Here is a 57,671-nt window from a genome sequence, read left to right as displayed (position 1 = left end):
GCGTGCGGGTTGGTGGCCTTGGAGTTGTCCACCCAATCCACGCCCCCACCACTGTGGACGACGGCGCCGCGGTGGTCGGCCACGCGGTACGCGTCCAACCCGTCCTGGATGTGGGCGGGCGTCGCACCCTGGGTGAGCGCCACCGCCGCCGCGGCGGCGGCGTCGAGCACGCCCGCGGCCCCCGGGGGCTGGATGCGCGTGGCGGAAGCGAGGTCCGCGGGATCGTCGCTCTTCCAGCGAGAGACCAGCCGACCGCCCTCCACGCCGACCTGCCCGGGCTCGGGGGCACGCAGCGTGAAGCCGATGACGTCGTCTCGGCCGGTTGCCGCCACCAGTTTGGTCACTTCCGGGTCGTCTGCGCCGGCGACTGCGCTGGGCGCGCGCAGCACTTTCGCCTTGTCGGACGCGTAGTTGGCAAAGGATCCGTGCCAATCCAGGTGGTCGTCCGCGAGGTTGAGCAGCACGCCCGCATCGGGGACGAGCTGGCTGGACCAGTGCAGCTGGAAGCTGGAGAGCTCCGCCACCAGCACGTCGACGCGTTCCTCGGCCAGCAGCGCGTCTGCGACGGCCACGCCGATGTTGCCGCAGGCCTGCGCACGCTTGCCGGTGTCTCTCCCGCACTGCGTCATGATGGAGGCGAGCATGCCGGTGGTGGTGGTCTTGCCGTTCGTGCCAGTGACCACCAGCCAATCGCGCGGTGCGCCGAACGCGCCCGCGCGGTCGAGCCGGAAGCACAGTTCCACGTCCCCGATGACCTCGAGGCCGGCCTGAGCGGCCTCCACAAGGAGCGGGGTGTCCGGGCGCCAGCCGGGGGACGTCACCACGGTGGCAAAGTTGGCGAAGCGCTCGGCCGCCTCCGCGGTCGTGATGACGGGAGCGCCGGTGGCATCGCGGACCGCGTCGCGGCCAGCCGCGCTGTCATCCGCGACCGTGTACTCCACCCCAAGGGCGGAGAGCATGCGGGCCGCGCCGAGGCCGGAGACGCCGGCTCCGGCGACGAGCACGGGGGCGTCGATAAGCATGTGCCCCTGCATCTGGGAGGCCATTTACGCGCTCACCCCGTCTTGCGTGAGCCACTCGCCGTAGAACAGCGCGAGACCGAGCGCGACGGCCATAGCGGAGATGATCCAGAAGCGAACCACCACGGTGGTCTCGGCCCAACCGCCGTTTTCAAAGTGGTGGTGGAACGGCGCCATGCGGAACACGCGCTTGCCGGTCGTCTTGTACGACGCGACCTGGATGACCACAGAGCCTGCCTCCATGACAAACAGCGCGCCAACCACGATCATGAGCAGCTCGGTGCGAGAGGCCACGGAGAGCCCCGCAACCAGTCCGCCGAGCGCGAGCGATCCGGTGTCACCCATGAAGATCTTGGCCGGCGCCGCGTTCCACCACAGGAAGCCGATGCAGGCACCAAAGCCGGCGGCGGCGAGGATGGCCAGGTCGAGCGGGTCGCGGACCGCGTAGCAGCCGGGGGTTGCGGACAGCGAGCAGGAGTTACGGAACTGCCAGAACGTGATGGCCACGTACGCGGACATCACCAGTGCGGTCGTGCCCGAGGCGAGACCGTCGAGGCCGTCGGTGAGGTTGACCGCGTTGGACCAGGCCGCGAGCAGGATGTAGATGAACACGAGGAAGACAAGCGTGCCGAGGACGCCGCCGCCGACCGCCAGGTCGATCGTTTCAATGTCTCGCACGAAGCTCAGCGCGGTTGAGCCGGGGGTCAGCCCCTCGTTGTCCGGGAACTGCAAGATGAGAATGCCAAAGGTGAGCGCGATGGCCAGCTGCGCTACCAGCTTCGCGGTCTTGTTCAGGCCCAGGTTGCGGTGCATGAACAGCTTGATGCCGTCGTCCGCAAACCCAACGAGGCCGAGCGACAGGGTCAGTCCAAGCACGATGAGGCCGCTGGCGGTGAACGCCTCGTGCCCGGTAAACAGCGCGATCAGCGAGCTGAGAATGTAGCTGACGGTAATGGCAACGAGGATCGCGATACCGCCCATCGTCGGCGTGCCGCGCTTGCGCGCGTGGGACTGCGGGCCGTCCTCACGGATCTCCTGCCCCATGGCCCGCCGGTGGAAATACCGAATGAGCACGGGCGTCAGGAAAATGGCCACGAGGAAGCTGATAATCCCTGCGCTTAAGACTTGAACCATTGAAGTGCAACCTTGCTAGAAATTTTTACTGTTGAGTTGTTGAGCGCTGGACGCATGCTTATCGACGCCCACCCGCCACCTACGGCGACGAAGACAGATCAGCTACGAGGATAATTGCGTTGGTCGTCCCTTAAGCGATGACCCGCCAGAAGTTCCTCGGCGACCCTCCACAGCTTGACCGCGTTGGAGGCCTTCACCAGCACCACGTCGCGGTCGGCGCGGTGTTCCCAGCCCGACTCGCCCGGCGGCGCGGCGGACAGCAGCCGTCGCACGGCGGCGGTGGCCTCCTGCGCATCCGCGACCTGTTGGGCCTGGATGCCGTGTTGTTGCGACCCGAGCAGCAGCGCCTCAATCGGCGCGGTATGTCCGACGGCGATGAGGTGGGTGACGTGGTAGCGCCCGAGTTCCTCGGCGAGGGCGGCGTGGGCGGCGACCGCGTCGCTGCCCAGCTCCCCCATCTCGCCGAGCACCGCGACGGAGCGCACCCCGGGGCGGGCGGCAGCGGTGTAGCCCAGCGCCGCGATGCCGGCGCGCATGGATTCTGGGTTGGCGTTGTAGGCATCATTGATCACGGTGACGCCGTCCTCGCGCGTGTTCACGTCCATGCGGTTGACCGACACGGAGCGGGCGGCGCTGAGTGCCTCGGCCACTTGGGCCGCGTCGAGCCCGGCCTGGACGCCGACCGCCGCGGCGGCCAGCGCGTTGGACACCTGGTGGGCACCAAAGACCCCGAGCGAGACGCGCTGGGGTTCCGCGTCCGGGCAGTGCAGGACGAAGGACGCGCGAGCGATGGCGTCCAGGGTGATGTCGGTGGCGTAGAAATCGCCGCCGCGCGGGTGCGTGGAAAAAGTGACGACTCGCGCGTTGGTGCGCGACGCCATGGCGGAGACCAGGTCGTCGTCCGCGTTGAGGACCGCCACGCCGCCTTCTTCCGCCGACGGCAGCGCCTCCACGAGCTCGCCCTTGGCCAGGGCGATGTTCTCGCGCGATCCGAACTCGCCAATGTGGGCGGAGCCGACGTTGAGCACAACGCCGATCTGTGGCGGGGCGATCTTGGCCAGGTGGGCAATGTGCCCGATGCCGCGTGCGGACATCTCCGCGACCAAAAAGTCCGTGTCCTCGGTGCAGCGCAGCACGGTATGGGGGTGACCGATCTCATTATTAAACGACCCCGGGGGCGCTACCGTCTCTCCAGCGCGCGTGAGCAGCGTGGCCATGAGGTCCTTGGTCGATGTCTTGCCGGCGGAACCGGTCACCCCGGCGATGGTCAGGTTGTGGGTCGCGCTCAACTCCCGCGCCACGTAGGCGGCGAGCTTGCTCATGCCCTGGACGACGCCCGCGGTGGATCCGTCCGGGTCGCCGGCAGCCAAGTCCGAGTTGTCGCCCTCGCGGGGCGGGACCTCCGGCACGATGATGGCGGGGACGCCCACCTCGCGCGCGGTGAGTGCGGCGACCGCACCGTCGCGCACCGCGGCCTTAGCGAAGTCGTGGCCGTCCACCCGCGCGCCCCGAAGCGCTACGAACAGGCCGCCGGGCACCAGCTTGCGCGAGTCGAACTCGACGTTGCCGGTGACCACCGCGTCCGGGTCGGCCTCCGGGCTCAGCGTCCCGCCGGTGATCTCAGCGATTGTTGCCAGGCTCAGCGGTATCATGCGTGCTCCTTCTCGGCTCCCGCCGCGTAGCCGTGCTCGGCCAGCGCGCGGCGCATCTCTTCCCTGTCATCAAAGTGGTGGGTCGTGGTTCCCACGATCTGGCCGACCTCGTGGCCCTTGCCAACCACCACGATCGCGTCGCCGGGCTGCGCCCAGGCGACCAGCTCGTCAATGGCACCGGCGCGCGAGTCGTTCTCCCGGATCTCGGTGTCTGCTCCGGCGGCGTCCTCCGCGCCCTTGCGCACCGCCGCGCGAATCGTGGCCGGGTCTTCCGTGCGCGGGTTATCATCCGCCACCACAACAAAATCCGCGCCGCGGGCGGCCTCCGCGCCCATAATCGCGCGCTTGGACGAGTCGCGGTCGCCGCCCGCGCCAACGACAATGCCCACGCGGCCGTCAACTTGCTTGCGCAGTGTCTGCAGCACCGCGGCGATCGCGGCTGGCTTGTGCGCGTAGTCCACGACCGCGACAAAGTCCTGGCCGGCGTCGATGCGTTCCATACGGCCGGGCACCGCGGCGTTGGCGAGCCCCTGGATGAACGGCTCGGCGGCCACGCCGCAGGTGGTGGCCATCCCCACCGCCAGCGCGGCGTTGGCCACGTTGAACGCGCCCGGCATGGGCAGCCGGAACTCGTAGTCGTGTCCGTCGTGGGTCAGCGCAATGTGCTGCGCGCCGCTCTCCTCCACAGAGACCTGGCGGGCCTGCACGTCGAGGCCTTCCTGGGCGTGGGTCCCCACGGTGACGGGGTGCGCGGCGCGCTGGGCCATCCGCTCGCCCCACTCATCATCCACGCACACCACACTCTTCGCCGCCGCGATCGGCGACGCCGGGTCGAAGAACAACGCCTTCGCCTCGAAGTAGTCCTCCATCGTCGGGTGGAAGTCGAGGTGATCCTGGCTCAGGTTGGTAAACCCGGCGACGTCGAAATCAGTGCCGCCGACTCGGCCGAGCATCAGCGCGTGCGAGGACACCTCCATCACCACGTGGGTCACACCTTCGTCCCGCATCCGCGCAAACAGCGCCTGCAGCGCCGGCGCTTCCGGGGTGGTCAGCTTCGACGGGACGTCGCGCCCCGCAATCCGCGTGCCCGTCGTGCCGATCAGCCCCACCTTGTGCCCCGCAGCGGTCAGCCCGCGCTCGAGCAAATACGTCGTTGTCGTCTTGCCGGAGGTCCCGGTCACGCCGAGCAGGAGCATGCTTTTCGACGGCCACCCGTAGACCTCTGCCGACACCTCGCCGAGCACGGCGCGGACGTCCTCGACGACCAGCACGGGCCGCTCGTCTCCGGTGGCGGCGATGATGTCCAGGCCGGCGGCGTCGGTAAGCATTGCCCCCGCCTGCGAGCCCTCGGCGAACGACGCGCCGTGGACGCGGGTGCCGGGCAGCGCCGCGAACAGCCCGCCCGGCTCGATCGCGGTGGAGTCGAGGCTGATCGAGGCGATCTGCGTGTCGTCGGCGGGCGGGTTGACCACGCGCGCCCCGGCGATCTGCGCGAGGTGCTGCAGCGTGGGTGCTTCGGTGTTCATGTGGCCTCCTTGTGTTGGCGGTTGCTGCTGGCTATTAAGTTGTGTCGTGACTGGGCGCTGGGCACTAGGCGTTGGGCACTGCACCACGCACCTTACTGCTGCTGCAGCACATACGGCTTCGCCTCCGGGCTCGGCGGGATGTTCTCGTGGTTGAGCAGCCAGGCGGCGATGTCCTTGAACACCGGCGCGGCGGACTGGCCGCCGGCGCCGCCTTCGAGGGGGCCGCGCGTCGGCTCATCAAGCATGATGGCAACAACGAAGCGCGGATCGTCGGCAGGCGCGATGCCCGCGAACGTGATCCAGTACTGACTCTGTGAGTACGCGCCCGTGTCCGGGTCGACCTTCTGCGCAGTGCCGGTCTTGCCGGAGAGCTGGTAGCCCTCGATCTCGTTGCCCTGGGCGGTACCGTTTTGTACACCGGCCGGGTCGGACTGGAAGGTGGCCCGGAACATATCCACGACGGTGCGCGCGGTTTCTTCGCTGACCACGCGGTTGGTCGCTGGTGCGGGCTGCTCGATCTGCTCGCCGTCCGGGCCGGTGATCTGCTTGATCACGCGCGGTTCGACGCGCTCGCCGCCGTTGGCCAGGGTCTGGAACACGCTGGCCATTTGCAGCGCGGACCAGCTCATTCCCTGGCCGATCGGGAGATTGGCAAAGGTGCCGCCGGACCACTGCTCCAGGACGGGGACGATGCCGGCGGACTCGTTGGGCAGCTCGATGCCCGTGGTCTTGCCCAGGCCGAAGCGCTGCAGGTAGTCCCAATAGCGCTCCTCGCCGAGGCGCTGCGCGAGCTGCAGGGTGCCCACGTTGGAGGACTTACCAAAGATGCCGGCGGTGGTGTACGGCATGACGTCGTGCTGCCAAGCGTCTGCGACCGTCACCCCGGCCATGTCGATGGAGCCCGGGACCTGGTGGACCTCCTCCGGGTTGGTCGTACCCTCCTCGATCGAGGCAGCAGCGGTGATGATCTTGGCCACCGAGCCCGGCTCGAACGGGTGCGAGACCGCGTTGTTTTCAAAGTCGCGGCCCTCCTTGAGCTGCTTGTTCAAGTCGCCGTTCGGGTCGATCGTGTCGGTGTTGGCCATCGCCAGGACCTCGCCGGTGTGGGCGTCGAGCACGACCGCCTGCGCGTCCTTTGCCTCGGAGTTGCGCTTCGCCTGCTCGAGGGTCTGCTGCACGTAGGTCTGCAGGTCCAGATCCACGGTGAGCTCGACGCGTGCGCCGTCGACGGCGGGGACGACGTCTCGCAACGTGCCCGGGATCGCGGTGCCGCCGGCGGCGACATCCTCCGTGGAGCGGCCATTGATGCCGGTCAGCGCGGCATCGCTCGATGCCTCGAGGCCGAACTGACCCTGGCCGTCCATGGAGACCTTGCCAATAATGTTCTCGCCGATCGCGCCGTTCGGGTATTGGCGGATGTCCTGGTTGTCCGCGGCAAGGCCGTGGAACGTGCGGGCCAGCGCGCCGGCAACGTCTGGGTCGACGTTGCGGACGAGCACTTCGTAGTTGGAGTCCGAGTGCAGCTTGTCCAGGATGTCCTTCGGCTTGACCGAACTTTCTTGGGCATCCGGCCCCGCGTTTTCGGCAGCATTCTGGTTCCCCGCCTTTGCGCTGGGCTTCGCGCCGCTGGACTTGGGCAGCTCGAGGCCGTCCAGGTCGCTCAGCACGTCGAGCGAGTCCTCTCCCTCCTCCGGCTCGCGGAGCACGACGCGGTGCTCAATGGCCAGCGGGATCGAGTTCGCCATCTGGCGCAGGCGGTCCTCGACGCGAGCGTCGAGCTGCTGCTCGATGTCGGATTCGGAGACGTCGTCCTGGCGCATCTTGTACGTCTCCAACTCCGCCAGCTCCTGGCGCAGCACGACCGGGGACACCGTCAGGGAGCGCGCCTGCATGGTGTAAGCGAGTTGGTTGCCCTCGCGATCAACGACGTCACCGCGGCGGGCCGGGTCGACGTAGACGCGGGCGCGCTGTGTCTGCGCCTGCTCGCGCAGCTCCGGGCCCCACATGAGCTGAACCCACGCGAGACGAGCGACCAGCACGGCCGCGACGATAAGGAATACGGCCACCACGAAACTGACGCGGGCGTTGGTCAGCTTGCGCTGATCCATCGCGCTCCGCGGCAGCTTCACGCTTCCCCCTCCCCGGCGCTTGCCGGGGCCCTTTCGCTGAGGCTGTCGAGCAGCTGAGCCACGTGGCCGTCGCGACCCCGATTCCACCACGTGTCCTCCTTGTGTTTGCAGAGCCCTCCTGGCTCTCCGGCGTTGTTACCGATGAGCTGGCCGGTGCAGGTACCTCATCTTAGAAGTTTGATGCGACGTTTGGTTGGTACGGCGCGACGTTATCAATCTGCGCGTGGGCCGGGGGCGCCGACTGTCCTGCCTGCCCCTGCTGTGCCGGTGCCGCCGACGGGCGCTGGCCGGCGTTGCGGCTGCCACCCGGGGTTGCGGTGAGCGCGTCGCTGATCTCTGCGGTGGCCTTCTTGTCACTGGAAGCGCGGCCAGCGGGTGCGTTCTCGCTGTTGACGTCGATGACCTTCGCGTTCTTCTCCGGGTCGAACTCGCGGCGGGTGTTGGCCTTGCCGTCCGCCGCGACGTCGACAATGCCCGGCTCTGAGGCGACGAGCATGCCCTGATCCGCCGCGTTTTGCGCCAGCTCAGCGGAGGAGCGACGCTGCTCGAGGTCGCGGTTCAGGGTTTCCACCGAGCTCTTCAGATCGCGCTCCTGCGACTGCAGCTTCTCAATGACAAAGGACTGACTGGTGGCCAGGCCGGACAGCACCATCGCGATGATGACGCCGACGATGAGCAGCGGCAGCCCCACCGAAGACACGACAGAGAAGCGGCGCTTCGCTGCGTCGGCCGGCGCTGCGACGCGGCGGCCGCGCACCGTGACCACCTGCTGCGAGCCGAGGCGACCGCGCGACTTGGTGTGCGGCACGTGCGGCTTGACCGGGCGCCCGGTACGGGTGGGGCGCTTCGTGGTCGTGCGCGCTGCGGAGCGCCCGCTCGGCTTCACGCGCGATCCCGCTCGTCCTCGCGCGACGGATTCGCCGGCGCGGCTTGGTCGTTCAAGCGTGTCGGTCGATCCTGTTGCGGTGAAGTCTCGTGCTCCCATGTTCTGATTCCTTTTCGGCCTTGTCCAGTCGAGTCAGCTACTGGTTGGGAAGTTGTTGGGTGGGAAGTTGGTGTGCGGGGCGTTGCAGTGACGGTTCCTGCGGTGCTGAATCGTTCGGTGCGGAGACAGGTGCGGCGTTGTCCGCACACAGTCTCTCTATTCCTCGCACTCGAACGGGAGCGGCGCGCGGGTTACGCTCGATTTCTTCTTTGGAAGCCTTCTCCGCACCGTGGGTAATCGGTGCGAACTCCGCGGCGGTGCCAGGCAAATCCATCGGCAGCCCGGGCGGGGTTTTCGAAGTGGTCAAATCACGGAACGCAGCTTTGATGATCTTGTCCTCGTGGGACTGGTAGCTCATAAACACAACGCGACCACCAGGCGCAAGCAGGTCCGTGACCACGGGGATCACGCCGCGGATCGCGTCCAGCTCTCCGTTGACCTCGACGCGAAGTGCCTGGAAGGTGCGCTTTGCCGGGTGTCCACCGGTGCGGCGGGTCGCCGCCGGAATCGTGTTGTACAGCAACTCCACCAGTCGGGCGCTGGTGGTGAACGGCTCCCGCTCACGCTCCTTAAGCACCGCGGACGCGATCTTGCCCGCGAAGCGCTCGTCCCCGTAGGTCTTGAGCACCCGCGCCAGGTCACCGTGGCTGTACGTGTTCAGCACGTCAGCGGCAGTAATGCCGTGCGAGGGGTCCATCCGCATATCCAGCGGCGCGTCCACGCGGTACGCAAACCCGCGCTCCTCCTGGTCCAGCTGCATCGATGACACGCCCAGGTCAAAGAGAGCACCGGCCACGCCGACCTCACGGACGAGATCGAAGGCGGGGCCGGCAGCGCCAGCGATTGCCGCACCCATGTCGTCGAAGCGCGCCTGCACGGGGGCGAAGCGATCACCGAACGGGGCGAGCCGCTCCGACGCCTGCGCCAGCGCGTTCGGGTCACGGTCCACGCCGATCACGTGCGCATCAGGGAACGTGCGGAGGAAATGTTCGGTGTGTCCGCCGGCGCCGAGTGTGGCGTCGATAAGCACTGCCTTCGCACCAAGCTTCTCGACGCCCGGCGCCAGCAGTTCGGCCATACGATCGCGCATCACCGGCACATGCCCGTGATTAGCCGCGACGGAGTAATCCATCGCCGAAAGGTTGTCATTCATCCGAGGATCCTCCCTCCGTCTCGCTTGTCGCTTTCGTATCGCCCAAATCCCACGAATGGGGAGCGCATAGAGCCCTGCCCGGGGCGGCAGTTCTGATGTCGGGGAAGTACACCAGAACGCTTCACGCCCCGGACAGAGTCCGTACACGCTCTCCGTCAGTAGTCACACGCCCACTGCCGGGTAGTCAGCCCTACAGCAGACCGGAGAGAATGTCGTCATCGTCCGCCGCCGAGAAGGCGGCTTCAGTCTCTTCTTGGTACTGAGCCCAAGACTCAGCGTCCCAAATCTCGAGAAAATCCACCGAGCCGATGACCACGCACTCCTTCGTCAGGGAGGCGTACTCCCGGTGCGCCGGCGACAACGTGATGCGACCGGAACCGTCGAGCGTCTGCTCATCCGCACTGGCAGCCAGGTTACGAATGAACGCGCGCGCCTTCGGGTTCGTCCGGGACGCCGCCGCAGCCTTTCTGGCCCTGGCGGTGAACTCCTCCCGCGGATACACCGCGAGCGAATGATCCTGCCCCTTGGTCACCATCAACCCGTCCGCGAGCCCCTCTCGGAACTTCGCGGGCAGCGTCAGGCGCCCCTTGTCGTCCAGCTTGGGAGTGTAGGTTCCCAGAAACATCCGGCGACCCACCTCTCCTTCACCTTCGGAATCGGCTCTGAAATTTTCTCTGCGCCAATTCGTGCCGCACACGTAGTCAAGATGCACGCCACGCCTTCACGCATGGCCCACTTTAACCCACTTTCCCCCACTAACGCCACACCACACGGGAAAATTCTTTTCACGTCGCGCATTTCTCCTGCACAACGGGCACGTTTAGCGGTGGGGCGCGGTCCCCTTCCCGTTGGGGCTCGGCGCCACATGGGTCGCTTTTTGACGCCCCTACCTCACCATCACCACACGCCCCTCCAGCCCCTCCACGCGCCCGAAGTGCAAAAGCCCAGGAAAATCGCTGAGCCGGGGTGCACGCAGCCGCCGCGAACGGCGTCTGTAGTGGGGGCAAGTGGCGGAGTGGGAGAAAGTGGGGCGTCCTGGTGGGGCGAAGTGGGTGGCCCCCAGAGCACGCGGGAACACCGGTAATGCGCCACCGGGGCAGAAGTCTGGCCGACCCAGGGCGTTGCCGGGGTGAGGTCGGGCCTGTTTGACGAGATCACCATGACGAAGAAGCGAGGATTTTCCTACGACTTCGTCACGGTGATCTCGTCACCTGGGTGTCGAAAGCGTTGTCAGAGCGGATGACACGTCCTGACTCATGGACGCCCGGAGCCGGAAAGAGCCTGAGCACCCGAAGAGAGTGCGGACATGAAAAAACGCACCCCAGAACGGGATGCGCTGAACAAATCTGCGGGGCAACAACTTCCCCGGGCAGTACCTACCGGCGGTCTACTGCCGATCCTCGAAACGACGGCGGAAACTCTCCTCCATCGACGCGCCACGGCGCGACTGCGGCGCCGCGTTCGCCTGCTGCGGTCGGAGGTGCGGGGACGGGGTTGCGGGCGTACGCAACGCCATGACACCACCGAACATCATCACGCCGAAGCCCACGATGCTGATGAGCACCATCCACACACTGACGGTTGCGAGCGCGACACCGCCGAGCAGGAGCACAAGACCCAAGACCATCAGCGCGACGCTACGGAGGGTGATCTTGCCGGACGGCTGACGGCCTGCGTAGTCAGCGTCTTGCGCGACCGAGCTCCCGAACTGCGGGTCCTCAGCGAGAAGCGACTGCTCGATCTCTCGGAGGGCGCGCTGTTCCTGTTCAGAAAGAGACAATGGCTTCACTCCCCAGCTATACGGCGTGTTGACCGCACTCAATCGGTGGTTGAATCGCCTCGGCGGCGAATCATCTTATGGGTACAACGGTCATCCTACTCAGATTGTTCCCGCCGGAGAATCGGTTCAGCGAACTGTGCTGATTTGCCATTCGCCCACAGCGCACCCCGCCTCCATGCCGCCGTACTAGGCCACCAGTGGAGGTTCCGCGCCAAACTCCGGCAGGGACGCCAGATAGAACTGCTCCGCCTCGTCCAGCAGGGCCGTCACCTTGTCCATCTCTGGGCGCTGCTGGATGCCAGAGGCAACGCGGCCACGCAGTGCCGAGTAACCACGAAACGTCGCCGCCCACCGCTTGCCGTCCGGACCGGTGAGCGCCAGCTTGTCCCACGCGCTACTCGGCAGCCGCTTTCGCCGGCGTATCTCCGGCGCGGTGGCGCACACCGCTCCCGCAGTACGCAGCGCGGCCAGGTACGCCTGCTCAAGAGCGAGCGCCTCATCCCCCTCCTCGAGCTCCTCGTGGGCCTGCGCCAAGAAGGCGTCCGCGGCGGCAAGGAAGCGGTCGCGCTTGGCGGTGGAGGACGCGGAGCGGGTAGTTGCGGAAATCACGCTGGCAGTAGTGGTGTTCATCGGGCTGTCCTTTCCTATTGGGATGTCGTTGGTGTTGACCTTAAGGTGCGGGGCGAACACGGTGGCGTCGATAATCGCTCAAATGTTCGAAGTTGTGGCTTCTTCCACGGCGCGAGTACCGGCATGGTTCGATGGAGACGTGACCGTAGACATTCGCCCCCTGAGCAAGGCTGAATTCGCGTACCTTGCACCGCAGCTCGTGGACATTTACCTCGACGCGATGGAGTACCCGCGCTCGATCCGCCCCGAGCGGATCCGCGTTTGGCGCGGCGAAGTCACCACCCCCGGGTTCGTTGCCTTCGCCGCCGTCAGCGGCGAGCACGTTCTTGGCGTGGCCTACGGATTCCTGGGCAGCCGCGAGCGCTGGTGGGACCGACAGCTCGTCCGCGCGATGCGAGAAAACGGCGGGCCGACCGACCACGACCGCGCAATCCTGCGCAACTACTTCGAGGTTGCGGAGGTCCACGTCTCCCCCAGCGCCCAGGGGCACGGCATCGGCGCGCACCTCCTGCGCGCGCTCCTCCAGGCGACACCTGCGCCCCACGCGCTGCTGTCCACCCCGGAGGTCGAGCAGGAGGCCAACGCCGCCTTCCGGCTCTACCGCAGGTTTGGGTTCACCGACGTCGCCCGCGGCTTCTACTACTCGGGGGACCCGCGCCCGTTCGCAATCTTGGGACGCACCCTGCCGCTGCCGTCCGACGGGTAGGTAATCTTGCGGTAGCACGACGCCCCCACACTCATGAGATATAAGGAGTTCACACCGTGGCCGATAGGAGCACCCCGCTAGACCAGATCCCCGCGGCCGTGGAAGCACAACTCCGCCAATTCTTTGACCAGCAGCGCGAACCGGTCGCCCGCATCGGGGAGCCCGTCACCAACGCGGTAGCCCACCTGGAGCGATTCGTCCTGGGCGGCGGAAAGCGCATCCGTCCGCTCTACGGTTGGGCCGGCTTCGTTGGCGGCGGCGGGCTGGAGCGCGGCGGCTCGGCATCCGCCGAGGACCCGGAGGCAGTCTTGCGCGCCGTCAGCGCGCTCGAGTTCATCCAGGCCTGTGCCCTCGTCCACGACGACATCATTGATGCCTCCGACACCCGGCGTGGCAACCCGACCGTCCACCGCGCCGTGGAGGCCGAACACCTCGCGGCCGGCAGGCGCGGCGACGCCGCCACCTTCGGCGAACACGCCGCCATTCTCATCGGAGACCTCGCCCTGGTGTGGGCCGAGGACATGTGGCGCTACTCCGGCCTGAGCGACGCCGCCCTCGAACGCGCCGCGGCGCCGTGGCGAGGGATGCGCACCGAGGTCATCGGCGGCCAGCTGCTCGACATCATGCTCGAGGCGCAGGGCAGCGAGTCCATCGAACTTGCGGATCGCGTCAACCGGTTCAAGACCGCCGCGTACACCATCGAACGCCCGCTGCACCTCGGCGCAGCGATCGCGGGCGCGCCTGCGGATACCATCGAAGCCTTCCGCGGCTACGGCCACGACATCGGCATCGCCTACCAGCTCCGCGACGACGTCCTTGGCGTCTTCGGAGACTCCGCCGTCACCGGCAAGCCGGCCGGCGACGACCTCCGCGAGGGCAAGCGCACCGTCCTCTTCGCCACCGCGCTCCAGCTGCTCGACGAGTCCGACCCGTCCGCCGCGGCCGAGCTACGCACCGGCATCGGTACCGCCACCGCGCCTGAGGAGCTGGCCCGGCTGGCGGAGCTGATTGCGGAAAGTGGGGCGCTGGAGGGCGTCGAAAAGCGAATTGAGGCCCTTACTACCTCGGGGCTCGCGCACCTGGAGACCGCCAACATCGACGACGCCGTGGCCGACACCCTGCGGCAACTGGCCATCAAGTCCACGGAACGGCGCGCCTGATGCAGCGCACGCTCTGGCTTGGCGTCGCCGCCAGCGTGTGCATCGCGCTTGGCTCCTACGGCGCGGGCGCAACGCGCAACCGCAGCGGGCTGATGCGGGAGCTCGGCCTCGACGCCCTCACCTACGGCCACGGCCGCGGACTCATGAACGGCCTGCTTACTGTGGGCATCCTTGGTCTTGTCGTGGCCTGGCTGATGCTCGGCCGCGCCCGCCCCGGCCTGCGCGCGACGCGACTGGCCACCTGCGCCTGGACCGCACCGCTCGTGCTCAGCGGGCCGGTGCTGTCGCGCGACGTCTACTCCTACCTCATGCAGGGGGCAATGCTTCGCGACGGCTACGACCCCTACACCGAGGGCGCAGCCGTCAACCCGGGGCCGTACCTCTGGGAGGTCAGCCACGACTGGCGCAACACCACCACCCCGTACGGCCCGTTACACCTCGGGCTGGGCAAGGCGATTACCTCGGTCGTCGGCGACGACGTCACCGCCGGGTTGGTGGCGTACAAGCTCATCTCGCTCGCCGGCTTCGCCCTCATCGTGTGGGCGGTACCGCGGATCGCCCGCGAGCTCGGCGGCGACCCGGAGTTCGCCCTCTGGATCGGCGCCACAAACCCGGTCATGCTGCTGCACCTCGTCGGCGGCATGCACAACGAATCCGTCATGGTCGGCCTCGTCTCGGCTGGCCTGCTCGCGTGCATCGCGCCGCAGTGCCGCCGTGTTGCCTGGTCCACCGCAGGCATCGCGCTCATCGCGCTCGCCGTCTCCTTGAAGGCCACCGCGGCGATCGCGCTCCCCTTCGTCGTCTGGATCCTGCTCGCGCGCGACAACGGCGGCGCGCACGCCAGCTGGCCGCGCCGCGTGGGCGTGTTCATCGGCAGCGGTGCGTGGACCGTCGCCGTCACGGCCGCGGTGGTCAACCTCGTCACCGTGCTTTCCGGATCGTCGTGGGGCTGGGTCGAGGAGATCTCCGGAAACTCCAAGGTGGTCAACCCGCTGTCCGGGCCGACGCTGCTCGCCGAGCTCATCACGCCGATCGCGCAGCTGATCAACGAGGACTTCCACTACAACAGCGCCCTCGCCGCCACCCGCGCGGCCAGCGGGATCCTCATGCTCGCCGGGCTCGTCGTCGTGTGGTGGTTCTTCCGCCCCAAAGACAGGGCGCTTGCCAGCTCCACCGCCGTCGCCGGCACCACCGCCGCCTACGCCGTCGCCTTTATCGCCAACTCGGTGACGCTGCCCTGGTATTACGCGTCGCTCATCTCACTGGTGGGCACGTTCCGTGCCCCGGTGTGGGTCAAGCGGGTCGCGGTGGGCGGCTCCGTCGTCATCGCGCTCGCGTTCACGGGCAGCGGCAACCACCGCTTCTACGACCCGTGGTTCCTCGTGCTCGCGCCGTTCGCGGCGCTTCTGTCGGTCGTGTTGGTGTGGCCGCGCGGTGGCGTCGATAAGCAGGTCGGCGCTAGAACGCCATCGCCTGCGCGCGCCTGATCACCTCGCGCGCGCCGTGGCCGTGCAGGGCGTCGATCGGACGGCCCGGGAGCGAATCGTCCGGGGTAAACAGGTATGCGAGGATCTCTTCCTCGGTAAATCCGCCGTCGTAGAGCACCGTGATCGCGCCGGTGATGAACTTGCTCATCTCGCCGTCGCTGAACAGCACGGCCGGGATGTACTTCTTGCCGTCCTTGCGGTAGACCACGAGCTTCTTGCCGTTCACGTAGTCGTGCACCTTGGTCACGGGGATGCCGAGCATCTCCGCAACATCGGGCATGGTGAGCAGTTCTTCGCCAGCGAGAAGATCATCAAGAGTATTCACGGAACCGTAGTTTAGCGCCGAGCGACGGGTGTGCACCATACTGGTCAGCATGCGTGGAGGAGACTACCTGGACAACCGATACGTGATCGACAGGCCGATCGCGCGTGGCGGCATGGCCACCGTGTACCGCTGCGTGGATACCCGGCTCGGGCGCGAGGTCGCCGCAAAAGTCATGCACGAACAGTACGTTCATGACCCGGTGTTCCTCGACAGGTTCCGCCGCGAAGCCCGCGCCATGGCGCAGCTGTCGCACCCGAACCTGGTCAACGTCTACGACTTTTCCGCGCAGGGCGACACCATCTTCCTCATCATGGAGCTCATCACCGGCGGCACGCTTCGCGAGCTCCTCGCCGAGCGCGGCCCGATGCCGCCGCACGCGGCCACCAGCGTGCTCCGCGGCCTGCTCACCGGGCTCGGGGTCGCGCACGCCAAGGGCCTTGTCCACCGCGACATCAAGCCCGACAACGTGCTTATCAGCGCGGACCACCAGGTCAAACTCGCCGACTTCGGGCTCGTGCGCGCCGCCGCCGAGTCGCCGCAATCTACCGACCAGATCGTGGGCACCGTGTCCTACCTCTCGCCGGAGCAGGTCAACGGCTCCGCGATCACGCCCGCCTCAGACGTCTACTCCGCCGGCATCGTCCTGTTCGAGCTCCTCACCGGCCGCACCCCGTTCACCGGCGACACGCCGCTCGCCCACGCCTACGCACGCTTGCAGGATGATGTGCCGCCGCCGTCGCAGCTTATCGACGGAGTGCCCATGCTCTTCGACGAACTCGTCACCACCGCGACAGCCCGGACCCCCTCCGAGCGGTTCCGCGACGCCGGGGAGTTCCTCGATGCGCTCGACGACGTCGCGCGCGACCTGCGCCTTCCCGCCTACACCGTGCCGGCCCCAAAAAACTCGGCCGCAAACCGCGCCGCAGCGCACCCCACGCGCTTCGGCTCCCAGCCGCGCCCTCCGCACCCTCCTTATCCTCAGCGCCCCAACGGAGCAGGATCCACGCGCGCCGTTCCGCAGGCCGAGCGGCGCCTGTTCCCGGATGCCCCGGGCGCTGGGGCCGCGGCTGCGGTCCCGCAACCAGTCCCGCAACCTGCCCCGCAACCGGTGCCCGCGCCAACGCGGCAGGCTCCCGTCGCGCCGCCACCGACGCAGCGGCGGCCAACACCGGCGGCACCGCCAGCCGCGCGCGGACCGCGCCCCAAGGTGCGGCGCGTGTCCAACCGATCAGGCCTGGGGGTTGTGGTGTACGTGCTGTTCGCGATTGCAGTCACCGCAGCCGTCGCCGTCGGCGGTTGGTGGTTCGGGTCGGGCCTCTACGGCGAAATCCCTCCCCTGCTCAGTTCCGCGCTGGGTGGCTGAGGAAGGGAGGGATCGCGGGGGCGTCGAGAAGCGAATGGCGCTTAGTAGCGCAACATCTCCGCGACGAGGAAGGCCAGCTCGAGGGCCTGCTCGGTGTTCAGGCGAGGGTCGCATGCCGACTCGTAGCGGCCCGGCAAGTCCACGTCGCTGATGTCCTGCGCGCCGCCGAGGCACTCGGTGACGTTCTCGCCGGTGAGCTCGATGTGCACGCCGCCCGGGTGCGTGCCCAGCTCGCGGTGGACCTCGAAGAAGCCCTGGACCTCGTCGATAATCTTGTCAAAGTGGCGCGTCTTGTAGCCGTTGGACGAGGTGAACGTGTTGCCGTGCATCGGGTCCGACTGCCAGACGACCTTGTGGCCGGACGCCTCGACCGCCTTGACAATGCCGGGCAGGACCGTGCGGACGTTGTCGTGACCCATGCGGATCACCATGGTCAGGCGGCCCGGCTCGCGGTTCGGGTCGAGCTTGTCCGCGTAGGCAACAGCCTCCTCCGGGGTCACCTTCGGGCCGAGCTTGATGCCGATCGGGTTATCAATGAGCGCCGCGAAGTTGACGTGGAAGTCATCCATCCCGCGGGTGCGCTCGCCGATCCACAGCTGGTGCGCGGACAGATCGTAGAGGTGCTGCTTGCCGTCCTCGCCATCAGCCAGGCGCAACATCGCGCGCTCGTAATCAACCAGCAGCGCCTCGTGGGACGCGAAAATCTCGGAGGTGCGCAGGTTGTAGTCGTTGACACCGCAGGCGTCCATGAACGCGAGCGAGCGAGAGATCTCGCGGCCGAGCGCCTCGTAGCGCGCACCCGCCGGCGAGTTGGTCACGAACTCGCGGTTCCAGTCATTGATGTTGTGCAGGTCAGCGGTGCCCGAAGCAACCAGGGCGCGCACCAGGTTCATCGCTGCGGACGAGTTTGCGTACGCGCGGACCATGCGGGCCGGGTCGTGGCGGCGGGACTCCTCGGCCGGCTCCACGCCGTTGACAATGTCGCCACGGTAGTTCGGCAGACCGTTCGCGTCCAGATCGGACGAGCGCGGCTTGGCGTACTGCCCCGCGATGCGGCCGAGCTTGACCACCGGCATCGACGCGCCGTACGTCAGCACCGCCGCCATCTGCAGCAGCGTGCGCACGTTCGCCCGGATGTGCGGCTCCGTGTTGGACTCAAAGGTCTCGGCGCAATCGCCGCCCTGCAGCAGAAACGCCTTGCCCAGCGCGACGTTCTTGAGGTGCGACTTCAGCTGGTGCACCTCCGGCGCGAGGACCACAGGCGGAACGGACTCGAGGATCTTGCGCACGGCGCGGGCCTGATCCGGGTCCCAGCTCGGCTGCTGCGTCGCGTCGCGCGAAACCGCGTCCTGAAATTGCTCGTTCAGGTCCCCCGGCAGCGGCGGAAGATCGGGCAAAACGTCTTTAGGGATGTCAATAGTCCAACTCACGTTCTCATTCTTAGCACACCGGTGAGGGGCACAAAATGAATTTGCGGACTTTTATGCGTGCCCAAGAGAGGGGTCACGGAACGCGGTGACCCGGCCTTTTGCATCCAGCGGCAGCACTTCCGCGCAGGCGCGGTACTTCTTGACGTTATGACGGGCGTCGACAAGCGCATCGTGGCTCCCCTTCGGAACCCGCGGAAGCTTCGGCCGGCCGGCCATCTCCCAATACTGCTTCAGCTCGTGGGTGAAGTGCGGCAGCTCGCGCGGGTACGCGCTCATGTCGCCCCACATCTGCGCGAACAGCACGTGGTCATAGCCGCCAACCCACGCCCAGAGGTGCGGCGTGGAGGAGTCGGCGGTGAGGAAGGCGAAGACCTCGTCGCGGATCGTGCGCAGCGGCTTCCAGCGAGGGTCACTCTCCGGTGGCAGCTTACGCAGCACATTGCGGACGACCCAGTCGCTGGCGCGGGTGGCGTCGAAGTCGCGAGAAACCGCGTAGTACTCGCGGCCGTCCTCGGCGACGATGCCGATGGACACCAGCTCGATCGTCGAGCCGTCCTCAATGAACTCCGTATCGTAGAAGTACTTCACCTGCGCACACAGGCCTTCCTAGTTCCAGGGTGTAAACATTTGCTACTCGCTCGGGCGATCATCCAAGCGGATCGGCAGGCGCTCCTCACGCCGAGCGCGACTGCGCGGCCAGAACATCACAACCGCGACGATGACGACGGCGATCGGTGCGGCAATTGTCGTGTGAAAGCCGGTTTGCGACGCAACAATGTAGAGCGCCACCGTGACAACCACCAGCACGATGCGGGTGAGGAGATCCTTGTCCATGCTCTTCATGCTCACCTACTTTCCCTCCGACGTTGCTTCCGGCTCGGCCCCCGGCGGGTACGACCCCGTCGCGGCGAGGGATTCCTTGACCTCGCTGGCGTAGACGTCAACGTAGTCGTAGCCCGTCAGCTCGGCGAGCCGGCGCATGAGGTAGTCCGTGAACGGACGGGCTACCTCGCGCGACGCGGGGTCGAACCCGTGCTCCGCGGCCCACGCGTGCGGGTCGATCTGCTCACTGATCTCAATGTGCACCTTCGCCGGGCGCGGGAAGTTGGTGCCGATCGGGTTGGCGTTGCGGGTGCCCACCATGCCGGTCAGCACGACGGGCGCTCCCGTTTCCATCGCGATGCGCGCAACGCCCGTGCGCCCCTTGTACACCCGGCCGTCCGGCGAGCGGGTGCCCTCCGGGTAAATACCAAAGAGCTCGCCGCTGTCCAGCACTCGCGTCGCGGCGTTGAGCAGGGCATCGCCTGCATCCGCGCTCTGGCGGTCCAGCGGGACCTGCCCCACCGAGGAGAAGAACCACTTCTGCACCGCGCCTTTCACGCCGGGCGTGGTAAAGTACTCGCTCTTCGCCGGGAACGTGAGCTGCCGGCGCACCATCAGCGGCAGGTAAAACGAGTCCATGACGGCCTGGTGGTTGGACACCATGATCGCCGGGCCGCGCTCCGGGATGTTGTCCGCTCCGTTGATCGTCGGGCGATTCCACACAATGAGGAACGGGCCGAGCACGGCCTTAAACAGTGAATACAACCGGTTTGTCATTGCGTTTGCTCCCTCATCAAGATTTTCAGTGCTCGCCGCGCAGCATCTCGCGCGCGAGGTCAGCCACACCGATCATACCGGCCTGGGGGCCGAGTTCCGCGCACTGGATGTCTGCTACCGGGCGGTACCCGGACCCGACCATCGTGTTCGCCATCGTTTCCCGAGCAGTGTCAATGAACAGGTCGGCGTCCTCCGACACCCCGCCGCCCAACACGATAAGGGCGGGGTCGAGCACGTCAGCGACGATTGACAGTCCGCGCCCCAGCCACGTGGCGAAGCTGTCCACGGCGGCTTGCCCCAGCTCGTCGCCGGCGCGCGCCGCGGCCATCACGTCGCGCCCAGTCGCGCGCTTGTCCACCACCTTGCGGTACAGGCCACAGCGCTTGTAGGAGCCCTTCGCCGCGCTCTCTATCGCACAGTCCACCAGCGAGGTCCCCGACGCGTAGCGCTCGAGGCACCCTTGCTTGCCGCAGGAGCAGACCCGCCCGTCCGGGACGACGGTAATGTGGCCGAACTCCGGGGCGGTGCCGAAGGACCCGCGGTAGATCTCCCCGTGGTGCATCAGTGTCGCGCCGATTCCCGTGCCCACGGCGAACAGCACCCACGTGTCGGCCGACTTCGCGGCGCCGAAGCGGTACTCGCCCCAGGCCGCCGAGTTCGCGTCGTGCTCCAAGCGCACCGGCAGGCCAAGGGCGTCAGTGAGCTCGCGGCGCAGCGGGTGGTCGTCGCGCCACGGCAGGTGCGGGGCGAACCGCACGATCTCGCAGTCAGGGTCGAGGAAGCCGGCGATCGCCAGGCCGACAGCACCGATGTCGTACGTCTCGCGCAACTGGTTGACCAGCTGCACGATCCCCTGCGTCATTTCCGGGCCGGTTTGCGGCGTCTGCGTCTGCGCCGAGTCAAGAATCCGCCCCGCCGAATCCACGACGGCGGCGCGCAAGTTCGTTCCGCCGATGTCAAAACCGAGCGTGAGCGTTTCGTCCGTTGCCATAGCCCATCATCGTAGTTACTTCAGCTGTGCAGCCAACCTGCGGGTCAGCACGTCCCAGGCAAAGTGCTTCTCGACGCGCACCCGCCCCGCCTCACCCATTCGCTTGGACGCGGCGGGATCGCTGAGGAGTGTGATGGTGGCGTCGGCAAGCATGCTCACGCTCGTGCCGTCAACGACGACGCCGGTTGCCGGCGTGACGGTTTCGGGCGCGCCGCCGGAGTCGCCGGCGATGACGGGGACGCCGCAGGCTTGCGCCTCGAGGTAGACGATGCCAAGGCCCTCCACGTCGAGGCCGCCGCCGCGGGTGCGCGCGGGCATGGCAAAGACGTCGGCTGAGGCGATGGTGTCGCGCAGCGTTGCTCGGTCGACTGCGCCGGTGAAAGTGACGCCTGCGGTGCCGCGGGCGAGGGTGCGGAGTCGGCGCTCGTCTGGACCGGACCCGACGATCACAAGCTGCGTGCCAGGCACGGCTGCGCGGATCGCGGGCAGCGCGCGGATGAGCTGGTCCTGCCCTTTTCTGGGGACGAGCCGGGACGCGCACACGATGCGGGGCGCGGGCTCGGCGTGGGCGGGCTCGGCCGGCCGGAAAAAGTCCGTGTCTACCCCAGACGGCAGCGCCACGTACTCGGGGTGTGTGCCGAATGCGGGAGCGATGCGGCGGCGCGTGTAGCCGGAAATGTAGGTGAGCACGTCGGCGTTGCGGCCGATGTTGCGCAGGACCTGGCGCGCGCCCGGGAGCATCGACCAGCCGACCTCGTGCCCGTGGGTCGTGGCCACGACGCGGTGCGCACCAGCCCGCTTGGCGGCGCCGCCAAGGACGGCCAGTGGGGCGGCCGCGCCGAACCACACCGTGGTCGCGCCGTGGCGGCGGATCAGCTGCGCCATTGCCGCCCGGACGCGCGGGGTGGGCAGCATGACCCGGTGCGGCCACCGCACGATGGTGTAGGGCTGCGCGGCGTCCCACTCGCGCGCAGCCGCCGCGTCCTGCGTGGAGGCAAACACCACCACCGAGTCGGGCCCGTTCAGCGCAACGAGGTGGGAGACGAAATCCCGCAGATACGACTGAATCCCGCCGAGGGTCGGCGGGAAGTCGTTGGTGACAAGCAGCGTCGGGGCCATGGCCTGCCAGCGTACGCGGTTAGTAGCGCACTGCGCCCTGGGCCGGCATGGAGTTGACCGGCACCACCTGGACCGGGATGCCGTAGTCGGACGCGTGGACCACCATGCCGTCGCCGATGTACATGGCCACGTGGGTCACGCCCGGGTAGTAGCCGATGATGTCGCCCGGCTGCAGCTGGTCCATAGAGACGGGCGTACCGCCGGCTAGCTGGGCCTGCGACGTACGCGGGATGCCCTTACCGTTCTGGCCGTAGGCCCACACCATGAGGCCCGAGCAGTCGAATGCGTCCGGGCCGGTCGCGCCCCACCCGTAGGGCTTGCCAATCTGCGCGAGCGCTGCGGCGACCACGCCAGAATCCGCGGCCGGCACGTTGGCACCGAGGTCGATCGGTCCGTCCTTGGCAATCCAGCGCTGGCGATCTTCCTCGTTCAGACTGTCAACCTGGTCTTCGATGTCACGGATCTGGCCGTCCAGCTCGTCGCGCTCGCGGTGGAGCGCGTCCAGCTGCGCGGCGAGCTGGTTGCGGTTGTACTCCGCTTCCGCCTTCGCAATGTTCGCGCTCCGGGCGCGCGACGCTGCCTCTTCGTTGGCGGTGTTCAAGCCATCAATGGTCATCTGCGCGTTGCGGGACAGCGAGTTGAGGTATGCGGCTCGGTCGATCGCCACCTGCGGGCTGCCCGACTCGAGCGTAGTGAGCAGCACCTCCGACTCCGAATTGCGGTACTTCGACTGCGCAATGTCGTTGACGTTGCGCTGGTAGCTCGCCTTTGCGCCGTTGGCCTCCGCAGCGGCGGTGCGCGCCGCGGCAGCCTTCTCGTCCGCCTCCGCGATCTTGCGTTCGGACTCGGCGACCTGGTCCTCGAGGGCCTTGATCTCCTCCGACTTTGCCGTGGCTTGGTGCGAGACGTCCTCGAGCCTGTCGATCAACTCATCAACGTTGTCCGCACCAGCCGGCACCTGCAGCGCGGCGACCGCCGCCGAAGAGAGCGCACCGACCGCGATGACCATTGCGCCTCGACGTCCTGAACGGCGCGCACCGCGCGCGTGGAGAGAGTGTTTGCCCACGACAAATCCCCTTGAGCTTTCAAGCCGAGTACGCCACTCGGAAAACCAATATCGGCCGTGGTCCAACTGACCGCAAGCCTTTACAAAACTGTAACTACTATAGCCAGATCAGCCGTCCAACAAAAGCACACCCGGCCAATCAGCAACGATTGACACGGGTGTGAAAGTTGGTGCGCAACGAGCACGCGAATCCGGGAGTTAGAAGCGGACCACGGAGTGGACCGGCATCATGCTCAGCGGGCGCTCGCCGACCGGGACGCCGTCGTTGAGGGCGTCGATGATCATGCCATTGCCAGCGTAGATAGCAACGTGGGAGGCGCCGCTGTAGTAGACGACGATGTCGCCCGGCTGGATGTTGTCCAGGGAGACCGGAGTACCCGCGGAGGCCTGCGCCTGCGAGGTACGCGGGATGGACTTACCAGCCTGGGCGTAGACCCAGGAGGTGAAGCCGGAGCAGTCGAACGCGTTCGGGCCCGCTGCGCCGTAGACGTACGGCGAACCGATCTTGGTGCGGGCGATGTCGACGATGCGCTCGCCCTGGGTCTTCTCCTGCACCACCGGCGCCGGCGCAGACACCGGAGCGGAGTACTGCTGAGCGACGGCCGGTGCCGGAGCCTCCGGCAGGACCTGTGCTTCGACGTTGGCGATGAACTGGTTGAAGCCCGGGACATTGGCAATCCCCGGCAGCGCCTTCACCTGAGACAGGGCCTGACGGTACTGGCCGCCATCGGCCTTGCCTGCCAGGGACGGGACCCAAGCCTCGATGCCCGGGATGTTTGCAACACCCGGAATGTTCTCAATGCCCGGGATCTGCGCAGCAACCGGGGTGTTCGGGACGCGGACCTCAGCGGCGGAAGCCTGGGTCGGGACCATCAGAGTCGCGCCTGCGACGACGGCCGTGGCAGCTGCGACGGTGCGCACTGCGGAATTGTTCTGGCGACGGTGCTTAGCCATTGTAAGTTTCTCCATATCTTCTCTTCGCCTACCGGGTTGCCTGTCGGGCTGGGCCCTGAGAATGCGCCCTGACGTACCTCTGCACGCCATCCGCCCTTGTAGGAAAGTGCGGGTTCCCGGTTCCACATCGCTCGTGCATCTCACTCGGTCCGCGGAATTCGGCTCATATGTTCTGTTTTCGTACCTTGCAAGCAACGGCTGTTGTCGCAATGTCTCGATTAGATTACGAAACGGCAACAAGTTTGTCCAACACTGAGAGTGTTACTAATCCGTTATTGAATCTTTGCAAAGGCTTTGCCCGCTTATCGACGCCACCACTCCCCCTCAATTCGCGCCGCCCGTACCCCGATTTCTATCCATTGACCTGCACTAAACCGACCAGCGCGGAAATTCCACTGATTGACTACAGCTGTACGCTGCGCCATTTACGAAACTACTGTGACGTTAGACACAGGGGCAATTTTGGCGGGTGCAACGGGGGCAGAAGGGCGTCGGCAAGCATGCTCCTCGCCGTAAAATTGGGTCTATACCGATACCCCCTACAGGAAGGATCGCCCAATGAAAGCACTGACCTATTACGGTGCGAACGACGTGCGCATCGAAGACCGCCCCAAACCCACGATTCTCGAGCCAACCGACGCCATCATCCGCGTGGACACCACGACGATCTGTGGCACCGACCTCGGCATCTTCCACGGCAAGAACCCGGAGATTGAGGCCACCGAGCGCGAGCGCACCGGCGAATGGAACGGGCGCATCCTTGGACACGAAGGTATCGGCACGGTCGAGGCCGTCGGCGACTCCGTGAAGAACTTCAAACCGGGCGACAAGGTCCTCATCTCCTGCGTATCGCGATGCGGCACGTGCGAGAACTGCCAGAAGCAGCTGTACAGCCACTGCCGCAACGGCGGGTCCTGGATCCTGGGCTACATGATCGACGGCACGCTCGCGGAGTACGTGCGCACCCCGTTCGCGGATAACTCGCTCTACCACCTGCCGGAGACACTGGACAAGGAGGTAGCGGTCTTCCTGTCTGATGCGCTGCCCACGGGCCACGAGATCGGCGTGCAAAATGGTGCCGTCGCGCCCGGCAAGGACGTGCTCATTGTCGGTGCGGGACCGGTAGGGATGGGCGTGCTGCTCACGTCGCAGTTCTACTCCCCCGCATCAATCACTGTGGTGGATATGGACGACAATCGTTTGGCCAAGGCCAAGGAGATGGGTGCGACGTACACGGTGAACCCGGCTAAGGAGGACGTCGCGGCCCACGTCGCTTCCATCACGGACGGTTACGGCGTGGACACTGCCATCGAGGCGGTCGGGCTGCCGGCTACGTGGGCAACGTGCGCCGAAAACGTCAAGGAGGGCGGCCACATTGCCGTCGTCGGTGTGCACGGAAAGCCGGTCGACTTTGAGCTGCAGAAGATGTGGATCAAGAACCTCACCGTCACCACCGGACTCGTGAACGCGAACACAACGGGCATGCTGCTCAAGGCGGTCCAGAACTCGGACCTGCCGATCAACTCGCTGGCCACCCACCACTTCACGTTTACAGAGCTGGATGAGGCGTGGGAGACGTTCGCGCACGCCGAGGAGCACCAGGCGATGAAGGTCATCATCGCCAACGCGTAGCAGCGCACGACGAAGGCCCCTTTCCCATTCTGGGAAAGGGGCCTTCCAGCGACCGCGAATTACTGTGGCGCAGCCTAGTGGCTCGGCTCGTCGGTGGCGTTGCGGTCGGAGAGGTGCTTCGTCTCTTCGAGCTTGCGCAACGTCTCGATCTCCTCGTGGTGCTTCTGCGCCTCCGCGTCGCGAACGCGCTCGGTGACACCAAGCTCGGAGGACTTGAAAGTACCAACCGTCTCGGAGTCAGCGAAGCCAAGCTGGTTGAGCTGCTTCGGAACCGGGGCACCGGCGTACTCGAGCGGGACCGGGTGGCCGTGCTCGTCCACCGGACCGAGCGGCTGGTGGATCTCCACGAACGCGCCGTTCGGCAGCTTCTTGATCACGCCGGTCTCGATGCCGTGCTCCAGGACCTCTCGGTCGGAGCGCTGCAGGCCGATGCACAGGCGGTAGGTGATGAAGTAAGCCAGCGGCGGCAGGATGATCAGACCGATGCGGCCGAACCAGGTCATCGCGTTCAGCGAGATCTGGAAGAAGTGGGCCACGTGGTCGTTACCACCGGAGATGGTCAGCAGCAGGAAGAACACGAGCGCCATGACACCGATGGAGGTGCGCACTGGAACGTCGCGCGGACGCTGCAGCAGGTTGTGGTGCGCGTCGTCGCCGGTGATCTTCTTCTCGATGAAGGGGTAGGTGATCAGCAGGACCACGAGCAGACCACAGAGCAGGGCGACCCAGAAGGCACCCGGGATCGTGTAGTTACCCAGGTAAAGCTCCCATGCCGGCATGACACGGGCGGCACCATCGGTCCAGAGCATGTAGACGTCAGGCTGCGAACCTGCGGAGACCTGCGACGGGTTGTAGGGGCCAAGCATCCAGATGCTGTTGATGGTGGTCAGACCGGCCATCGCTGCGAGGACGCCAAAGACGAACATCATGAAGCCGATTGCCTTGACGGCGAAGACCGGCATGATGCGGATACCAATGACGTTGTTCTCGGTACGGCCCGGGCCCGGGAACTGGGTGTGCTTCTGGAACCAGACGAGCAGCAGGTGAGCTGCGATCAGCGCGAGGATGATGCCCGGCACGATCAGCACGTGCAGAATGTAGAAGCGATCCAGCATGAGGTCCGACGGGAAGTCGCCACCGAAGATGGCCCAGTGCATCCAGGTACCGATGATCGGAATACCGACGATGATGGCGGACATAATGCGCAGACCGACGCCGGAGAGCAGGTCGTCCGGCAGGGAGTACCCCATGAAGCCCTCGATCATGCCCAGGAGCACCAGGGTGACACCGATGATCCAGTTCGCCTCACGCGGGCGACGGAACGCGCCGGTGAAGAAGATGCGCATCATGTGGGCGAACATCGACATCATGAACATCAGCGCTGCCCAGTGGTGCATCTGGCGGACGAACAGGCCGCCGCGGACCTCGAACGAGATGTTCAGTGCAGTTGCGTATGCGCGCGACATCTCCACACCGTTAAGCGGGAGGTACGCGCCGTCGTAGATGACCTTGGTAATAGACGGGTCGAAGAACAGCGCCAGGTAGACACCGGTCAACAACAGAATGATGAAGCTGTACAGGGCCATCTCGCCGAGCATGAACGACCAGTGGCTCGGGAAGACCTTGTTCAGCTGGGGGCGAAGCACCCCAGCGATTGTGTACCGCGAATCAACATTGTCCGCGACTTGTGCAAGTTTAGTACTCATTAGGACTTACGCTCCCAGAATGCCGGGCCGACGGGCTCGATGAAGTTGCCGTTGGCGATGAGGTAACCTTCTTCGTCAACAGTCACAGGAAGCTGCGGCAGCGCACGGGCGGCCGGGCCGAAGACCGGCTTGCCGTAGTGCAGTGCGTCGAACTGCGACTGGTGGCACGGACACAGGATGCGGTTCGTCTGGGCCTCGTACAGCGAGGTCGGGCAACCGATGTGCGTGCAAATCTTCGAGTATGCGTAGTAGTCGCCGTAGTGGAAGTCCTCCTGGCCTTCGCGCTCAACGGCGCGCTGTGCGTCCTGCGAACGCAGGCGAATCAGCATGACGGAGTTACGCGGACCGTGCAGCGAGTGCATGTGGTGCTCGTACACGTCGCGGTTCGGGTCGTACTCCTTGCCGTCGTTGACGTCCTCCTCGTAGAGGGGGAAGACAGTCTCCATGGACGCGGCAGCCAAGTCCTCCGGGCGCATGCGCACCAGGCGGGAGACGCCGGCGGTGCTGTAGTGCGAACCGGTTTCGCCCTCGTGCAGCTCGGCGATTGCACCGGTGTCGCGGCCGAGGTAGACCTTGACGCCCTGGTCCTGAATGGTCCAACCGTGGGTCCACAGCGTGCCGTCGCCCATGTAGCCGAGCTCGGTGCGCGGGCGCCACGGGTTCTTGATCAGACCGCCCAGCGGGGCGATGACCATGAGACCGGCCAGCACGCCAGCGCCGCCAAGGAGGCCCTGCATGGCCTTACGACGGCCAAAGGTCGAGGTCTCCCAAGCGTCGTTCAGCAGCGCCGTCGTCGTGCGGCGATCCAGCTCGCTGGAACGGCCGTCGTGGCGGCGCTGTACCGAGATCTCCTCGGGGATGAACTTCTTCACGTACTGGATGATTGCAATGCCCAGCGTGACAAAGCCAAGACCGGAGGTCAGGCCCAACAGCGGGGTGTACAGGGTGTAGACCCACAGATCCTCGTCGCCGTGGAACTTCGGCTCCCAGGGCCAGAAGAGGTAGACGCCGAGGAACGCGATGCCGCACAGGACCGAAACCAGCAGCCAGGCGTTGATACCTGCGGCTGCGGACTTCTCGCGCGGGTCGCCCTCGACCGGGAAACGCTCCTTGCGGTAGGCAACGGTGACGTCGTCAAGCTCGGTGCCCAGCGCGGCCAGCTCCGCATTGCTCATGCGGTCCAGCTCTTCGTTTGTGTAGTTCTTCTTTACATCACTCATGAACGCGATCCAATCCAGATAGCAGCGGCGGCGACCAAGGTCACGCCAATCATCCACATAGCCATACCCTCAGAAACCGGGCCGAGGCCGCCCAGGGCGTAGCCGCCGGGGCTCGGGGTCTCCTTAGCCGACTTGATGTAGGCGATGATGTCTCGCTTCTCATCAGCAGAGAGCTGACGGTCAGAGAACTTCGGCATGTTCTGCGGGCCGGTGAGCATCGCCTGGTAGATCTCCTGCTCGTTGGCGGGATCCAGGGCCGGTGCGTACTTACCGGACGACAGCGAACCGCCGCGGCCGGTGAAGTTGTGGCAAGACGCGCAGTTCAGGCGGAAGAGCTCGGAACCGCGGGCAACGTCGGCGGCCTGAATCTTGCCGTCGTAGTCCTTACCGCGCAGCGACTCCATGGCGACGCTGCCGTCCTTGTCGTACACGAGCTCGGGGCCGCCACCGTTCGCCGCGACGTACGCAGCGAGGGCGAGTGCCTGGGACTCGGTGTAGCGCGGACGCTTGCGCTCAGCCTGCGCGTCGTTGGACATCATCGGCATACGGCCGGAGTTGACCTGGAAGTACACGGCGCCTTCACCGGTACCGATCAGGGACGGGCCGCGGTCCTCAACGCCCTGCAGGTTGGCGCCGTGGCAGGTGATACACGCGACGTCGTAGATGTCCTTGCCTTCTTGGATCATCGCCTGCTCGTCTCGCTCGGCGTTAGCAACCTGAGCGTTCGGGGCCAGTGCGGATGCCAAGAGGCCGGCGCCGGAGAGGCCGAGCGTGAGCGCGGCTGCACCAGCGACCGTGCGCCTGGTCTTGCGACCAATGCGCTTCTTCTTTGGTGTGTTTTCCATCTTGTTTCCTTTTAGCGACTATTCAAACGGTTACTAGGCCGGCTACTGGACGAGGTAGATCGTGGTGAACACGCCGATCCACACGACGTCCACGAAGTGCCAGTAGTAGGAGGTCACCATTGCGGCCGTAGCCTGCGCCGGGGTGAACTTCGACTTGGAAACGCGGAGCAGCACCACGATAAACGCGAGGATGCCCGCGGTCACGTGCGCCATGTGGAATCCGGTGATGATGTAGAACACCGAGCCGTAGACGCTTGCCTGCGGCGTCACGCCCTCGTGCACCATCTCAGTCCACTCAAACGCGACGAGGCCCAGGAAGACCACACCGAGCAGAATGGTTACGGAGAACCACTTGCGAAGCCCGAATACGTCACCCCTTTCTGCAGCAAATACGCCCACCTGGGACGTCACCGAGGAAGCCAGCAGAACGATAGTAATGATGAGGCCAAAAATAACGTTCAGGTTTTCCGTCTGGTGCGCCCAGTCTCCGGCGGCCAGGCCGTTTGCGCGCGACGTGAAGTACATCGCGAACAAGCCGGCAAAGAACATCAACTCTTGGGCGAGGAACGCCATCGTGCCAACGCTGACCATGTTGGGTCGGTTCAGCACTGGGACACGATTCTGCGGTGTCGCCATACCTTGATTAGTAATTGCGGTCGTCACGCATGTGATTATGGCGCGTTTCCGCCTTAAAGTCACCTCGAATACCCCCGGACTTTCTCTGACAGGCATGCCCCAACCTGCCGTTTCAGCGCGAACAACGGTTACGGAAAACTTTTTGAAAAACTCGGGAACTTTTGGCCCGCGCTTTACGACGCGCATCGTCCCTGGTCACACCAACACGACACAAGCGAGCGCCGCCGGGCATCGATTTCCACAACCCCGTGCCCCTCCCCGACCGACGGATTCACGGTCGCACTGCTGGTTCCCCAAGTTCCCGAATGTGTCACTTCTCACATTTTCTCCCAGGGGATTTGGCGCGCGGACCTACTTTCGGTTGACCCCTGGGCGGGTGGGCGTCGCTAAGCAAAAAGCCCCGGCACCGAAGTGCCGAGGCTTGCGGACCCGCGAAGGCAGCGGGGCGGAGCAGTTAGTGCTTCTCGCGCGGGATGCCGTACTGCAGGTTGAGCTGGGTGGTGGTCCAGATGAGGAACACTGCACCGAAGGCGATCAGCCACAGCTGGTAGAAGGCGATACCCAAGCCGAGGAAGAGCACCGCGCCGGACATTGCGAACGGCCAAATGGAGTGCGGGGAGAAGAAGCCGAGCACGCCCGCGCCGTCTTCGATCTCCGCCTCTTCCCAGTCCTCGGGGACGACGTCCATGCGTCGCTCGGTGAAGTCGAGGTACACACCCATCATGAAGCACAGGGCGGTTGCCAGAACGAGGGCAACGCCGCCGACCCACTCGAGGCCGAACAGGTAAGCATCTTCACCAATCCAGCTCGTGGCGAAGATGTAGATCACCGCCATCAGACCCAAGAAGGTGCCGATTGCGTAGAAAACTTTTGCGCCAGGACCCATAGTTCTACACTTCCTCTTTCTTAGTTGTTGGCAGCGACAACGGCGTTATCGCCGTCGCGGGTTGCGGTGCGGTCAGTGACAAACGGGTGGGTGGTCGTTGCGAACGGCTCCTCGCCGATAGCCTTCAGCGCGTCCGAGTTCGGCGCCTCCGGGTTGGCTTCGCGGAACTCCATGTAGTCCTTGAACTTCTCCGGCGAGACTGCGCGGAGCTCGAAGTTCATCATCGAGTGGTAGGTACCGCACATCTCGGCACAGCGGCCGACGAATGCGCCTTCCTTCTCAATGCGCTCGATCTGGAAGCTGCGCTGCTGCTGGTTCGCCTCCGGGTGTGCGTAGACGTCGCGCTTGAACAGGAACTCCGGAATCCAGAACGCGTGGGAGACGTCGCCGGATGCGAGACGGAACTCGATCGGCGTGTCGGTCGGCAGCACCAGCACCGGGATTTCCTCGGTGGAACCGATGGTCTCGATTTTGTTGAAGTTCAGATACGACTGGTCGCCCTGGGACATACCGTGAATCGGGTTCGCGTTCGGCATGTCTTCCGGATCGTGCTTGGTCTCCTCGGCGAGCGCCTGGCGCTCCTTGTCCACACCCTCGTACTTCTGGCCGTTGTTGGTGAACTCGCCGTCGAGCTCGGCGTAGCCGAACTTCCAGTTCCACTGGAACGCGGTGACGTCCACGGTCACCTTCGGATCCTTGTCCAGCGCGGTGACCTTGGTCTGCGACTGCACGGTGAAGAAGAACAGGACCATAACGATGACGATCGGCACGATGGTCAGCGCAAGCTCCAGCGGGACGTTGTACTGCAGCTGCTTCGGGAACTCGCCCTCACCCTTCTTTTCCTTGGCCTTGCGGTTCCACTTGAACACAGCGGTGAGGAACAGGCCCCACATGATGATGCCGACAATCCAGGCGGCAACCCAGACCCACACCCAGAAGTTGTACAGCTCAGTGCCCTCCGGCGTAATCGGGTCCGGCCAGCCCATGTCCAGCACGTTAGCGAGGGCCTCCGGGGGAGCAACGCTGCAGCCAGCGAGCGCGAAGCCACCGAGCAGGAGCGAGCCTGCTACACCGAGCTTCCGGGCAAAGCTGCGCTTTGTTTCCTTTTCCACGTGTGTCTGCCTTCCTGTCCACACTTCAATTCGTTGAAAACGATGAACGTTCATAGAAATGCCAGAGCATTCCTACCCATTCCTACCCAGTCAGAATAGTTCATCCAGCGGGCAGGCACGGAATTGCAGATTGGAGCCGCAACGCGCCAAGCTTTCGCTTCTCGACGCACACCCGCCACCCTTGGCTTTTCCCCATCCCCCACCCACAGCGTGGTCTGTGTCACCCAAAAAACGGATTTTTCGCCAAAAAGTTCATCCGAAAGTTGGCCCCCAATCGGGGACGGGCTAAAGGTTGAACCACCGCGGCCACGTCTGGTTCGCCGTTCCAGCCCTCGGAACCTTATCCTGGAACACATCATGACGCGCCCCGGCCGATGCTTGCGGCGCACCGTATATATAAGGAGAAGGTTCAACTTACGATGTGTGGCCTGCTTGCAATGCTTACCGCCGGATCCAACGCCAGCACCTTCGTCCCAGCCGTGGACGACGCGCTGCCGTGCATGTACCACCGTGGCCCGGACGCCGCCGGCACCTGGCACGACGACGACGCAGTGTTCGGCTTCAACCGCCTGGCCATCATTGACCTCGAGCACTCCCACCAGCCGCTGCGCTGGGGCCCGGCCGAGAACCCCGAGCGCTACGCCATGACGTTCAACGGGGAGATTTACAACTACATCGAGCTGCGCGAAGAGCTCCAGGCCGCCGGCTACACGTTCAATACTTCCGGCGACGGCGAGCCGATTGTGGTGGGCTACCACCACTGGGGCAAGGATGTGGTCAAGCACCTGCGCGGCATGTTCGGCATCGTGATCTGGGATACCGAGACCAAGACGATGTTTGCCGCCCGCGACCTGTTTGGCATCAAGCCGCTGTTCTACGCCACGACCGACGCCGGTACCGTTTTCGCCTCCGAGAAGAAGTCCATCCTGAACATGTCCGAGCAGTTGGGCCTTGACCTCTCCGGTCAAGACAACGGCCTGGACCGTCGCGCCATCGAGCATTACGTGGACCTGCAGTACGTCCCTGAGCCAGAGACACTGCACGCCGGAATTCGCCGCGTAGAGTCCGGCTGCACCGTCACCCTGACCCCGGGCGGCGAGGTCCACGCGGAGCGTTACTTCAAGCCCGATTTCCGCACCACCCCGGTGACCAAGGACAAGGAGCAAGACCTCTACGACCGCATCGCAGCGGCGCTTGAGGACTCGGTGGCGAAGCACATGCGTGCGGACGTTACCGTCGGCTCCTTCCTCTCCGGCGGTATCGACTCCACCGCAATCGCCGCGCTGGCAAAGCGCCACAACCCGGACCTGCTCACCTTCACCACCGGCTTTGAGCGCGAAGGCTACTCGGAGGTCGACGTGGCGGCCGAGTCTGCCGAGGCCATCGGCGTAGAGCACATCGTGAAGATCGTCTCCCCCGAGGAGTACGCCGACGCCATCCCGAGGATCATGTGGTACCTCGACGACCCCGTCGCCGACCCGTCGCTCGTGCCCCTGTTCTTCGTGGCCCAGGAAGCGCGCAAGCACGTCAAGGTCGTGCTGTCCGGCGAGGGCGCCGACGAGCTGTTCGGCGGCTACACCATCTACAAGGAGCCGCTGTCGCTCGCTCCGTTTGAGAAGCTCCCCTCTCCCCTGCTGCGCGGGCTAAACAGGCTCGGACAGGTCCTACCGGAAGGCATGAAGGGCAAGAGCCTGCTCGAGCGCGGCACCACACCGATGGAAGACCGCTATTACGGCAACGCACGGTCCTTCAACTTCCAGCAGCTGGAGCGGGTGCTTCCCTGGGCGAAGCGCGAGTGGGACCACCGCGAGGTCACGGCGCCGATTTACGCGGCGTCGACAAGCATGGACCCGGTGGCGCGCATGCAGAACCTTGACCTCTTTACCTGGATGCGTGGCGACATCCTGGTGAAGGCGGACAAGATGAACATGGCCAACTCACTCGAGCTGCGCGTGCCCTTCCTGGACAAGGAAGTGTTCGAGGTCGCGCAGACGATCCCGCATGAGCAGAAGATTGCGAACGGGACGACCAAGTACGCGCTCCGCCGCGCGATGGAGCAAATCGTGCCCGCGCACGTGCTCAACCGCCGCAAGCTCGGCTTCCCGGTGCCGATGCGCCACTGGCTCGCCGGCGAGGAACTGTACGGCTGGGCGCAGGACACCATCAACGAGTCGCAGACCGAGCACATCTTTGACAAGAAGGCCGTGCTGGAGATGCTCAAGGAGCACCGCGACGGCATCTCGGATCACTCGCGGCGCCTGTGGACCGTGCTGGCGTTTATGGTGTGGCACGGCATCTTCGTCGAGCACCGTATCGACCCGCAGATCGAGCACAAGGAGTACCCGGTCAAGCTGTAAACGGGCGGCCGCGTTTGGGGGTCCTGCGTGGGCTGGCGGATCCGGGGGGCACGCCGGGGCTGGGTGCGCACGGGGGGCGCTGGGTGCGCAAAGGGGGCTGGGTGCACACGGGGCAAATGGAGCTAGCTCCCTTTGGGCGGCGCCGGGGTCCGCGACCAGGCGTTTTACGGGCAGCGTCCGTCTAGATGGAGCTAGCTCCGTTTGCACCTGGCAGCACCAGCCGGCCGGGCGTTTTACGGGCCACGTGCGTCTAGATGGAGCTAGCTCCGTTTGCACCGGGCGGCCCCAGCCGACCAGGCGATTCCCCGACACACCTATCCACATGGAGCTAGCTCCGTTTGCACTTGGCAGCACCAGCCGACCGGGCGTTTCCCCGACACAGCTATCTACATGGCGTTAGCTCCATTTGCACCGGGCAGCCCCAGCCGACCAGGCGATTCCCCGACACACCTATCCACATGGAGCTAGCTCCGTTTGCACTTGGCAGCCCCAGCCGACCGGGCGTTTCCCCGACACAGCTATCTACATGGCGTTAGCTCCATTTGCACCGGGCGACCCCAGCCGACCAGGCGTTTTGCAGGCAGCATCCGTCCAGATGGAGCTAGTTCCATTTGCGCCAGGCAGCACCGGCCGCCGGCGAAGTAGCTGCGCGAGCTCAAGGGGTAGCGCTAGCTCTACCCAAAGACTCCGGTTGCCACCATTGTCCGAGCCCCGCCGCCACGGTGGAATGGACACCATGAGTACAGCAAAGAAAATTCTTCTCGTCCTCGGCGGCGTCGTAGTCGCCATCGGCCTGGCCCTCGCGGCCGCCTGCTACGTCTGGGGGCCGACACTCTCCGCGCAGATGACCGGCCAGGCAAAGTTCCTGGGCAAAGATTCTCCGCAGCGCTACGCCCGCACGGTGCTCGACCTGTCTGAGTCCATGGGGCTTTACGGAGACTCGGAGGAGTTCGCCGCCGCTCGAGCCAAGGCAGAGGAGGCTGCGGAGGGCGCGGAGCACCAGGCCGAGCTCCTGGACGTGCTCGACCAGGCTGTCCACGCCGCCGGCGGCAAGCACTCCAGGCTCATTCCGGCGGAAACCCAGCAGCCCGACGCCGAAGAAGGCAGCCCTACTGCCCAGGTCGGAGTGACAACGGTGGGAAACGTCGCGGTCGCAACTGTGCCGGGCATCGGCCGGAACGATGAAATCCAGCAGTACGCGGACACCCTCACCAGTGGACTGCTCGAGGCCCGGGACGGCGGGGCGTGCGGCGCAATCGTTGATCTCCGGGGCAACGACGGCGGCGACATGGGCCCCATGATCGCCGGCCTGTCCCCGCTCCTGCCCGACGGGACGGCGCTCGAGTTCGTCAGCCGCGTCAACACGTCTCAGGTCACGGTCGACGGCAACGCGGTCAGCGGCGGCGGCACCCCGCTGGAAACTGCAGGCGGTAAGTGGGAAGCGCCCACCGCAGTGCTTGTCGACGCCACCACCGCCTCCTCCGGCGAGGCAACCATGCTCGCTTTCCGCGGTCTGGACACCGCACGCTCCTTCGGCACCCCCACGGCTGGTTTCGCCTCCGCGAACATGCTCTACGACTTCCCGGATGGCAGCGTACTCATGCTCACCATGGCTAAGGACAAGGCCCGAACGGGCGAAGAGTTCGCCGAGTATCCGATCCAGCCCGACTCCCCCACCTCCACCGGGGACGAGGCCCTCGACGAAGCGAAGACGTGGCTGCGCGAGCAGCACGGCTGCGGGGCGTAGACGAGGTTCAGAAAGTGCGCAACATCACGCCATCCAAACTACAAGGCAATTCAAAGCATGCTGCTATTCTTTAGTTATGAAAAAGTCAATTCTGGCGCTAGGGCTGGCTGGCGCATGCATGTTTTCCCTAACGTCTGTGCCGAATGCGCAAGCTACCGAGGTTACTTCGCAAGAGGCTGCTCACGCAGAAGACAATGAGCTCTCCACAGGCGCAGCCGCTGCCATTACGATTGCCGCCATTCTTGCGGTCGTTGGCTTGGGCGCTGGCGCGACAGTTTGGGCAGTCCAGCAGCGACTCATCCCTAACCCCCTTCCGGGAGTTATTCCTGGGCCCCGCCCCCGAGCAAAAGCACCGGCACAGAAGCCGGCGCCCCGCCAGAACACAGCACCAGCGAACGCTCCGCGGCAAGCACCCAAGCCTGCTCCGGCCCCGCGGTCTGTGCCCAAACCAGCTCCAGCACCAGCACCCCAAGCGCGCCCCGCACCCGCTAATCAGAACGGGAAGCGGCCTGCAAACGGCTACTACCGCAATTGCGCTGCAGCCCGCGAGGCTGGTGTAAATCCCATCTACGACTATGAGCCTGGCTACCGCTCCGCCTTGGACCGCGACGGCGATGGCGTCGCCTGCGAATAACGCAGAAACAATCGGCCTATGAGAAATGAATCCCGTCCGCTACACAGCTTGTCGCCTGTGTGGAGGGCGGGATTCTTTCGCGTTGCGACTTAGTTGAAGGAGTCGCCGCAAGCGCAGGAGCCACCGGCGTTCGGGTTGTCGATGGTGAAGCCCTGCTGCTCGATCGTGTCGGCGAAGTCGATGGTGGCGCCCATCAGGTAGGGCACGCTCATCTTGTCCACAACGAGACGGACACCGCCGACCTCGTCGGCCTTGTCGCCGTCCAGGTCGCGGTCGTCGAAGTACAGCTGGTAGCGCAGACCAGCGCAGCCACCCGGCTGCACGGCGATGCGCAGGGACAGGTCGGTGCGGCCTTCCTGGTCCAGCAGCGCCTTGGCCTTCGCCGCGGCGGCCTCGGTCAGGTTCACACCAGTTGCAGAGGTAGGTGCAGTCATTGAAATCTCTCCTTATATATGTGGCCGGAGTTTGCCCCATCATACTGCCCGCGCAGCATCGGTGGGGTCGGTGGGGTTTCCTCACGCCTCGCAACGCGGGGCCGTGGGCGATTATTCCCGGCAGCGCATTGCTCCTTTCCGGGCGGCGCCTTGTAGCCTAGAGTGCGTGAAACTCCCATGGCAGAAATCTGAGCAACAGTCCGAGCAGCGGGCCGGGGGCGGCTCGACCGCCATCTCCGCCGCGGAGATCGGTGGGGCATCCGGTGGGGACAAGGGGGCGTCGATAAGCGATGCACACGACGAGCCCAAGTACCCGAAGGGCTACACGCCGCCGAAGGGGCGGCCGACCCCGAAGCGCCACGACCAGGAGGTCAAGCGCGGCGTTGTGCGCGACCCTGACAACATGACGCAGGCGCAGCGCGCGCAGAAGAACAAGGAGCTCAAGGCCTCCATGTCGAAGGAGGAGTGGAGGGCCTACAAGAAGGAGCAGCGCGCGGAGAACCGCCGCGCGAACAAGGAGATTCAGGCGCGCATCGACGCTGGCGACGAGCGCTACCTCATGGACCGCGACAAGGGCGAGGTGCGCCGCTACGCGCGCGACTGGGTCGACGCGCGCCGCTTCTTCAACAACTACGTGATGCCGGTCGCGCTTGTGCTCGTGGTGGTCCTGTTCATTGGCACGTGGCTGCCCGAGGTGTCCGCGGTGCTCTCCGGGCTGACCATGCTGTTTATCCTGGCCATCTTCATCGAGGCCTTCGTGATTGGCAAGCGCGTGAACAACGCGGTGCGCGCCAAGTTCCCGGGCACCACCGAGACCGGCTTCGGCCTGGGTATGTACGCGTTCTCTCGCGCGTCGCAGCCGCGCAACTGGCGCTCGCCCAAACCGCAGGTGAGCATCGGCGAGAAGGTCTAAGCCATGACCGAGCCCCATCTGGCCGGCGTCGACTTCGCGCCCGTGCAATCCCCCGATCTCGGCCGCGCGCGGAACGTGTCGCGCCTCCTCGCGCGCTCCGTGCCGGGGCGGAACCTGGGCCGGTTGGCCGACATCGGCGCGTGGGTCGCGGGGGTGCAGGGGGCGTCGACGCCCGCGCCGTTCGCCCACCCGCGCGCGGTCATCGTTGCCGCTCGCCACGGCGTAGCCCAGCGCGGCGTGTCCGCGTGGGAGCCGGACGCAGGCGCGACGCTGCTGGAACAGCTTGAGGCCGGCGCGGGTCCGGCGCACATCGCGGCGCGCGCCGCGGGGGCGTCGGTGCGCGTGGTAGACGATTTCGACGAGGTCACCGGCGCGATCGACGTGGAGCCCGCGATGACCACGCAGCAGTGCGCCGCTGCCATCGCGCGGGGCATGGAGGTGGCCGACCACGAGGTGGATTCCGGCACCGACCTCATCATCCCCGGCAACGTGGGCGTCGGCGATACCACGGTCGCCGCCGCGGTGTACGGCACACTCACGCGCACCGAGCCGGTCAAGGCGATCGGCCGCGGCTCCGGGATCAACGACGAGGTGTGGAAGGTCAAGGTCGCCGCGATCCGCGACGCAATGTTCCGCGCCCGCACCATCGCCGACAACGTTGAGCGCGTGCTCGCGGAGATCTCTGGCCCCGACATGGCCTTCCTCGTGGGCCTCGTCGCCCAGTCCGCGGCGCGCAGGACGCCAGTGCTTATCGACGCCGCGCTCCCCTCCGTCGCCGCCTACACAGCAGAGCGACTCGCCCCCGGCACGAAGCGCTGGTGCATCGCCGGCGGGGTAAGCCCAGAGCCGGCGCACATCGGCTGCCTCCAGGCGCTCGAGCTGACCCCGGTGCTTGCCCTGGACATGACCACGGGCCAGGCGGCGGGCGCGCTGGCCGCGCTGCCGCAGGTCAACATGGCCGCGGAGATGGCAGCCGAGGCGCTCACGCAGCTGCGTGCCACGAGCCGGCCGGAGCCGCGCTAGGCCGGGTGAGGCGCTCTACGCCTCAACCAGCGTGACGTTCCACCCGTGGGTGTCCTCCACGCTGCCGTTCTGGATTCCCCGCAGGCGCTCGCGCAGCGACATCGTGATCGGACCGGCCTCATTGTTGTTGATGGTGAACTCGCCGTCCGCACTACGCACGCGCCCCACCGGGGTGAGCACCGCAGCGGTGCCGCACGCCAGCGTCTCCGTGATCGTGCCGTTTTCCACTCCCTCGCGCCACTGTTCCACGGTGATCTTGCGCTCCTCAGTGCCCAAGCCGGCGTCTTCCGCGACCTGGAGCAGCGACTTGCGGGTGATGCCGGCGAGCAGCGAACCGGACAGCGCCGGGGTGACCAGTGTGGCGTCGTCCCCGGAGCCCTCGACGAACATGAGGTTCATGCCGCCCATCTCCTCGATGTACTTGCGCTCGATGGCGTCGAGCCAGACCACCTGGTCGCAGCCCTTCTCCTGGGCCTCCGCCTGCGCGAGCAGCGAGCCCGCGTAGTTGCCGGCGAACTTTGCGTCGCCAGTGCCGCCCGGCGCGGCGCGGACGTACTCCTTAGACACCCACACGGAGACCGGCTTCACGCCGCCGGAGAAGTACGCGCCCGCGGGCGAGGCGATGACGTAGAACATGTACGAATGGGAGGGCTTGACGCCCAGGGTCTTCTCGGTGCCGATCATGAAGGGACGCAGGTACAGCGCGGCCTCGCCGCCCGCCTCGGGCACCCACGCCTTATCGATGCTCACCAGCTGGCGCAGCGACTCGATAAACAACTCCTCCGGCAGCTCCGGCATGGCCAGACGGTGGGCGGAGTGCTGCATGCGCTTCGCGTTCTGCTCCGGCCGGAAGGTGCTGATGGAACCGTCGGCGTGGCGGTACGCCTTCAGGCCCTCAAAAATGGCCTGCCCGTAGTGGAAGACGTTGGTCGCGGGGTCCAGGGAGATGGGCCCATACGGGCGCACCTGCGCGTCGTGCCAGCCCTTGTCCTCGGTCCACTCGATGGAAACCATGTGGTCGGTGAACTCTTGCCCAAACGCCGGGTCAGCCAAAATGGCTTCGCGCTCCGCGTCGGTTGCGGGGTTCGGGTGCTGCGAAATGGAGAAGTCTAGCGTTGTCATGCGCCCCACCCTACTCGGGCAGTGCCCCGCCGGAGCCCGAGTACGCTGAATAGGGCTGGAATTTATTCAGCAGAGCTTATCGACGATTCCCTGATCGAAAGGTAACCCAACATGACTTTCACTTGCGCACTCCCCGCCCGCGGCACCACCGCGGCGCTGACGTTGGCGGATTCCGCCCCGTTGCAGGCCGCGCGCCTGATCCCGGTCGCTGCGGGCCAGGACGGCGTCGAGCTGCCCGTGACCGCGCTGACTGCGGACGGCGTCCTCGACGCCCTGGCGAAGGTGGGCGCGAAGGGCGCGGCCGGCGAGCTGCACCGCGTCGTGGTCGGCGGCACCCTGTTTATCGCTTACGGCTTGGGCCCTGCCGACGAGGTTGACGAGGAGTCCGTGCGTCGCGGCGTCGGCACGGCGGCGCGCAGCCTCTCCGGCATCGAGGAGGTCGCGGTGAGCACGGAGTTTGGCATGGGCCCGATAGTGGAAGGCCTGCTGCTGGGCTCCTACTCCTACCAGGGCTTGAAGTCCGCGGAGGAGGACGCCCCCGCCCCGGTCGCGGTGACGGTCGTTGCGGGCGACGAGGAGCGAGCAGCGTTCGACCGCGCGCGCATCATCGCGGAGTCCGTCAACTTGGCGCGTGACCTGGTCAACACGCCGGCAAACTACCTCTACCCCGAGGCGTACGCCGAGATCATGCGCGAGGTCGGCGAGCAGGTCGGGCTGAGCGTCGAGGTCTTTGATGAGCAGTACCTGGAGGACCACGGCTTCGGCGGCATCACCGCTGTGGGCAAGGGCTCGGCCCGCCCGCCGCGCCTGGTGCACCTGTCCTGGGCTCCGTCAACCGCGCAGGACGGCGAGGCGGCAAGCGCCGCGTTGGTGGGCAAGGGCATCACCTTTGATACCGGCGGTATCTCCCTGAAGCCGGGCGCGCACATGGAGGACATGATCAGCGACATGGGCGGCTCCGCGGCCCAGCTGGCTTCCATCGTCGCCGCGGCACGCCTCGAGCTGGCCATGCCTATCGACGCCTGGCTGCCCCTCGCCGAGAACATGCCGTCCGGCTCCGCCACCCGCCCGGGCGACGTAATCACCCACTACGGCGGGCTGACCTCGGAGATCCTCAACACCGACGCGGAGGGCCGCCTGGTGCTTGCCGACGCGATGGCGCGCGCCGCGGAAGACAAGCCCACCTACCTCATCGAGACCGCCACGCTCACCGGCGCGCAGATGGTGGCGCTCGGTGCCCGCACCGCCGGTGTGATGGGCACGGAGGAGCTGCGCGACCGCATCGCGGAGAACGGCCGCGCCGTCGGCGAGCCTGCCTGGTCCATGCCGCTGCTCGAGGAGCAGGAGGCGCAGCTGAAGTCCCCGATCGCGGACATCCGCAACACCCACAACGCGCGCACCGGCGGCATGCTGTTCGCCGGGCTGTACCTCTCCAAGTTCTCCGGGGAGGACAACGGGACGCAGTGGGCGCATATCGACGTCGCGGGCCCGGCCTTCAACACCGACTCGCCATTCGGCTACACCCCAAAGAGGGCAACCGGCGCGCCGGTTCGCACCATTGTGGAGACGCTCACGCAGCTTGCGGGTGAGTAGGTGTGGCCGGGGGCGGTGGCGTCGATAAGCGATGAACCCCTAACTGTAGGGGTCCTCGCCGCGCTCGAACTTGGCGCGGCGCTGCCGCTGCTCCTCGCGCTTGCGCAGAATGCGCTCCTGCTCCATCTTCTTGCGCATGCGGTCGGGGTAGCCGGTCTCTTCAACGTCGTAGAGCGAGATGCTCAGCAGTTTGGCCACCTGGTCGATGCCTTTCGGCCCGCCGATGCGGCGGCGGGTGTAGTTGCCCAGCTCATCGACGAGCACGACCGACATTTCGTTGACCATGGTCTCCGGCTCGATGTAGCCCTCGACAAACTTGCGGCCGCGCACCCACTGCTTCAGGTACTCGGCGTCGTCCGGGCGAATTGTTCCGCCTGGCGCGCGCGGGGGTTTGAAGCTGGAGGACTGTTTCCGTTTGCCGAAAAGGTTAAACACGCGCCTTATCTTACGGAACCGGCGCGCGGGCGAGGCGATGCCGCCCGGCTGAGGCCCCCACCGATGGTGCCCCCAAACGCGACGAATACGGGAGAATGCGGGTAGCCTGTTTTCTGTATAGCTTCCGTTACAACCTTGAACTACGAGGAGACTGAGAAAACATGGCGCACTCCGTAGAGATGCCCGAGCTGGGCGAGTCTGTCACCGAAGGCACGATCACCACGTGGCTGAAGGAAGTCGGCGATACCGTCGAGGTAGACGAGCCCCTGCTCGAGGTCTCAACCGATAAGGTCGACACCGAAATTCCGTCTCCAGTCGCCGGCGTCCTCATTGAGGTCAAGGCTGAGGAAGACGACACCGTCGAGGTCGGCGAGGTCATCGCCATCATCGGCGAGGAGGGCGAGGAAGCCGCTGGCTCCGCCGACTCCGCCGACAAGGCCGAGGAAAAGGACGAGGCCGCAGAGGAAAAGCCGGCTGAGAAGCAGGAAGCCAAGACCGCACCGAAGGCATCCGGCTCCGCGACCGACGTCGAGATGCCGGAGCTCGGCGAGTCCGTCACCGAGGGAACCATCACCACCTGGCTCAAGGAGGTCGGCGACGAAGTCGAGGTCGACGAGCCGCTGCTCGAGGTCTCCACCGACAAGGTCGACACCGAAATCCCGTCCCCGGTCGCCGGCACTCTGGTTGAGGTCCTGGCCGATGAGGACGACACCGTCGAGGTCGGCGAGGTCATCGCCCGCATCGGCGACGCAGACGCTGCTGCCGCTGGCGCGGACGACGCAGCCGACGAGACCGAAGCCGAGGAAGAGGCTCCGGCCAACGCAGAGGAGCCGAAGCAGGAAGCTCCGAAGCAGGAGAAGAAGTCCTCCGGCTCGGGCGCTGGCACCAAGATTGAGATGCCGGAGCTCGGCGAGTCCGTCACCGAGGGCACCATCACCACCTGGCTCAAGGAGGTCGGCGACGAGGTCGAGGTCGACGAGCCGCTGCTCGAGGTCTCCACCGACAAGGTCGACACCGAGATCCCGTCCCCGGTCGCCGGCACCCTGCTGGAGATCCTGGCTGAAGAGGACGACACCGTCGAGGTCGGCGGCGCCATCGCCGTTGTCGGCGACGCAGACGCCGCTGCCGCTGGCGCGGACGACGCAGCCGACGAGGCTGAGGAAGAGGCTCCGGCCAAGGCAGAGGAGCCGAAGGAGGAAGCTCCGAAGGCTGCCCCGAAGCAGGAGGCCCCCAAGAAGGAGGCCCCGAAGGCGGGCGCTTCCGAGAAGCTGGCAAACCGCGGTGGCGACGTCCCGTACGTCACCCCGCTGGTGCGCAAGCTGGCCGACAAGCACGGCGTTGACCTCAGCACCGTTGAGGGCACCGGCGTTGGAGGCCGCATCCGCAAGCAGGACGTGCTGGCTGCTGCTAACGGCGAGGCCGCAGCTGACAAGGGCGCTTCCGCAGCTGACAAGGGCGCGGCCGAGAAGCCGGCCGCCAAGGGCGCTCGCGCAAACTGGTCCACCAAGTCCGTTGACCCGGAGAAGCAGAAGCTCATCGGCACCACGCAGAAGGTCAACCGCATCCGCGAGATCACCGCTGCGAAGATGGTCGAGTCCCTGCAGACCACCGCCCAGCTCACCCACGTGCAGGAGGTCGACGTCACCCGCGTCGCAGAGCTGCGCAAGAAGGTCAAGCCGGCCTTCGTGGAGAAGCACGGCACGAACATCACCTACCTTGCATTCTTCATCAAGGCGACGGCCGAGGCGCTGGTCTCCCACCCGAACGTCAACGCGTCCTACAACGCGGAGACCAAGGAGATCACCTACCACTCCGACGTCAACATCGGCATTGCTGTGGACACCCCGCAGGGCCTGCTCGTGCCGGTGATCAAGAAGGCGCAGGACATGGACCTCGCCGAGATTGCCAAGGCCATCAAGGACCTCGCCGAGCGCGCCCGCAACAAGAAGCTGCGCCCGGACGACCTGACCGGTGCCACCTTCACGGTGACCAACATCGGCTCCGAGGGCGCTATGCTGGACACCCCGATCCTCACCCCGCCGCAGGCCGGCATCCTGGGCACGGCGACGATTGAGAAGCGCCCGGTCATTGTCACCGAGGACGGCATCGACTCCATCGCGATCCGCCAGATGTGCTACCTGCCGTTCAGCTACGACCACCAGCTGGTCGACGGCGCAGACGCAGGTCGCTTCATTACCACGATCAAGGACCGCATCGAGGTCGGCGACTTCGAGGCAGACCTCGCCCTGTAGTTTCGCCGACTGATCCGGCGCTGGATCAACGGCACAGCGACACAGCGGCCCGGTCCCCCACGAACGGGGGCCGGGCCGCTGTGTGCGTTCTGGGACTCCCCCACAGTTCGAGTCGCCTAAGGCCCAGACCGTATACTGACAGTGTTTGGCACCACTTTCGACCAAGGAGCACCTGTTGGATTACATCTCCCGTCATATTGGCCCCGACCAGAGCGAGCAGCGGCACATGCTGGACGCGCTGGGTTACGAGTCGCTGGACGCCCTGATCAGTGCGGCGGTGCCGAAGGGCATCCTCGCTGACGGGCCGCTGCAGCTGCCGCAGGCGCTCACGGAGTACGAGGCGCAGGACCGCCTGCGCGAGATCGCAAGCCAGAACACCGTGCTCAAGGCCTTCTACGGCCAGGGCTACAACTCCACGCTCACCCCGCCAGTGATCCGCCGCGGCGTGATCGAGGACGCCGGGTGGTACACCGCCTACACCCCGTACCAGCCGGAAATCTCCCAGGGACGCCTGGAGGCGCTGCTCAACTTCCAGACCATGGTGCAGGACCTCACCGGCCTGGACATTGCCAACGCTTCGCTGCTGGACGAGGCCTCCGCCGCCGCCGAGGCCGTCGGCCTCATGTCGCGCGCGGTGCGCAAGGGACGCAGGGTGCTTCTCGACGCCCGCCTGCACCCCCAGGTCATCACCGTCGCCAGCGAGCGCGCCCGCGCCATCGACCTTGAGGTCGAGGTCGCGGACCTGTCGCAGGGCGTCGTCGGCGAAGACCTCGTCGGCGCCGTGCTGGCCTACCCGGGCACCGAGGGCGACATCGCGGACCCTCGCCCCGTCATCGAGGCGATCCACGAGCGCGGCGGCCTGGTCACCGTCGACGCCGACATCCTCGCCTTGACCGTCCTGGAGTCGCCTGGCGAGCTCGGCGCGGACATCGCGATCGGCTCCACCCAGCGCTTCGGCGTCCCGCTGTTCTACGGCGGCCCGCACGCTGCCTTCATGGCGGTGCCGGAGAAGCTCAAGCGCCAGCTGCCGGGCCGCCTGGTCGGCGTGTCCAAGGACGCCGAGGGCTTTCCCGCCTACCGCCTCGCACTGCAGACGCGCGAGCAGCACATCCGTCGCGAGCGCGCCACCTCCAACATTTGCACCGCCCAGGCGCTGCTGGCTGTGGCGGCCTCCATGTACGCGGTCTATCACGGCCCCGCCGGCCTGACCGAGATCGCGCGCACCGTCCACGACTTCGCCGCGCACTTCGCCGCAGGTGTGGAGGTCGCCGGCGCGCGCGTCAAGCACGCGCACTTCTTCGACACGGTGGCGGTTGAGGTGTCGGACGCGCAGGGGGTCGTCGATAAGCTTGCCCAGGCCGGCTACCTCGTGCGCTCCATCGACGCGACCACCGTGGGCGTGTCCTTCGGCGAGGACACCTCCGAGGCCGACCTTGCGGCACTCCTCGACGCGTTCGGCGCCACCGCGCCAAAGGACGCCGAACCGCGCCTGCCCGAGGCGCTGGAACGCCGTACCGAGTTCCTCACCCACGAGACCTTCAACGCGATCCACTCCGAGACGCAAATGATGCGCTACATCCGCACCCTCGGCGACAAGGACCTCGCGCTGGACCGCACGATGATCCCGCTCGGCTCCTGCACGATGAAGCTCAACCCCACCGCTGGCCTGGAGACCATCACCTGGCCAGAATTCGCCAACGTGCACCCCTTCACCCCGGCCGAATACACGAAGGGCTGGGCCACGCTTATCGACGACCTGCGCACCTGGCTCATCAGCATCACCGGCTACGCCGAGGTGTCCCTGCAGCCCAACTCGGGCGCGACCGGCGAGCTCGCCGGCCTGCTCGCGATCCGCCGCTACCACGTGGCAAACGGCGACACCGAGCGCGACATCTGCTTGATCCCGGCGTCGGCGCACGGGACGAACGCGGCGTCGGCAAGCCTGGCCAACCTGCGAGTCGTGGTGATCAAGACCGCCGACGACGGCTCGATCGACCTGAACGACCTCGACGCGCAGCTGGAGAAGCACGGCGAGCACGTCGCCGCCATCATGCTCACCTACCCGTCGACCCACGGCGTGTACGAGGACACCGTGCGCACCGTGGCCGACAAGGTCCACGCGGCCGGCGGCCAGGTCTACATCGACGGCGCAAACATGAACGCGCTCACCGGCATCGCGCGCCCCGGCGACTTCGGCGGCGACGTCAGCCACCTCAACCTGCACAAGACCTTCACCATCCCTCACGGTGGCGGCGGCCCGGGCGTGGGCCCCATCGGTGTGGGCGAACACCTCATCCCCTTCCTGCCCGGTGACGCGAACGTCTCGCTTGAGCAGGCCTCGGCGCCCGTGCCTGGCGACGCCGGCGTGCCCGTCTCCGCGAGCCTCTACGGCTCCGCGGGCGTGCTGCAGATTTCCTGGGCCTACATCGCCATGAGCGGCGCCGACGGACTGAAGTCCGCCACCCAGCACGCCGTGCTCGGCGCCAACTACCTCGCTCACCAGCTCAACGAGTACTTCCCGGTGCTCTACACCGGCGACAACGGCATGGTGGGCCACGAGTGCATCCTGGACCTGCGCGAGCTGACCGACAAGTCCGGAGTGACCGCAGCGGACGTGGCGAAACGCCTGGTGGACTACGGCTTCCACGCGCCGACGCTGTCCTTCCCGGTCGCTGGCACCCTCATGGTCGAGCCGACCGAATCCGAGGACCTGGCCGAGCTGGACCGCTTCGTCGAGGCGATGCGCTCCATCCACGGCGAGATCCAGGAGATCATCGACGGCCGCGTCGCCTACGAATCCTCCGTGCTGCACCACGCGCCGTTTACCGCCCACTCCGTGGTGCGCTCCGACTGGCCGTACGAGTTCAGCCGCGAGCAGGCGGCCTACCCGGTCGACCGGCTCGTGCACGCGAAGTACTTCCCGCCGGTGCGCCGCATCGACGAGGCGTACGGCGACCGCAACCTCGTCTGTGCATGCCCGCCGCCGGAAGCCTTTGGCATCAACACCGGCGAATAGTCCCCTCCCACTGAAAGCGAGAACCCTCATGGCTACCTCTCCCCTGCACGCAGCCCACGAGAAGCTGGGCGCCACGTTTACCGATTTCGGCGGCTGGAACATGCCGCTGAAGTACGGCAACGAGCTCGACGAGCACCGCGCGGTGCGCAGCGCCGTCGGCATCTTCGACCTCTCCCACATGGGCGAGATCGACGTCAAGGGCCCCGACGCCGCCGCGTTTTTGGACTACGCCCTGATTTCCAACATGTCCATCCTGAAGGTGGGCAAGGCGAAGTACTCCATGATCGTCGCCGAGGACGGCGGCATCCTGGACGACCTGATCACCTACAAGATGGCCGACGACCACTTCATGGTCGTGCCCAACGCTGCCAATACCGCCACCGTGTGGGCCGCATTTGAAGCGCGCAAGGGCGACTTCGACGTTGAGCTGCGCAACGACTCCGAGGCCTTGGCACTCGTCGCGGTCCAGGGCCCGAATGCGCTCAAGGTCCTCGAGCCTTTGCTCAGCGACGACGCCGACACACTCGCCTACTACTCCGGTGCCTGGATGACCCTGCACCCGGCAGGCGGCGGGTCCGTCGAGGTGTTCGTCGCCCGCACCGGCTACACCGGCGAGGACGGCTTCGAGCTGTTCTGCGCCAACACGGACGCCCAGGCGGTGTGGGACGCCGTGATCGGTTCCGGCACCCCGTGCGGGCTCGCCTCGCGCGACTCGCTGCGCCTCGAAGCATCGATGCCGCTTTACGGCCACGAGCTCACCACCAACATCACCCCGGTCGAGGCCGGGATGGGCCGCGCCTTTGCCAAGAAGGAAGCGGACTTTGTGGGCAAGGACGCGCTGACTGGCCGCGAGCCGTCTGTAGTCATCGCCGGTCTGACCTCCGAGCAGCGCCGCGCCGCGCGCGAGGGCGCGGAGGTGTTCCTGCCGGGCGCGGAGGAACGCATCGGTGTGGTCACCTCCGGCCAGCCTTCGCCGACGCTGGGCTACCCTGTTGCTCTGGCGCACATCGCGCCCGAGCACGCAGAGGTTGGCACGGCTGTGGAAATTGACATCCGTGGACGTCGCTATCCGTTTACTATCGTAGAGACCCCGTTTTACTCCCGAAAGGACGCCTAACATGGCACTGAAGAAGGACTTCTACTACTCCGAGGACCACGAGTGGATCAACGCCACCCCGGACACCGCCGTCGGCGCCACCGTGCGCGTGGGTATTACCAACGTGGCCGCTGATCGCCTGGGCGAGATCGTCTTCGCCGAGCTGCCGCAGGTGGGCGACACCGTCACCGCCGGCGAGCACTGCGGTGAGGTCGAGTCCACCAAGTCCGTCTCCGACCTGTTTTCCCCGGTCACCGGCACCGTGACCGCCGTCAACGAGGACATCGACGGCGCGTACGAGGCCATCAACAATGACCCGTACGGCGACGGCTGGCTCTTCGAGGTCGAGGTCGAGTCCGTCGGCGAGCTTATGACCGCCGACGAGTACGCCGCAGAGAACGGCGTCGAGGGCTAAACAGGGCTAAACACCCACCACTTCACGCGGGGCTAGAATGCGAAAGCATGACTGCCCCGCGTGACCCATTTTTCCCCGCCGACAAATCCATCCGCGCCGACGCCGCCACCCCGCTCGAGGTGCGCGAGCTCGGCGTCGTGCCGTACCAGGAGGCGTGGGACCTGCAGGCGGAGCTCGCGGCGAAGCGCGCCGCGGGCGAGGTCGGCGACACCGTGCTCGTCCTCGAGCACCCCTCCACATTCACTGCGGGCAAGCGCACGCAGCCCGAGGACATGCCCGACGCCGACTACCCCGTCCCCGTGGTCAACGTGGACCGCGGCGGGCGCATCACGTGGCACGGCGAGGGCCAGCTGGTGGTCTACCCCATCATCAAACTCGCCGAGCCCGTCGACGTGGTCGACTACGTCCGCCGCCTGGAGGAGGCGCTCATTGAGACGGTCCGCGAGGCGGGCGTGACCACCGCCGGCCGCATCGACGGGCGCTCCGGCGTCTGGGTCCCCCACACCACGCGCGCCGCCGACCCGTCGGCACCGACCCGCGACCGCAAGATCGCGGCCCTAGGAATCCGCATCACCCGCGGCGTCACCATGCACGGGCTGAGCCTCAACTGCGACAACACGCTCGCCCACTACGCGCACATCGTCGCCTGCGGCATTGACGACGCCGACGTGACCACCATGAGTCTGGAGTTGGGGAGGGACACGCGGGCGTCGGCAATCGCCCCAAGGCTTCTCCACCACCTCGACCGCGCGCTGTCCGGCGAGCTCACGGTGGCAAACCACACCTTCGCCTCGGCGCCGGACCCCACGAAGGGGCTGAAGAAGCGACCGCGGTAACGCAGTGCTTGACACGTCCGTTAACGTAGGGGGCGTGACTGTAGCACCAGAAGGCCGAAAGCTCCTCCGAATCGAAAAGCGCAACGCGGAGACTCCGATCGAGTCGAAACCGCGCTGGATCCGCAACCAGGTCAAAACGGGACCTGAGTACGAGGACATGAAACAGAAGGTGAAGGGCGCAGGCCTGCACACCGTGTGCCAGGAAGCCGGCTGCCCCAACATCCACGAATGCTGGGAATCCCGCGAGGCGACCTTCCTCATCGGCGGCTCCCGCTGCTCCCGCCGCTGCGATTTCTGCGACATCGCCTCCGGCAAGCCCGACCCGCTGGACCGCGACGAGCCGCGCCGCGTAGCCGAAGAGGTCCGCGGCATGAACCTCAACTACTCCACCATCACCGGCGTGACCCGCGACGACCTTGAGGATGAAGGCGCGTGGCTCTACGCCGAGGTCGTGCGCAAGATCCACGAGCTTAACCCGCACACCGGTGTGGAGAACCTCACCCCGGACTTCTCCGGCAAGCCGGACCTGCTCCAGGAGGTCTTCGAGGCCCGCCCCGAGGTTTTCGCGCACAACGTGGAGACCGTGCCGCGCATCTTCAAGCGCATCCGCCCCGCGTTCCGCTACGACCGTTCGCTGGACGTGATCCGTCAGGCGCGCGACTTCGGGCTGATTACCAAGTCCAACCTCATCCTCGGCATGGGCGAGACCCGCGAGGAAATCCTCGAGGCCTTGCAGGACCTGCACGATGCCGGCACCGACATCATCACGATCACCCAGTACCTGCGCCCCGGCCCGACCTACCACCCGATCGACCGCTGGGTGAAGCCGGAGGAGTTCATCGAATACCGCGACGCCGCCTACGACATGGGCTTCGCCGCCGTCATGTCCGGCCCGCTCGTGCGCTCCTCCTACCGCGCCGGCAAGCTCTACGTCCAGGCGATGGAGCACCACGGCCGCGAGCTGCCGGAGAACCTCAAGCACCTCAAGGAGACCTCACAGGGCGAAACGACGCAGGAGGCATCGACCCTGCTGAAGAAGTACGGCCCGTCGCAGGACCACCCCGTGGTCACTCGCTAAGCACTGCTTCACGCCCGCCTCACCCGCGGGCGTTTCTTTTTGCTTGCCCGGGGCGTGCCATTAACATTGGCGACATGGCGAAGCAGGATGACAAGGCCGCAGCGAAGGCCGCGAAGAAGGAAGAGCGCGCCGCGAAGCGCGCGAAGAGCAAGCAGACGCGCAGCCAGGTGTGGCAGGCGTTCAAGATGCAAAAGGAGCGCGACAAGGCGCTCATCCCCATCATGCTGGGTTCGGTGCTCGGCGTGGGCCTGCTGTTCTTCCTCATCGGCCTGCTCTGGAGCGGCGAGTGGTTCATGCTGGTCATCGGCCTGCTGCTTGGTGCTGTGCTGGCGATGTGGCTGTTCTCCCGCCGCCTGGAAAAGTCCATGTACGACGAGGTCGGCGACACCCCGGGTGCCGCAGGCTGGACCCTGGAAAACATGCGCAACACCATGGGCATCGTCTGGCTGACCAAGAACGGCGTCCAGGCCAACACTCACATGGACACCATCCACCGCGTCGTGGGCAACCCCGGCGTCGTGCTGGTTGGAGAGGGCAACCCGAACCGCCTCAAGCCGATGATGGCGAAGGAACACAAGCGCGTCGACCGCCTCCTGGCGGGCGTGCCGATCCACGAGGTCTACGCCGGCGACGGCGAGGACCAGGTTCCCGTTCGTGACCTGCAGAAGCACCTGCTGAAGCTGCCGAAAAACTACAAGAAGGACGAGGTCTACTCCCTCAACGCCAAGCTCGAGGCGATGGACACCCGCAAAGGCCCCGGCCAGGTCGCCGGCATGCCGGGCGGCCCAATGCCGCGTCAGGCACAGAACATGGCGGGCATGAACCGCCGCATGCGCCGCATGCAGCAGCGCAAGGGTAAGTAGAGCGACCGGGCGGCTACCGGAGACGACGATGCGAATCGACCACACGCACCACGGCAGCGACGAGCACTTCGGCATGGGCGTAGAGGCCAGCACGGCGCTGCGCTTCGGCTCAATGCTGCTGACCTCCGGCGCGCCCGCCTACCGAGTCATCCGCGCCGTGAAGCGGTGCGCCCGCGCGCTCGGCTTCGACCACGCGGACGTCATCGTCGGGCTCGACACGCTCACCTGCACGTTCCACCGCGGCGAGCGGTTCCGCACCCTCGCCGCCGTGCTCCCGGTCCCCGGCGTGAACGCCTCGCGCATCGAGGCGCTGGAAAACTTTAGCCGCCACGAACTGCACCACTACGCCACCGCCGAGGAAGTCAACGCGCTTCTCGACGACATCGAGCACATCCACGCCCCTCGCTGGAGCCCCCTCGTGGCGTCGCTCGCCGCGGGCCTGGCGTGTGGCGGGTTCGCGATCCTCAACCGCTTCTCCCTGCTCACCGCAGTGCTGGTGGTGATCGCCGCGGGCGTCGGCCAGTTCGTGCGCCAGCGCCTGGCGCACAAGCGCTTCCTCCAGCTCGGCGTGGTGATGATCGCCGGCGCCGTCTCCACCATCCTCTTCCTGCTGTTGTCGCTCCTCGTGCCGGGCGCGGACACGCAGCTCTCCGCCGGCTTCGTCGCCGCGATCCTCTACCTCATCCCCGGCTTCCCGCTGTTCGTGGCGCTCAATGACCTGTCGCGCTTCGACTTCAGCGCCGGCATCCCCCGGCTGTTCTACGCGCTCGAAGTGATCGTGGCCATGATGCTCACCGTCGCCGTGATCGCCATGATCACCAATGCTCCCCCGCCGCCGCACATCGCCGCGGAGCCGGAGCTCGGGTTCTACCTCGCCGCAGCCGTCGCCAGCTTCTTTAGTATCGGCGGCTTTGCCATCATCTTCAACGCCTCACGGCGCATGGCGCTCCTCGCCGCGACGCTCGGCACGGTCGCTAACATCCTGCGGCTCGTCCTCCTCCACGCCGACATGCGGTACTTCCTCGCGTGCTTCCTCGGCACGCTCACCATCGGCATTCTCGGCCGCTGGCTCGGCCAGCACTTCCACGTCCCGCGCTCCACGGTCACCATCCCCGCGACCGTCGTGATGATCCCCGGCACCACGATCTACGCCGCAATGCAGGAGCTGACCAGCGGCGACGTCACCGGCGGCATCAGCGCCACCACCGAGGTTGTCCTCGCGGTGCTCTTCCTCTCCGGCGGGCTTACCGTCGCCCGCCTCATCACGGACCGCAATTGGGCGTTCCAGCACCACATCGACTTCCGCGAAAACCTCGGCGGCACGCCGGGCTAGTCGCTTATCGACGCCCCCACTTCCCCCTTCTCAGCCGCGGATCACCGTCGTGTTCGTCGCCCGGTCGTGCATGCCGCGGCCGTCCGCATCCACGATCGCGGCCGGGAACACGAACCCGGTCAGGACGGTGCGCAGCGCGGCGCGCCAGAGGCCGACGGGCTCGGTGGCGTCGACACGCGCGACGCCCATGCCCAGCATGGCCATCCCGGGCGTGCGGGCCATGAGCCAACCAGTGAGGATGCCCAGGACGATCCAGATGAGATAGGTCAGTGTGGCGGTGTCCCCCAGCGCATCCGTGGTGGCGGTAATCAGCGTCGCGATCGCCCACGCGAGGACCCAGTCGATGAGGACGCCGCCCGCGCGCCGCATTACCGACGCCTGCGAGCCCGGCCCCTCCGCCGGCAGCCCCAACGTCTGCCCTGGGTACTCCGGTGTGCCGCCGAACTGGTTCGGCATTTCCGGGCCTTCGCGCCAACTCTTCGATCCTGCCATGGTGACCAAGCCTAGCCGCGCCGCGCGAGCCACGAAAATGGGCGGGGTCCGCGACCGTGGCAGGGCATTCGACTAAACTTAGTGTGGTTCACATTGTCGCCGTAAGGAGATAGCACGTGTCTTTCGAAAATATCGAGGACGTAACAAAATTCATCAAGGACGAGGAAGTCGAATTCGTCGACGTCAGGTTCACCGACGTTCCCGGCCGCGAACACCACTTCTCCATCCCGGCGTCCATGTTTGATGAGGATGTCATGGAGGAGGGCCTCGCATTCGACGGCTCCTCCATCCGCGGCTTCACCACCATTGAAGAGTCGGACATGACGCTCATGCCGGACCTGGCCACCGCGAAGCTGGACCAGTTCCGCGAGGCGAAGACCCTGAACGTGAAGTTCTTTGTCAACGACCCGTTCACCCACGAGGCCTTCTCACGTGACCCGCGTAACGTGGCGCGCAAGGCGGAGGACTACTTGGCGTCGACAGGCATTGCGGACACCTGCAGCTTCGGTGCCGAGGCCGAGTTCTACCTCTTCGACTCCATCCGCTACGAGGCCGAGGGCCACCGCGCGTTCTACGAGATCGACGCGGAAGAGGGCTGGTGGAACCGCGGCAAGGAATCCGACGCCGACGGCAACCCGAACCTGGGCTACAAGAACCGCTACAAGGGCGGCTACTTCCCGGTCCCGCCGTACGACAAGACCGTCGACGTGCGCGACGCGATGGTCCGCAACCTCGATCAGGCCGGCTTCCACATCGAGCGTTTCCACCGCGAGGTGGGCAACGGCGGCCAGCAGGAGATCAACTACCGCTTCAACACCCTGCTGCACGCGGCCGATGACCTGCAAGACTTCAAGTACATTGTGAAGAACACGGCGACCCAGTTTGGCAAGACGGCGACGTTCATGCCGAAGCCGCTGGCCGGCGACAATGGTTCGGGCATGCACGCCCACCAGTCGCTGTGGAAGGACGGCGAGCCGCTGTTCTACGACGAGTCCGGCTACGGCGGCCTGTCCGACCTGGCACGCTGGTACATCGGGGGCATCCTCGAGCACGCCGGCGCCGTGCTCGCGTTTACCAACCCGACGCTGAACTCCTACCACCGCCTGGTCCCGGGCTTCGAGGCGCCGATCAACCTGGTGTACTCGCAGCGCAACCGCTCCGCCGCGATCCGCATCCCGATCACCGGCACCAACCCGAAGGCGAAGCGCATTGAGTTCCGCGCGCCGGACCCGTCGGGCAACCCCTACTTCGGCTTCGCCGCGATGATGATGGCGGGTATCGACGGCATCAAGAACCGCATCGAGCCGCACGCCCCGGTGGACAAGGACCTCTACGAGCTTCCGCCGGAGGAGGCGAAGGAGATCCCGCAGGCACCGACCTCGCTCGAGGCCTCGCTCGCCGCCCTGGAGGCGGACCACGACTTCCTCACCGAAGGTGACGTCTTCACCGACGACCTGATCCAGACCTACCTCACGCTCAAGCGCGAGGACGAGATCGCGCCGGCCCAGCTGCGCCCGACGCCGCTCGAGTTCGAAATGTACTTCGACTGCTAGCTCGCGCGGGACTTTTGCGTTTCTGACCTGCTGGTATTTGTGAAACCGGCCTGTAAAGCCCCAGCCCCCGGAATCTGTGCAAGGTTTCGGGGGTTTGGGCGTTTTTGGCGCCGGTTTTGGTACCCGATCTGGGACGAACCGGCTGATTTTCACCACCCGCCCAGCACTTCGAGACCGTCGCCCTGACGGGCTACGGTCTTGGTCTTAAGCGGCCGTGTGGCCTGGTGCAGGTGGCGCGTTGGGTCCGGCCAATTCGGTAAAGTCCACCGCCTGCTTTTTGCCTGGTGGACGCCCGCCTGGTCCTGGCGTGGTGGGGCCCTGATTGTCGCGCTGGCGTTTCATGCTGTTGATAACCAGACGAACGTTCGCAACCACCACCGCCAGTGCCGTACGAAGTGCTACGCCTGTAAAGCCCCGCATTCCTTTCTTTGTCCTGTCGCCAAGACCAATGCCGGACTCGGCTTTGACAATGGCGTTGGCTCCCTCGTTCCTGGCCCGGTAGACCTTGTACAGCGCCTTGTGTTCGGCTACGCGGACCGTGGCCTGACACTGGCCGAGTCCAGCGACGAGTTGTACGCCGACCGGCGCGTGATTCAAGAAGCCTACCGCGCGGCAATTCCGGTGTTCACCCGCGCGCTGGCCGATATGTGGGTGGACGCACGCACCGACGCGCTCGCTGCTGCGGACCCGGACGCGGACGAGGAGGAACTAATCGACGAGGCCCGGCTGCAACTGGCGGCACTGGCCGGTATCGAGTGCATTGCAGAGTCGGTATCCGACAGCGCGGTCGACGTGGCCGGTGACTGGCTTGACAAATACAACGCCGAGTTGGCCGTGTTGCCTGATTCGCGCAAGGCCGCGTACCAGCCGCTGCGTGAAATGGCGATTCACCCAAGCCACGAACCGTTGACCAAGCCCGCGAACCGGACGGTGCCCCAGGGTACGACGGACAAGGACAACAACCTGGTCCCGTTCACCCGCTACGCCGACCACCTGCTTGCAACAGCCGACGGTACGGCCCCGTTTGACCTCAACGAGTGGGAGGCCCACCTCGTTGCCACCGAAGCCACACGCAGCGGTGCTGTTGGTTGGTACCGCAACCCGTCGCGCGCCAGCGCGGAGGCGTCGACTGCGGTGTACTACGATGGCACGGCGCAGCGGTGGCGCAACATGCAGCCGGACTTCATCTTCTTCCGCGAAGTGGGTGATACGGTTCGTCCCTCGATTATCGACCCCCACGGACACCACCTGGGCGACGCGCTCGACAAACTGCGCGCACTGTCCAACTACGCAGCCGAGTTCGGAGACCAGTTCGTGCAGATTCTCGCTGTATCCGGCAAGGACGTTGACTCGCTGCGATCCGTGGACCTCAAGAACCCCGACGTCCGCGCGGTGATTGACAAGGCCGAGACCGCCGCCGAGGTCTACGAGCAAGAAGGGCGTGCGTACAAGTAACACGCGGGAAAACCGGGCCGGGTTTGTCGGGAATGGGGTTTGAACCAACGTCACTGCGGGCGCCCACCTGGTTCTGCAAACAGCCCCCCACTAGCTAGGCACCTAGCTACTCGGGATAGACCGCCGCCCCGACGCTCACACCTTGAGTGCCGGGGCGGCGGTCATTGTCTCATTTGCCTTTAGTTGTCCAGTGGGTAGACCTGGTGTTTGGGGTCGTACCACAACACCCTAAACAAATCGTCTGACCTAAACCCCCACAACCGGGTCTCATTAGATAGCCGGAATCGAAATATTCGTTCCTCGGCTTCTGGCAACTGCCTGATACGCGCTTGGGCAGCTTTACCGATGGTAGACACAGCATGATCATGATTTCGGGCGCGTTTTTTCTTCCCAGACATGACCGTCTCGGCTAGGCATTCTTTCCAAGTTTTCTTGGAAACAGTGTCTAGAAAGGTAAGCAGTTCCTTTGCCTCCTTTGAACTTAGCTCCCAACGACACCCTTCAATTCCTGAATTGTCATCTAGCTCGCTCATGTTATGTCCATAGAGTTTTTGGACAAGGAGTCCAATGACTTTTTGGACACGGAATCCATGGAGTTCTTGGACAGTTTCTAGCGGGTCATATTTGTGGTCTGCGTTTCGGTCGGGGCTTAGCGAGTTTCGGGTTCATCCGTGGCGGCTTGCGGTGCTTCATTCCTTCAACGAGGTTGATGTTGATCTGCCCGCCTGGTGGCCTGTGGCTCAGTGTGACTGGCAGTGGCACGCTGAAGAGGAATTCAC

At 65.9% G+C, this 57,671-nt stretch carries 50 protein-coding genes, 1 pseudogene and 1 riboswitch (1 of these 52 running past the window's edge); of the genes and pseudogenes, 21 read left to right on the top strand and 30 right to left on the bottom strand.

What is annotated here, in order from left to right:
* The 10 genes from murD to CKJ85_RS07355 form a co-directional block, all read right to left on the bottom strand.
* On the bottom strand, positions 1 to 1,046 hold the 5' portion of the coding sequence (murD, locus tag CKJ85_RS07400) for a UDP-N-acetylmuramoyl-L-alanine--D-glutamate ligase (protein ID WP_095534883.1). 364 nt of this gene lie to the left of the window's left edge; the window shows 1,046 of its 1,410 coding nt (coding positions 1-1,046); it begins with the start codon at positions 1,044 to 1,046; its stop codon lies off the left edge, out of view.
* A complete protein-coding gene (gene mraY / locus CKJ85_RS07395) occupies positions 1,047 to 2,153 on the bottom strand; it encodes a phospho-N-acetylmuramoyl-pentapeptide-transferase (RefSeq protein ID WP_095536825.1) in 1,107 nt (368 codons plus the stop codon). It abuts the gene before it with no gap.
* Positions 2,154 to 2,251: 98 nt separating this feature from the next.
* Positions 2,252 to 3,805 (bottom strand): UDP-N-acetylmuramoyl-tripeptide--D-alanyl-D-alanine ligase, encoded by a 1,554-nt coding sequence (gene murF, locus CKJ85_RS07390; protein WP_095553913.1) that lies wholly within the window; start codon positions 3,803 to 3,805, stop codon positions 2,252 to 2,254.
* Positions 3,802 to 5,331: a UDP-N-acetylmuramoyl-L-alanyl-D-glutamate--2,6-diaminopimelate ligase gene (locus CKJ85_RS07385; RefSeq protein WP_095536827.1), complete on the bottom strand. Its 1,530-nt coding sequence runs from the start codon at positions 5,329 to 5,331 to the stop codon at positions 3,802 to 3,804. The genes murF and CKJ85_RS07385 overlap by 4 nt, the downstream gene beginning before the upstream one ends.
* 92 nt (positions 5,332 to 5,423) lie before the next feature.
* Positions 5,424 to 7,337 (bottom strand): peptidoglycan D,D-transpeptidase FtsI family protein, encoded by a 1,914-nt coding sequence (locus tag CKJ85_RS07380; protein WP_369825032.1) that lies wholly within the window; start codon positions 7,335 to 7,337, stop codon positions 5,424 to 5,426.
* Between the two features lie 292 nt (positions 7,338 to 7,629).
* Positions 7,630 to 8,445 carry a hypothetical protein gene (locus CKJ85_RS07375; RefSeq protein WP_198947153.1) on the bottom strand — a complete coding sequence of 272 codons (816 nt, stop codon included), beginning with the start codon at positions 8,443 to 8,445 and terminating at the stop codon, positions 7,630 to 7,632.
* A gap of 37 nt (positions 8,446 to 8,482) precedes the next feature.
* Positions 8,483 to 9,577, bottom strand: a complete 1,095-nt coding sequence (gene rsmH, locus CKJ85_RS07370) for a 16S rRNA (cytosine(1402)-N(4))-methyltransferase RsmH (protein ID WP_095534975.1) — start codon at positions 9,575 to 9,577, stop codon at positions 8,483 to 8,485.
* Positions 9,578 to 9,788: 211 nt separating this feature from the next.
* Complete coding sequence (gene mraZ / locus CKJ85_RS07365) at positions 9,789 to 10,223, bottom strand: division/cell wall cluster transcriptional repressor MraZ (protein WP_038591497.1); 435 nt, start codon at positions 10,221 to 10,223, stop codon at positions 9,789 to 9,791.
* A gap of 762 nt (positions 10,224 to 10,985) precedes the next feature.
* A complete protein-coding gene (locus CKJ85_RS07360; RefSeq protein WP_095534976.1) occupies positions 10,986 to 11,378 on the bottom strand; it encodes a DUF3040 domain-containing protein in 393 nt (130 codons plus the stop codon).
* Positions 11,379 to 11,564: 186 nt separating this feature from the next.
* A complete protein-coding gene (locus CKJ85_RS07355) occupies positions 11,565 to 12,008 on the bottom strand; it encodes an SAV_6107 family HEPN domain-containing protein (protein ID WP_095547256.1) in 444 nt (147 codons plus the stop codon).
* A 139-nt stretch (positions 12,009 to 12,147) separates the two neighbouring features.
* On the opposite strand from CKJ85_RS07355, the gene CKJ85_RS07350 reads away from it, so the two are divergent.
* Genes CKJ85_RS07350 through CKJ85_RS07340 form a run of 3 tightly spaced genes read left to right on the top strand, consistent with a single transcriptional unit; the run spans position 12,148 to position 15,361 of the window.
* Positions 12,148 to 12,714, top strand: coding sequence for a GNAT family N-acetyltransferase (locus CKJ85_RS07350; RefSeq protein WP_095547257.1), 567 nt, complete (start codon positions 12,148 to 12,150; stop codon positions 12,712 to 12,714).
* A 56-nt stretch (positions 12,715 to 12,770) separates the two neighbouring features.
* Entirely contained in the window at positions 12,771 to 13,874 is a 1,104-nt protein-coding gene (locus CKJ85_RS07345; RefSeq protein ID WP_095553912.1) for a polyprenyl synthetase family protein, read from the top strand.
* Positions 13,874 to 15,361: an alpha-(1->6)-mannopyranosyltransferase A gene (locus CKJ85_RS07340; RefSeq protein ID WP_095553911.1), complete on the top strand. Its 1,488-nt coding sequence runs from the start codon at positions 13,874 to 13,876 to the stop codon at positions 15,359 to 15,361. The genes CKJ85_RS07345 and CKJ85_RS07340 overlap by 1 nt, the downstream gene beginning before the upstream one ends.
* Here CKJ85_RS07340 and CKJ85_RS07335 read toward each other — a convergent pair.
* Positions 15,333 to 15,725: an Rv2175c family DNA-binding protein gene (locus CKJ85_RS07335; protein WP_095538123.1), complete on the bottom strand. Its 393-nt coding sequence runs from the start codon at positions 15,723 to 15,725 to the stop codon at positions 15,333 to 15,335. The genes CKJ85_RS07340 and CKJ85_RS07335 overlap by 29 nt on opposite strands.
* A gap of 1 nt (position 15,726) precedes the next feature.
* On the opposite strand from CKJ85_RS07335, the pseudogene CKJ85_RS07330 reads away from it, so the two are divergent.
* A pseudogene (locus CKJ85_RS07330) lies at positions 15,727 to 17,028 on the top strand (protein kinase); the annotation flags it as partial.
* 62 nt (positions 17,029 to 17,090) lie between these two features.
* Here CKJ85_RS07330 and CKJ85_RS07325 read toward each other — a convergent pair.
* The 8 genes from CKJ85_RS07325 to CKJ85_RS07290 form a co-directional block, all read right to left on the bottom strand.
* Positions 17,091 to 18,479 (bottom strand): class II 3-deoxy-7-phosphoheptulonate synthase, encoded by a 1,389-nt coding sequence (locus CKJ85_RS07325; protein ID WP_095553909.1) that lies wholly within the window; start codon positions 18,477 to 18,479, stop codon positions 17,091 to 17,093.
* Between the two features lie 51 nt (positions 18,480 to 18,530).
* Positions 18,531 to 19,067, bottom strand: a complete 537-nt coding sequence (locus CKJ85_RS07320) for a polyadenylate-specific 3'-exoribonuclease AS (protein WP_095538110.1) — start codon at positions 19,065 to 19,067, stop codon at positions 18,531 to 18,533.
* Positions 19,068 to 19,109: 42 nt separating this feature from the next.
* Entirely contained in the window at positions 19,110 to 19,328 is a 219-nt protein-coding gene (locus CKJ85_RS07315; protein ID WP_133064696.1) for a hypothetical protein, read from the bottom strand.
* Entirely contained in the window at positions 19,329 to 20,078 is a 750-nt protein-coding gene (locus CKJ85_RS07310) for a 1-acyl-sn-glycerol-3-phosphate acyltransferase (RefSeq protein ID WP_095553908.1), read from the bottom strand.
* A gap of 25 nt (positions 20,079 to 20,103) precedes the next feature.
* Positions 20,104 to 21,069 (bottom strand): ROK family protein, encoded by a 966-nt coding sequence (locus tag CKJ85_RS07305; RefSeq protein ID WP_095553907.1) that lies wholly within the window; start codon positions 21,067 to 21,069, stop codon positions 20,104 to 20,106.
* A 15-nt stretch (positions 21,070 to 21,084) separates the two neighbouring features.
* On the bottom strand, positions 21,085 to 22,188 hold the full coding sequence (locus tag CKJ85_RS07300) for a glycosyltransferase family 4 protein (protein ID WP_095538107.1): 1,104 nt from the start codon (positions 22,186 to 22,188) through the stop codon (positions 21,085 to 21,087).
* A gap of 19 nt (positions 22,189 to 22,207) precedes the next feature.
* The gene (locus CKJ85_RS07295; protein ID WP_233126995.1) at positions 22,208 to 23,254 is read right to left on the bottom strand and encodes a C40 family peptidase; all 1,047 of its coding nucleotides are present in this window, start codon (positions 23,252 to 23,254) and stop codon (positions 22,208 to 22,210) included.
* A gap of 198 nt (positions 23,255 to 23,452) precedes the next feature.
* Positions 23,453 to 24,208, bottom strand: a complete 756-nt coding sequence (locus CKJ85_RS07290) for a C40 family peptidase (RefSeq protein WP_095553905.1) — start codon at positions 24,206 to 24,208, stop codon at positions 23,453 to 23,455.
* 13 nt (positions 24,209 to 24,221) lie between these two features.
* A riboswitch (cyclic di-AMP (ydaO/yuaA leader) is annotated at positions 24,222 to 24,382 on the bottom strand.
* A 384-nt stretch (positions 24,383 to 24,766) separates the two neighbouring features.
* On the opposite strand from CKJ85_RS07290, the gene CKJ85_RS07285 reads away from it, so the two are divergent.
* Positions 24,767 to 25,840, top strand: coding sequence for a zinc-dependent alcohol dehydrogenase family protein (locus tag CKJ85_RS07285; protein WP_095553904.1), 1,074 nt, complete (start codon positions 24,767 to 24,769; stop codon positions 25,838 to 25,840).
* Between the two features lie 74 nt (positions 25,841 to 25,914).
* On the opposite strand, the gene CKJ85_RS07280 is transcribed toward CKJ85_RS07285, so the two are convergent.
* From CKJ85_RS07280 to CKJ85_RS07255, 6 genes are all read right to left on the bottom strand, one after another.
* Positions 25,915 to 27,546 carry a cytochrome bc complex cytochrome b subunit gene (locus CKJ85_RS07280; RefSeq protein ID WP_095553903.1) on the bottom strand — a complete coding sequence of 544 codons (1,632 nt, stop codon included), beginning with the start codon at positions 27,544 to 27,546 and terminating at the stop codon, positions 25,915 to 25,917.
* Positions 27,546 to 28,766 (bottom strand): ubiquinol-cytochrome c reductase iron-sulfur subunit, encoded by a 1,221-nt coding sequence (locus tag CKJ85_RS07275; RefSeq protein ID WP_095547266.1) that lies wholly within the window; start codon positions 28,764 to 28,766, stop codon positions 27,546 to 27,548. The genes CKJ85_RS07280 and CKJ85_RS07275 overlap by 1 nt, the downstream gene beginning before the upstream one ends.
* Positions 28,763 to 29,611, bottom strand: coding sequence for a cytochrome c (locus CKJ85_RS07270; RefSeq protein WP_095547267.1), 849 nt, complete (start codon positions 29,609 to 29,611; stop codon positions 28,763 to 28,765). Before CKJ85_RS07270 ends, CKJ85_RS07275 begins: the two co-directional genes overlap by 4 nt.
* A 42-nt stretch (positions 29,612 to 29,653) precedes the next feature.
* On the bottom strand, positions 29,654 to 30,274 hold the full coding sequence (locus CKJ85_RS07265) for a heme-copper oxidase subunit III (protein ID WP_173783230.1): 621 nt from the start codon (positions 30,272 to 30,274) through the stop codon (positions 29,654 to 29,656).
* 427 nt (positions 30,275 to 30,701) lie between these two features.
* On the bottom strand, positions 30,702 to 31,133 hold the full coding sequence (locus tag CKJ85_RS07260; protein WP_095278124.1) for a cytochrome c oxidase subunit 4: 432 nt from the start codon (positions 31,131 to 31,133) through the stop codon (positions 30,702 to 30,704).
* A gap of 20 nt (positions 31,134 to 31,153) precedes the next feature.
* Positions 31,154 to 32,245 (bottom strand): cytochrome c oxidase subunit II, encoded by a 1,092-nt coding sequence (locus CKJ85_RS07255; protein ID WP_095534902.1) that lies wholly within the window; start codon positions 32,243 to 32,245, stop codon positions 31,154 to 31,156.
* A 419-nt stretch (positions 32,246 to 32,664) separates the two neighbouring features.
* Between CKJ85_RS07255 and asnB the strand changes: the two genes are divergently transcribed.
* From asnB to CKJ85_RS12380, 3 genes are all read left to right on the top strand, one after another.
* Positions 32,665 to 34,602, top strand: a complete 1,938-nt coding sequence (gene asnB / locus CKJ85_RS07250) for an asparagine synthase (glutamine-hydrolyzing) (RefSeq protein ID WP_095553902.1) — start codon at positions 32,665 to 32,667, stop codon at positions 34,600 to 34,602.
* Between the two features lie 736 nt (positions 34,603 to 35,338).
* Complete coding sequence (locus tag CKJ85_RS07245) at positions 35,339 to 36,349, top strand: S41 family peptidase (RefSeq protein WP_095553989.1); 1,011 nt, start codon at positions 35,339 to 35,341, stop codon at positions 36,347 to 36,349.
* Between the two features lie 76 nt (positions 36,350 to 36,425).
* On the top strand, positions 36,426 to 36,983 hold the full coding sequence (locus CKJ85_RS12380; protein ID WP_095534905.1) for an excalibur calcium-binding domain-containing protein: 558 nt from the start codon (positions 36,426 to 36,428) through the stop codon (positions 36,981 to 36,983).
* A gap of 89 nt (positions 36,984 to 37,072) precedes the next feature.
* Here CKJ85_RS12380 and CKJ85_RS07235 read toward each other — a convergent pair whose 3' ends face one another.
* On the bottom strand, positions 37,073 to 37,417 hold the full coding sequence (locus CKJ85_RS07235) for an iron-sulfur cluster assembly accessory protein (RefSeq protein ID WP_095278134.1): 345 nt from the start codon (positions 37,415 to 37,417) through the stop codon (positions 37,073 to 37,075).
* Positions 37,418 to 37,583: 166 nt separating this feature from the next.
* Here CKJ85_RS07235 and CKJ85_RS07230 point away from each other — a divergent pair, with 166 nt between their 5' ends.
* Positions 37,584 to 38,330: a DUF3043 domain-containing protein gene (locus CKJ85_RS07230; RefSeq protein WP_233126994.1), complete on the top strand. Its 747-nt coding sequence runs from the start codon at positions 37,584 to 37,586 to the stop codon at positions 38,328 to 38,330.
* Positions 38,331 to 38,333: 3 nt separating this feature from the next.
* Positions 38,334 to 39,353, top strand: a complete 1,020-nt coding sequence (locus CKJ85_RS07225) for a nicotinate-nucleotide--dimethylbenzimidazole phosphoribosyltransferase (RefSeq protein ID WP_095553900.1) — start codon at positions 38,334 to 38,336, stop codon at positions 39,351 to 39,353.
* 15 nt (positions 39,354 to 39,368) lie between these two features.
* Here the strand turns inward: CKJ85_RS07225 and CKJ85_RS07220 are convergent, their stop codons facing one another.
* Complete coding sequence (locus CKJ85_RS07220; RefSeq protein WP_095553899.1) at positions 39,369 to 40,475, bottom strand: branched-chain amino acid aminotransferase; 1,107 nt, start codon at positions 40,473 to 40,475, stop codon at positions 39,369 to 39,371.
* A gap of 111 nt (positions 40,476 to 40,586) precedes the next feature.
* On the opposite strand from CKJ85_RS07220, the gene CKJ85_RS07215 reads away from it, so the two are divergent.
* Positions 40,587 to 42,068 (top strand): leucyl aminopeptidase, encoded by a 1,482-nt coding sequence (locus CKJ85_RS07215; protein ID WP_095553898.1) that lies wholly within the window; start codon positions 40,587 to 40,589, stop codon positions 42,066 to 42,068.
* A gap of 39 nt (positions 42,069 to 42,107) precedes the next feature.
* Here CKJ85_RS07215 and CKJ85_RS07210 read toward each other — a convergent pair whose 3' ends face one another.
* Complete coding sequence (locus tag CKJ85_RS07210; RefSeq protein WP_095278143.1) at positions 42,108 to 42,503, bottom strand: oxidoreductase; 396 nt, start codon at positions 42,501 to 42,503, stop codon at positions 42,108 to 42,110.
* A gap of 161 nt (positions 42,504 to 42,664) precedes the next feature.
* Here CKJ85_RS07210 and sucB point away from each other — a divergent pair, with 161 nt between their 5' ends.
* The 8 genes from sucB to CKJ85_RS07170 all read left to right on the top strand — a co-directional run bounded on the left by sucB (position 42,665) and on the right by CKJ85_RS07170 (position 53,392).
* Positions 42,665 to 44,755, top strand: coding sequence for a 2-oxoglutarate dehydrogenase, E2 component, dihydrolipoamide succinyltransferase (gene sucB / locus CKJ85_RS07205; protein ID WP_095553897.1), 2,091 nt, complete (start codon positions 42,665 to 42,667; stop codon positions 44,753 to 44,755).
* Positions 44,756 to 44,930: 175 nt separating this feature from the next.
* On the top strand, positions 44,931 to 47,771 hold the full coding sequence (gcvP, locus tag CKJ85_RS07200) for an aminomethyl-transferring glycine dehydrogenase (protein ID WP_095553896.1): 2,841 nt from the start codon (positions 44,931 to 44,933) through the stop codon (positions 47,769 to 47,771).
* A gap of 28 nt (positions 47,772 to 47,799) precedes the next feature.
* On the top strand, positions 47,800 to 48,888 hold the full coding sequence (gcvT, locus tag CKJ85_RS07195) for a glycine cleavage system aminomethyltransferase GcvT (protein ID WP_095553895.1): 1,089 nt from the start codon (positions 47,800 to 47,802) through the stop codon (positions 48,886 to 48,888).
* A gap of 1 nt (position 48,889) precedes the next feature.
* Positions 48,890 to 49,282, top strand: coding sequence for a glycine cleavage system protein GcvH (gene gcvH, locus CKJ85_RS07190; RefSeq protein WP_095553894.1), 393 nt, complete (start codon positions 48,890 to 48,892; stop codon positions 49,280 to 49,282).
* 47 nt (positions 49,283 to 49,329) lie between these two features.
* Entirely contained in the window at positions 49,330 to 50,118 is a 789-nt protein-coding gene (gene lipB, locus CKJ85_RS07185) for a lipoyl(octanoyl) transferase LipB (protein ID WP_095553893.1), read from the top strand.
* Positions 50,119 to 50,152: 34 nt separating this feature from the next.
* A complete protein-coding gene (gene lipA, locus CKJ85_RS07180; RefSeq protein ID WP_095553892.1) occupies positions 50,153 to 51,196 on the top strand; it encodes a lipoyl synthase in 1,044 nt (347 codons plus the stop codon).
* A 74-nt stretch (positions 51,197 to 51,270) separates the two neighbouring features.
* Positions 51,271 to 52,059 carry a DUF4191 domain-containing protein gene (locus CKJ85_RS07175; protein ID WP_095534916.1) on the top strand — a complete coding sequence of 263 codons (789 nt, stop codon included), beginning with the start codon at positions 51,271 to 51,273 and terminating at the stop codon, positions 52,057 to 52,059.
* A 28-nt stretch (positions 52,060 to 52,087) separates the two neighbouring features.
* On the top strand, positions 52,088 to 53,392 hold the full coding sequence (locus CKJ85_RS07170) for a threonine/serine exporter ThrE family protein (RefSeq protein ID WP_095553891.1): 1,305 nt from the start codon (positions 52,088 to 52,090) through the stop codon (positions 53,390 to 53,392).
* A 30-nt stretch (positions 53,393 to 53,422) separates the two neighbouring features.
* Here the strand turns inward: CKJ85_RS07170 and CKJ85_RS07165 are convergent, their stop codons facing one another.
* On the bottom strand, positions 53,423 to 53,884 hold the full coding sequence (locus CKJ85_RS07165) for an RDD family protein (protein ID WP_095278163.1): 462 nt from the start codon (positions 53,882 to 53,884) through the stop codon (positions 53,423 to 53,425).
* 116 nt (positions 53,885 to 54,000) lie between these two features.
* On the opposite strand from CKJ85_RS07165, the gene glnA reads away from it, so the two are divergent.
* Positions 54,001 to 55,437 (top strand): type I glutamate--ammonia ligase, encoded by a 1,437-nt coding sequence (gene glnA / locus CKJ85_RS07160; RefSeq protein ID WP_095278165.1) that lies wholly within the window; start codon positions 54,001 to 54,003, stop codon positions 55,435 to 55,437.
* 204 nt (positions 55,438 to 55,641) lie between these two features.
* Here the strand turns inward: glnA and CKJ85_RS11870 are convergent, their stop codons facing one another.
* Positions 55,642 to 56,034, bottom strand: coding sequence for a hypothetical protein (locus CKJ85_RS11870; protein WP_143340177.1), 393 nt, complete (start codon positions 56,032 to 56,034; stop codon positions 55,642 to 55,644).
* Here CKJ85_RS11870 and CKJ85_RS07155 point away from each other — a divergent pair.
* Positions 56,026 to 56,892 (top strand): hypothetical protein, encoded by an 867-nt coding sequence (locus CKJ85_RS07155; RefSeq protein WP_143340176.1) that lies wholly within the window; start codon positions 56,026 to 56,028, stop codon positions 56,890 to 56,892. The genes CKJ85_RS11870 and CKJ85_RS07155 overlap by 9 nt on opposite strands.
* The last annotated feature ends 779 nt before the right edge of the window (positions 56,893 to 57,671 follow it).

Source organism: Corynebacterium sp. NML 150383 (assembly GCF_002285085.1).
GTDB lineage: Bacteria > Actinomycetota > Actinomycetes > Mycobacteriales > Mycobacteriaceae > Corynebacterium > Corynebacterium gottingense.
The sequence above is the reverse complement of the archived record's forward strand: the minus strand, read 5'-3'. Positions and strand labels throughout refer to the sequence as shown.

Coding starts and splice junctions, on each gene's coding strand:
- mraY (WP_095536825.1), bottom strand. CDS start 2,153: ATGGTTCAAGTCTTAAGCGCAGGGATTATCAGCTTCCTCGTGGCCATT.
- CKJ85_RS07175 (WP_095534916.1), top strand. CDS start 51,271: ATGGCGAAGCAGGATGACAAGGCCGCAGCGAAGGCCGCGAAGAAGGAA.
- CKJ85_RS07375 (WP_198947153.1), bottom strand. CDS start 8,445: ATGGGAGCACGAGACTTCACCGCAACAGGATCGACCGACACGCTTGAA.
- CKJ85_RS07235 (WP_095278134.1), bottom strand. CDS start 37,417: ATGACTGCACCTACCTCTGCAACTGGTGTGAACCTGACCGAGGCCGCC.
- CKJ85_RS07385 (WP_095536827.1), bottom strand. CDS start 5,331: ATGAACACCGAAGCACCCACGCTGCAGCACCTCGCGCAGATCGCCGGG.
- CKJ85_RS07340 (WP_095553911.1), top strand. CDS start 13,874: ATGCAGCGCACGCTCTGGCTTGGCGTCGCCGCCAGCGTGTGCATCGCG.
- gcvT (WP_095553895.1), top strand. CDS start 47,800: ATGGCTACCTCTCCCCTGCACGCAGCCCACGAGAAGCTGGGCGCCACG.
- CKJ85_RS07170 (WP_095553891.1), top strand. CDS start 52,088: ATGCGAATCGACCACACGCACCACGGCAGCGACGAGCACTTCGGCATG.
- CKJ85_RS07245 (WP_095553989.1), top strand. CDS start 35,339: ATGAGTACAGCAAAGAAAATTCTTCTCGTCCTCGGCGGCGTCGTAGTC.
- CKJ85_RS07280 (WP_095553903.1), bottom strand. CDS start 27,546: ATGAGTACTAAACTTGCACAAGTCGCGGACAATGTTGATTCGCGGTAC.
- CKJ85_RS07275 (WP_095547266.1), bottom strand. CDS start 28,766: ATGAGTGATGTAAAGAAGAACTACACAAACGAAGAGCTGGACCGCATG.
- CKJ85_RS07335 (WP_095538123.1), bottom strand. CDS start 15,725: ATGGTGCACACCCGTCGCTCGGCGCTAAACTACGGTTCCGTGAATACT.
- CKJ85_RS07305 (WP_095553907.1), bottom strand. CDS start 21,069: ATGGCAACGGACGAAACGCTCACGCTCGGTTTTGACATCGGCGGAACG.
- murF (WP_095553913.1), bottom strand. CDS start 3,805: ATGATACCGCTGAGCCTGGCAACAATCGCTGAGATCACCGGCGGGACG.
- mraZ (WP_038591497.1), bottom strand. CDS start 10,223: ATGTTTCTGGGAACCTACACTCCCAAGCTGGACGACAAGGGGCGCCTG.
- CKJ85_RS07165 (WP_095278163.1), bottom strand. CDS start 53,884: ATGGCAGGATCGAAGAGTTGGCGCGAAGGCCCGGAAATGCCGAACCAG.
- CKJ85_RS07285 (WP_095553904.1), top strand. CDS start 24,767: ATGAAAGCACTGACCTATTACGGTGCGAACGACGTGCGCATCGAAGAC.
- CKJ85_RS07380 (WP_369825032.1), bottom strand. CDS start 7,337: ATGTGGGGCCCGGAGCTGCGCGAGCAGGCGCAGACACAGCGCGCCCGC.
- rsmH (WP_095534975.1), bottom strand. CDS start 9,577: ATGGATTACTCCGTCGCGGCTAATCACGGGCATGTGCCGGTGATGCGC.
- CKJ85_RS07310 (WP_095553908.1), bottom strand. CDS start 20,078: ATGACAAACCGGTTGTATTCACTGTTTAAGGCCGTGCTCGGCCCGTTC.
- CKJ85_RS07355 (WP_095547256.1), bottom strand. CDS start 12,008: ATGAACACCACTACTGCCAGCGTGATTTCCGCAACTACCCGCTCCGCG.
- CKJ85_RS07270 (WP_095547267.1), bottom strand. CDS start 29,611: ATGGAAAACACACCAAAGAAGAAGCGCATTGGTCGCAAGACCAGGCGC.
- CKJ85_RS07220 (WP_095553899.1), bottom strand. CDS start 40,475: ATGACAACGCTAGACTTCTCCATTTCGCAGCACCCGAACCCCGCAACC.
- gcvH (WP_095553894.1), top strand. CDS start 48,890: ATGGCACTGAAGAAGGACTTCTACTACTCCGAGGACCACGAGTGGATC.
- sucB (WP_095553897.1), top strand. CDS start 42,665: ATGGCGCACTCCGTAGAGATGCCCGAGCTGGGCGAGTCTGTCACCGAA.
- asnB (WP_095553902.1), top strand. CDS start 32,665: ATGTGTGGCCTGCTTGCAATGCTTACCGCCGGATCCAACGCCAGCACC.
- CKJ85_RS07225 (WP_095553900.1), top strand. CDS start 38,334: ATGACCGAGCCCCATCTGGCCGGCGTCGACTTCGCGCCCGTGCAATCC.
- CKJ85_RS12380 (WP_095534905.1), top strand. CDS start 36,426: ATGAAAAAGTCAATTCTGGCGCTAGGGCTGGCTGGCGCATGCATGTTT.
- lipB (WP_095553893.1), top strand. CDS start 49,330: ATGACTGCCCCGCGTGACCCATTTTTCCCCGCCGACAAATCCATCCGC.
- CKJ85_RS07300 (WP_095538107.1), bottom strand. CDS start 22,188: ATGGCCCCGACGCTGCTTGTCACCAACGACTTCCCGCCGACCCTCGGC.
- CKJ85_RS07290 (WP_095553905.1), bottom strand. CDS start 24,208: ATGGCTAAGCACCGTCGCCAGAACAATTCCGCAGTGCGCACCGTCGCA.
- CKJ85_RS07260 (WP_095278124.1), bottom strand. CDS start 31,133: ATGGGTCCTGGCGCAAAAGTTTTCTACGCAATCGGCACCTTCTTGGGT.
- CKJ85_RS07215 (WP_095553898.1), top strand. CDS start 40,587: ATGACTTTCACTTGCGCACTCCCCGCCCGCGGCACCACCGCGGCGCTG.